This window comes from Saccharicrinis sp. 156 (genome assembly GCF_050589685.1).
Lineage (GTDB): Bacteria > Bacteroidota > Bacteroidia > Bacteroidales > Marinilabiliaceae > Saccharicrinis.
Genome location: NZ_JBNGOS010000034.1, coordinates 1 through 57671, shown reverse-complemented (window position 1 = coordinate 57671; position 57671 = coordinate 1). Strand labels below are relative to the sequence as shown.

46 protein-coding genes, 1 tRNA gene and 1 pseudogene (1 of these 48 running past the window's edge) are annotated in these 57671 nt (G+C 38.4%); 17 read left to right on the top strand and 31 right to left on the bottom strand.

Going from position 1 to position 57671, the window contains the following annotated elements; translation table 11 throughout:
- The 4 genes and pseudogenes from ACRD64_RS19155 to ACRD64_RS19140 all read right to left on the bottom strand — a co-directional run.
- Positions 1–799, bottom strand: partial view of a TssN family type VI secretion system protein gene (locus tag ACRD64_RS19155; protein WP_430935076.1) — the 5' portion only. It extends 68 nt beyond the left edge of the window; only the first 799 of its 867 coding nucleotides appear in the window; it begins with the start codon at positions 797–799; its stop codon lies beyond the left edge, outside the window.
- Between the two features lie 240 nt (positions 800–1039).
- Positions 1040–1494 (bottom strand): annotated as a pseudogene (locus tag ACRD64_RS19150) (transposase); the annotation flags it as partial.
- Positions 1495–2091: 597 nt separating this feature from the next.
- The gene (locus ACRD64_RS19145; protein WP_430935075.1) at positions 2092–4209 is read right to left on the bottom strand and encodes a BACON domain-containing protein; all 2118 of its coding nucleotides are present in this window, start codon (positions 4207–4209) and stop codon (positions 2092–2094) included.
- A gap of 21 nt (positions 4210–4230) precedes the next feature.
- Positions 4231–5478 carry a PKD domain-containing protein gene (locus ACRD64_RS19140; protein ID WP_430935074.1) on the bottom strand — a complete coding sequence of 416 codons (1248 nt, stop codon included), beginning with the start codon at positions 5476–5478 and terminating at the stop codon, positions 4231–4233.
- A gap of 297 nt (positions 5479–5775) precedes the next feature.
- On the opposite strand from ACRD64_RS19140, the gene ACRD64_RS19135 reads away from it, so the two are divergent.
- The gene (locus tag ACRD64_RS19135; RefSeq protein WP_430935073.1) at positions 5776–6213 is read left to right on the top strand and encodes a hypothetical protein; all 438 of its coding nucleotides are present in this window, start codon (positions 5776–5778) and stop codon (positions 6211–6213) included.
- A gap of 143 nt (positions 6214–6356) precedes the next feature.
- On the opposite strand, the gene ACRD64_RS19130 is transcribed toward ACRD64_RS19135, so the two are convergent.
- On the bottom strand, positions 6357–7490 hold the full coding sequence (locus tag ACRD64_RS19130) for a hypothetical protein (RefSeq protein ID WP_430935072.1): 1134 nt from the start codon (positions 7488–7490) through the stop codon (positions 6357–6359).
- Positions 7491–7849: 359 nt separating this feature from the next.
- Here ACRD64_RS19130 and ACRD64_RS19125 point away from each other — a divergent pair, with 359 nt between their 5' ends.
- Complete coding sequence (locus ACRD64_RS19125) at positions 7850–8023, top strand: hypothetical protein (RefSeq protein WP_430935071.1); 174 nt, start codon at positions 7850–7852, stop codon at positions 8021–8023.
- 150 nt (positions 8024–8173) lie between these two features.
- Here ACRD64_RS19125 and tnpA read toward each other — a convergent pair whose 3' ends face one another.
- The 5 genes from tnpA to ACRD64_RS19100 all read right to left on the bottom strand — a co-directional run bounded on the left by tnpA (position 8174) and on the right by ACRD64_RS19100 (position 18250).
- Positions 8174–8449 (bottom strand): IS66 family insertion sequence element accessory protein TnpA, encoded by a 276-nt coding sequence (tnpA, locus tag ACRD64_RS19120; RefSeq protein ID WP_430935070.1) that lies wholly within the window; start codon positions 8447–8449, stop codon positions 8174–8176.
- A 507-nt stretch (positions 8450–8956) separates the two neighbouring features.
- Positions 8957–10927 carry a DNA topoisomerase (ATP-hydrolyzing) subunit B gene (gene gyrB, locus ACRD64_RS19115; protein WP_430935069.1) on the bottom strand — a complete coding sequence of 657 codons (1971 nt, stop codon included), beginning with the start codon at positions 10925–10927 and terminating at the stop codon, positions 8957–8959.
- Between the two features lie 337 nt (positions 10928–11264).
- Positions 11265–12953, bottom strand: coding sequence for a Na/Pi cotransporter family protein (locus tag ACRD64_RS19110; RefSeq protein WP_430935068.1), 1689 nt, complete (start codon positions 12951–12953; stop codon positions 11265–11267).
- Between the two features lie 240 nt (positions 12954–13193).
- Positions 13194–14951: a TonB-dependent receptor gene (locus ACRD64_RS19105; RefSeq protein WP_430935067.1), complete on the bottom strand. Its 1758-nt coding sequence runs from the start codon at positions 14949–14951 to the stop codon at positions 13194–13196.
- A gap of 236 nt (positions 14952–15187) precedes the next feature.
- A complete protein-coding gene (locus tag ACRD64_RS19100) occupies positions 15188–18250 on the bottom strand; it encodes a tetratricopeptide repeat protein (RefSeq protein WP_430935066.1) in 3063 nt (1020 codons plus the stop codon).
- A 510-nt stretch (positions 18251–18760) separates the two neighbouring features.
- Between ACRD64_RS19100 and ACRD64_RS19095 the strand changes: the two genes are divergently transcribed.
- Positions 18761–19495, top strand: a complete 735-nt coding sequence (locus ACRD64_RS19095; RefSeq protein WP_430935065.1) for a cell division ATP-binding protein FtsE — start codon at positions 18761–18763, stop codon at positions 19493–19495.
- Between the two features lie 9 nt (positions 19496–19504).
- Here the strand turns inward: ACRD64_RS19095 and ACRD64_RS19090 are convergent, their stop codons facing one another.
- A complete protein-coding gene (locus ACRD64_RS19090) occupies positions 19505–20848 on the bottom strand; it encodes an amidohydrolase family protein (RefSeq protein WP_430935064.1) in 1344 nt (447 codons plus the stop codon).
- Between the two features lie 198 nt (positions 20849–21046).
- Between ACRD64_RS19090 and ACRD64_RS19085 the strand changes: the two genes are divergently transcribed.
- Positions 21047–21946: an EamA family transporter gene (locus ACRD64_RS19085; RefSeq protein WP_430935063.1), complete on the top strand. Its 900-nt coding sequence runs from the start codon at positions 21047–21049 to the stop codon at positions 21944–21946.
- 145 nt (positions 21947–22091) lie between these two features.
- Entirely contained in the window at positions 22092–22640 is a 549-nt protein-coding gene (locus ACRD64_RS19080) for a WcaF family extracellular polysaccharide biosynthesis acetyltransferase (RefSeq protein WP_430935062.1), read from the top strand.
- A 210-nt stretch (positions 22641–22850) separates the two neighbouring features.
- Here the strand turns inward: ACRD64_RS19080 and ACRD64_RS19075 are convergent, their stop codons facing one another.
- On the bottom strand, positions 22851–23900 hold the full coding sequence (locus tag ACRD64_RS19075; RefSeq protein ID WP_430935061.1) for a hypothetical protein: 1050 nt from the start codon (positions 23898–23900) through the stop codon (positions 22851–22853).
- A gap of 321 nt (positions 23901–24221) precedes the next feature.
- On the opposite strand from ACRD64_RS19075, the gene ACRD64_RS19070 reads away from it, so the two are divergent.
- The 3 genes from ACRD64_RS19070 (at position 24222) to ACRD64_RS19060 (ending at position 28467) form a co-directional block, all read left to right on the top strand.
- Positions 24222–25898 carry a sensor histidine kinase gene (locus ACRD64_RS19070; RefSeq protein WP_430935060.1) on the top strand — a complete coding sequence of 559 codons (1677 nt, stop codon included), beginning with the start codon at positions 24222–24224 and terminating at the stop codon, positions 25896–25898.
- Between the two features lie 103 nt (positions 25899–26001).
- Positions 26002–26700, top strand: a complete 699-nt coding sequence (locus tag ACRD64_RS19065; RefSeq protein ID WP_430935059.1) for a response regulator transcription factor — start codon at positions 26002–26004, stop codon at positions 26698–26700.
- A 159-nt stretch (positions 26701–26859) separates the two neighbouring features.
- A complete protein-coding gene (locus ACRD64_RS19060; protein WP_430935058.1) occupies positions 26860–28467 on the top strand; it encodes a cation:proton antiporter in 1608 nt (535 codons plus the stop codon).
- Positions 28468–28515: 48 nt separating this feature from the next.
- Here ACRD64_RS19060 and ACRD64_RS19055 read toward each other — a convergent pair whose 3' ends face one another.
- The 3 genes from ACRD64_RS19055 to ACRD64_RS19045 all read right to left on the bottom strand — a co-directional run bounded on the left by ACRD64_RS19055 (position 28516) and on the right by ACRD64_RS19045 (position 30463).
- Positions 28516–29418 (bottom strand): hypothetical protein, encoded by a 903-nt coding sequence (locus tag ACRD64_RS19055; RefSeq protein ID WP_430935057.1) that lies wholly within the window; start codon positions 29416–29418, stop codon positions 28516–28518.
- 104 nt (positions 29419–29522) lie between these two features.
- A complete protein-coding gene (locus ACRD64_RS19050) occupies positions 29523–29717 on the bottom strand; it encodes a YwbE family protein (protein ID WP_430935056.1) in 195 nt (64 codons plus the stop codon).
- 20 nt (positions 29718–29737) lie between these two features.
- Positions 29738–30463 (bottom strand): NUDIX hydrolase, encoded by a 726-nt coding sequence (locus ACRD64_RS19045; RefSeq protein ID WP_430935055.1) that lies wholly within the window; start codon positions 30461–30463, stop codon positions 29738–29740.
- A 159-nt stretch (positions 30464–30622) separates the two neighbouring features.
- On the opposite strand from ACRD64_RS19045, the gene ACRD64_RS19040 reads away from it, so the two are divergent.
- A complete protein-coding gene (locus ACRD64_RS19040) occupies positions 30623–32110 on the top strand; it encodes a mannitol dehydrogenase family protein (RefSeq protein ID WP_430935054.1) in 1488 nt (495 codons plus the stop codon).
- Between the two features lie 169 nt (positions 32111–32279).
- Here ACRD64_RS19040 and ACRD64_RS19035 read toward each other — a convergent pair whose 3' ends face one another.
- From ACRD64_RS19035 to htpG, 8 genes are all read right to left on the bottom strand, one after another.
- The gene (locus tag ACRD64_RS19035) at positions 32280–33161 is read right to left on the bottom strand and encodes a carbohydrate kinase family protein (protein ID WP_430935053.1); all 882 of its coding nucleotides are present in this window, start codon (positions 33159–33161) and stop codon (positions 32280–32282) included.
- Positions 33149–34645: a mannitol dehydrogenase family protein gene (locus tag ACRD64_RS19030; RefSeq protein ID WP_430935052.1), complete on the bottom strand. Its 1497-nt coding sequence runs from the start codon at positions 34643–34645 to the stop codon at positions 33149–33151. The genes ACRD64_RS19035 and ACRD64_RS19030 overlap by 13 nt, the downstream gene beginning before the upstream one ends.
- A 154-nt stretch (positions 34646–34799) precedes the next feature.
- Positions 34800–35756 (bottom strand): ABC transporter permease, encoded by a 957-nt coding sequence (locus tag ACRD64_RS19025; RefSeq protein ID WP_430935051.1) that lies wholly within the window; start codon positions 35754–35756, stop codon positions 34800–34802.
- Between the two features lie 133 nt (positions 35757–35889).
- A complete protein-coding gene (locus ACRD64_RS19020; RefSeq protein WP_430935050.1) occupies positions 35890–37422 on the bottom strand; it encodes a sugar ABC transporter ATP-binding protein in 1533 nt (510 codons plus the stop codon).
- A 22-nt stretch (positions 37423–37444) separates the two neighbouring features.
- Positions 37445–38509, bottom strand: coding sequence for a substrate-binding domain-containing protein (locus ACRD64_RS19015; protein WP_430935049.1), 1065 nt, complete (start codon positions 38507–38509; stop codon positions 37445–37447).
- 34 nt (positions 38510–38543) lie between these two features.
- Positions 38544–39389 carry a hypothetical protein gene (locus ACRD64_RS19010; protein WP_430935048.1) on the bottom strand — a complete coding sequence of 282 codons (846 nt, stop codon included), beginning with the start codon at positions 39387–39389 and terminating at the stop codon, positions 38544–38546.
- 448 nt (positions 39390–39837) lie between these two features.
- Positions 39838–40956, bottom strand: coding sequence for an adenylate/guanylate cyclase domain-containing protein (locus ACRD64_RS19005; RefSeq protein ID WP_430935047.1), 1119 nt, complete (start codon positions 40954–40956; stop codon positions 39838–39840).
- 363 nt (positions 40957–41319) lie between these two features.
- Positions 41320–43374 (bottom strand): molecular chaperone HtpG, encoded by a 2055-nt coding sequence (htpG, locus tag ACRD64_RS19000; RefSeq protein WP_430935046.1) that lies wholly within the window; start codon positions 43372–43374, stop codon positions 41320–41322.
- A gap of 260 nt (positions 43375–43634) precedes the next feature.
- Here htpG and ACRD64_RS18995 point away from each other — a divergent pair, with 260 nt between their 5' ends.
- The 3 genes from ACRD64_RS18995 to ACRD64_RS18985 all read left to right on the top strand — a co-directional run bounded on the left by ACRD64_RS18995 (position 43635) and on the right by ACRD64_RS18985 (position 45239).
- Positions 43635–44051: a Fur family transcriptional regulator gene (locus tag ACRD64_RS18995; RefSeq protein WP_430935045.1), complete on the top strand. Its 417-nt coding sequence runs from the start codon at positions 43635–43637 to the stop codon at positions 44049–44051.
- A 50-nt stretch (positions 44052–44101) separates the two neighbouring features.
- Entirely contained in the window at positions 44102–44815 is a 714-nt protein-coding gene (locus ACRD64_RS18990) for a peroxiredoxin (RefSeq protein ID WP_430935044.1), read from the top strand.
- Positions 44816–44951: 136 nt separating this feature from the next.
- The gene (locus ACRD64_RS18985) at positions 44952–45239 is read left to right on the top strand and encodes a DUF1847 domain-containing protein (protein ID WP_430935043.1); all 288 of its coding nucleotides are present in this window, start codon (positions 44952–44954) and stop codon (positions 45237–45239) included.
- 245 nt (positions 45240–45484) lie between these two features.
- On the opposite strand, the gene ACRD64_RS18980 is transcribed toward ACRD64_RS18985, so the two are convergent.
- From ACRD64_RS18980 to ACRD64_RS18960, 5 genes are all read right to left on the bottom strand, one after another.
- Positions 45485–45835, bottom strand: coding sequence for a P-II family nitrogen regulator (locus ACRD64_RS18980; RefSeq protein ID WP_430935042.1), 351 nt, complete (start codon positions 45833–45835; stop codon positions 45485–45487).
- A gap of 122 nt (positions 45836–45957) precedes the next feature.
- Positions 45958–47274 (bottom strand): ammonium transporter, encoded by a 1317-nt coding sequence (locus ACRD64_RS18975; protein ID WP_430935041.1) that lies wholly within the window; start codon positions 47272–47274, stop codon positions 45958–45960.
- A gap of 275 nt (positions 47275–47549) precedes the next feature.
- A complete protein-coding gene (locus ACRD64_RS18970) occupies positions 47550–47918 on the bottom strand; it encodes a response regulator (RefSeq protein WP_430935040.1) in 369 nt (122 codons plus the stop codon).
- The gene (locus tag ACRD64_RS18965; RefSeq protein WP_430935039.1) at positions 47919–48140 is read right to left on the bottom strand and encodes an ATP-binding protein; all 222 of its coding nucleotides are present in this window, start codon (positions 48138–48140) and stop codon (positions 47919–47921) included.
- A 25-nt stretch (positions 48141–48165) separates the two neighbouring features.
- Positions 48166–48336 (bottom strand): hypothetical protein, encoded by a 171-nt coding sequence (locus ACRD64_RS18960; protein ID WP_430935038.1) that lies wholly within the window; start codon positions 48334–48336, stop codon positions 48166–48168.
- A gap of 558 nt (positions 48337–48894) precedes the next feature.
- Between ACRD64_RS18960 and ACRD64_RS18955 the strand changes: the two genes are divergently transcribed.
- Positions 48895–48979: transfer RNA gene (locus ACRD64_RS18955), tRNA-Ser, on the top strand.
- A 248-nt stretch (positions 48980–49227) separates the two neighbouring features.
- Positions 49228–50442 (top strand): phage integrase SAM-like domain-containing protein, encoded by a 1215-nt coding sequence (locus tag ACRD64_RS18950; protein ID WP_430935037.1) that lies wholly within the window; start codon positions 49228–49230, stop codon positions 50440–50442.
- Between the two features lie 265 nt (positions 50443–50707).
- Here ACRD64_RS18950 and ACRD64_RS18945 read toward each other — a convergent pair whose 3' ends face one another.
- Positions 50708–51670 (bottom strand): nucleotidyl transferase AbiEii/AbiGii toxin family protein, encoded by a 963-nt coding sequence (locus tag ACRD64_RS18945; RefSeq protein ID WP_430935036.1) that lies wholly within the window; start codon positions 51668–51670, stop codon positions 50708–50710.
- A complete protein-coding gene (locus tag ACRD64_RS18940) occupies positions 51667–52392 on the bottom strand; it encodes a type IV toxin-antitoxin system AbiEi family antitoxin domain-containing protein (RefSeq protein WP_430935035.1) in 726 nt (241 codons plus the stop codon). Before ACRD64_RS18940 ends, ACRD64_RS18945 begins: the two co-directional genes overlap by 4 nt.
- A gap of 384 nt (positions 52393–52776) precedes the next feature.
- Between ACRD64_RS18940 and ACRD64_RS18935 the strand changes: the two genes are divergently transcribed.
- The 3 genes from ACRD64_RS18935 (at position 52777) to ACRD64_RS18925 (ending at position 57334) form a co-directional block, all read left to right on the top strand.
- Positions 52777–53142 (top strand): helix-turn-helix domain-containing protein, encoded by a 366-nt coding sequence (locus ACRD64_RS18935; protein WP_430935034.1) that lies wholly within the window; start codon positions 52777–52779, stop codon positions 53140–53142.
- A 92-nt stretch (positions 53143–53234) separates the two neighbouring features.
- The gene (locus ACRD64_RS18930) at positions 53235–56213 is read left to right on the top strand and encodes a TOTE conflict system archaeo-eukaryotic primase domain-containing protein (RefSeq protein ID WP_430935033.1); all 2979 of its coding nucleotides are present in this window, start codon (positions 53235–53237) and stop codon (positions 56211–56213) included.
- A 98-nt stretch (positions 56214–56311) separates the two neighbouring features.
- Positions 56312–57334 carry an AAA family ATPase gene (locus ACRD64_RS18925; RefSeq protein ID WP_430935032.1) on the top strand — a complete coding sequence of 341 codons (1023 nt, stop codon included), beginning with the start codon at positions 56312–56314 and terminating at the stop codon, positions 57332–57334.
- 8 nt (positions 57335–57342) lie between these two features.
- On the opposite strand, the gene ACRD64_RS18920 is transcribed toward ACRD64_RS18925, so the two are convergent.
- Positions 57343–57519, bottom strand: coding sequence for a hypothetical protein (locus ACRD64_RS18920; protein WP_430935031.1), 177 nt, complete (start codon positions 57517–57519; stop codon positions 57343–57345).
- Between the last annotated feature and the right edge of the window lie 152 nt (positions 57520–57671).

Sequence of the window (57671 nt, the reverse complement as noted above, 5' to 3'; positions counted from 1 at the left end):
TGCCATAGATGGTATCATCAGGATCCATGGCTTCTTTGATTTTGAAAAATTTGTTTTTCAGCTTAAAAAACACCCATTCAATGGGTTCCTGACTCTCGCTAACATAGGATATCCCTTCTTCCGGATGACGACTGTTATAATCGTTGATAAAAAAGTAAAATAAACGGCCTAATGGCATAGCTACCGGAGCTTTAGCCCTAAATGTGGTATATTCCGTATCATCCTCATTTTTCCGAAACACAAAACTGATGACCACGGGATGCTCCATCTCTTTATCACTTGGATCCTCTATATTCTCATTTAACGGATATTGCCAGGTTTTAAATTCTTTAGCCGGTATTTCCATAAACTTATTAACGGTTTGATTCAATAAAGTAGGAATCAAAAACCAGAGTAGAGAAAGATACCAAACAATAGGAACTACCGAATTTACCACATAAGAGAATGAAAGGCCAGAAAAGAATTGTGCAAACAGAAGTACACATAACAAAAGTACAATCTGTATATTAAAGCTTAGCTTATCGTACCAAGGTAAAAAATTAATGTATAAACGAATATGCAATATACCTAGAACAACTATTAATACCTGCGCTATCACCAAAGCCAAAATCTCGTTACTTTTCAACCCCGTTGCAAGTAATAATGTACTTAATGCCATACTAAGAGAAAGCCCAAGCACATACAATAAGCCTGTAAGGCCAAACTTTTTAAGTGCGCTTACTTTTTTGTATAAAAAAAACAAGATGCTTGCCCCAACAATCAGGCTTGTAAACTTTATGGCTAAACTGGCTCCGCTCATAGAATTTTAGATAAAATGTCATTTCTCTAAAATAAGAAAGAATCGCTTATCTTCCTAATCTTAATATTATTACTTATCAAAAAGAGGCTTCTCAAAATAAGGAGGCCACTGACCCCCCCGTAAATTTCCATCGGGTTAAAAATAGATGAGGTTGTAGCAGGAGTATTTCACATATTTCTGACTACAACTTCATTTTTTGACATAAATTTTGGATGCGCGAATTCGACCATATCGAGATATTACAGGGTATGTTTTGCTTTTAGCCCCTTCTTTATAACAACCTTGTCTTTTTGAACATGTTTTACATTTATTGTTATCGAAATAATAAAAGTATGCCTGATTTGTGTCAACTCCTTTCTTCCCTTGCTTTGCTCGTCTTATTGCCATATGTCCTGCGGGGCAAACAAACATACCTGCATCTTTATTAAACTCAAACTCACCTTCTTTTTTTCTTGCCCCTTTGCGAACACTGGTTTTAGTTTTGCGAAAACTTTAATGTTTTGCGTTTTTGCGTTTTTGAGATTCCCTTTTCCTGAATACGCCCCATCTCCAATTATGATATCAATTTTCATCCCATTTTTCTGACTTAGTTCAATGAGTTCCGGTAAGTGATGACCATCGCCCTTTTCCCCAGAGGTAACATGTTCTTCTGTAACAGCAAGAGAAGTCTTATAGCCAAAGGATGAGGAATCTTCATCTGTTGTATAAACAGTTTACGAAGAAGTTTTGCTCGTTCTTTCAAAACTTCAACAGCTGATATGGGATTGTTGTTGTACGCACAGATAATCATTCCTTTATAAACCCTAAGATACAAAAAGCAGCAAGCCAAAAATATTTTCTTCGATTTGCTGCTGTTTTTACTTTTTCAGTGGCCTCTAAATAAGACTGCCTATTTTATTTTTTATATTTACCTGCAATTAAACCAGCTATGGGATAATTATTAGTTTATCTGATTGTGTAATGATTACAGATTCCTCATTTTTATAACCTCTGCTATCTACAGCATGTATATTAATTGTTCAAGCATTAAATCATATTAGGCATCAACCTCTTGAATACATTTTATAAAAAGTCTTTGTTCAAAATGTAAAAATCCACACTTAAATGATGTGACCTTGGGATAACCCTTTAAACGGGATAAATTACTTTTACCTCAAAGAGGGCTAAAGGTAAAGTCCCTTCTACCACCAGGCGCAGCAGAGAAGCCACCGGAGTTGGTTGCCTTTACATTGTTTTGTCTTTTAAAGATTTCTTGCCATACTACAAATTAACCAAGTTTATATTGCTTACTGCTAATCAGGAACAAACAACACAGTTAGTGTACCATAAGTACTGATTGTACCATTTGAACATTGGCCTACTGCATAAAATGTTTTGCTCCCCGGAGCAACATTATAAACCTGAGTATGAGAAAAATTTCTTTTAATAATATCGGCGTTTCTGGCATGAATTACAACTTTTCCATTATCTGTGCCAACAGACGGAGTGTCGCTTGCAGATAGATTTAGGTGATAATTATAAATTAATAAATTACCCCCTCTCGGACAATAACTATAACCATCAAAATGGACAATGGCTTTTCCTGGAACTGCGGGATTTATTGTAACCTGACCGAGATTAGTTTCATTGATAGCTGAAATTCCTGTTTTAATTACCCCCATATGCCCAATAATACCTTTTGAATCCGCCACAAATTCAACAGTAAGCCGTCCATATATCGAAGCAATACCATCTCCATCTGTCTCAACATAGTTGTGTGCAATTGCATAAAATGTATGGCTACCTGCACTAACATTATAAACCTGAGTATGTGAAAAGGGATCCTGGTCTATTTCGGTTGAGTATGCCTCTACCTCAACATGACCTTCGTTCGCACCCCAGTTTGGCGTGTTACTTGCCGCCAAAATTATTCGGTCTCCATAATCTGATCTACAATAACCATCAAAACGTACTATAACTTTTCCCGAAACTGTTGGATTAATGCTGACCTGTCCAACCGTTGTACTATTATTAACATCAATATTGTATTTATTAATATCAATATGATTTATAAATGTTAAAGAATTAGGAATGAATTGAACAGTCAGATTTCCATAAACCGAAACTATTCCATTCCCCTCTGACTGACCTGCAACATTACTAACTACAGCAACAGCGTAATAGGTATAATTTCCTGCATTAATATCATATACCCTTGTATGTGAGAATGAATTATTTCCTAATCGGGGATTACCAACAATATGTAGTGGACTGCTTGGAGTGGATTTCATTTGGACATGACCATTATTGGCACCCCAGTTTGGAGTATTACTTGCAGCCAACAGAATTCTATCACCATAATCTGAAATGCAATAACCATTAAAACGTACTATAACCTTACCTGAAACTGATGGATTAATTGAAACCTGTCCAAGGGTGGTTAAATTGTTTATATCAATATTGTTTTTTATGATGGATTCATGAACAACTAAATGTTTAGTTCCTTCTACTGATTGAGTTAACGTTACTATTTTTTCAACATCATCAAAATAAACACGGATGGCAGCAGTACGCGAATTTGCTGATACATTGGATGAATAACTCACTCTGAATGTGGTTTCATTAACCTTTGTGAGTGTTGTCCAACCCGCAGCATCTTCCAGTTCCCATGGTACATTCGAGTCCACATTAAAGGTCACACCCCCGGCATCTGAACTCACTTCTTGTGTTGCCGGAGTAATATTGATTACGGCTGCTCCAGTTCTAAAAGACTCAGCGTTTTCACTTTCAAAAGTTCCTGCATCATTAAAGGCGACTACTTTATATTCATATACTGTATTGTGATTTAGGTCGGTTATTTCAGCACTTACCTCCTGGGTGTTATTGCCATTTAGCGTTCCTTGATCAGCCGGAACTGTTTCCCACGCTGTTGCAGAAGTTTTTTTATATTTAAAAGTTACGGTTGTTGAAGATCCATTGGGATTTACCTCTCCATTTAGCACAGCACTGTTATAATTAATTTCGGTTGCAGGAAGTACTACCGCGGCAGCTTCAAACAGTGGGGTTTTAAATGCTGTCACTATATTACTTGTATTATCCCCGGCATAAGCATAAAGCTGATAACTGTGCAGTTGACCACCTGTTACATCATTATCCACCCAACTTGTAACTGTTTTACCCAATGTTGTTATAGCAGAATAAGTTCCTTCCCCTACTTTTCGTTCTAATTTAAAACCACTAATATTTTCCTCGGATTGCACCCAGGTAAGTTTCAAAACCTCGCCTTCTTGCACGACTTGAAAATTCGTAGGGGTCCATAATGCTTTATTAAATTCCGGATCAAATGGATTTTTCAATTCTTCTTTTTTGCATCCTGTCAATAAAGAAAACAAGATGCCAAAAAGTAGTATGACTATATTTAAATTTTTCATGGTTCCGCTTTTTAATCTTCTTTATTTTATAGTGTAGGTAATGCATAGTTGACCTCCATCGGAGGTAGGAACCAGGTTAAAACTAACCTTTTTGTCGGCCTTTGCTTGCTTTTTGGCCTGAATATAAACCTGAACGGCACAAAGCGCGGAAGCACCAAACGCTATAGGGGTTATGGCTTCATTGGCGTCAATCTTACTTCTGATATCGGCCGCATCGGTCGTTGCCGTTTTATAATCATCACGCAGTTTATTGGAATTTAGCATGGTATAAACACCTGTTCCAAAAGATGCAATACCGGCCGTTAACCAAATATTCTTGTTGGTCTTATGTTTTAAGTATGCCGACTTTGATACCGTTGGCTTAACCTCCTTAGGCGTTTTTACTTTTCTTATGGGTTGTATCAGGATGACTTCCTTGCTCATCTTATCCGAGAAACCGCTTACAGAATTAGACACCGTTAATTCAACCAAATATTTCCCATCGTTAACATATTTATGTTCCGGATTTTCGAGGACAGAAACGTTATTGTATTTACCTGAACCCGGGTCCCCAAAATTCCAGGAATAAGAATCTGCATTAACAGAATTATTCTCGAATTTTATCGTCACCGGTACTTCCCGGTTATAGCCAACTACCATAAAATCTGCTTTTGTTGGACTATGCTCCTTGATGATAATGGTTTCATAAAAAGTATGCCGCAGATCTAATTTTGTATTGATAGCAGTTAAAGCGATGGTATGACTTCCCCCTTTTTTAAAAGTATGCACCGGGTCCTCCTCAAACGACTTGTTTTCGATTCCCGAGGATGGATCGCCAAAATCCCATTCATACCTATCAGCATTTTCTGAATGGTTAACAAAAACTATTTCACAGGGCGCATAGCTGTCATTACCCACACTCCCTTTCTTAAACATAGCTTTGGGCTCCTGCTCCCTGAAAGCAAAAACGGTTACCTTCACCTTGTTGATATCCCCCTTAAAATCATCGGAATAGTTCCAATAAATGATTTTGTTGCCTGGGGTCATCGCATGTCCATAATCGCCATAAATATTATTGGGATTGGTCTCAAGTTTCTTACCCTCATAGATAAAATCAAGATTAACTTTAAAGAACTTAGCGTCATCGTTTACCACGATATCATAATGGATAAACAATTTCTGTTCGCCTGAAACGGTAGTCTTTACATTGGAGGCATAATTATTCTGCCCATACGCATGCAAAAACGATAAAATCAGCAAGATTGCCGTTATTACTGTCCGGGATTTCATAAGTAGGGATTTATTTTGTTGTATAAGTAATTTACGAACAATTATGAAGTTAGTCAAGAAGCCACTATACCATATAAATGGGATATAGAGAGTTAAATCAAACCATAAGTAAACATCAACTTGGTCAATATGTAATCGAATAAAACATTAGGGATAATAAAACCCTGTTTAAAACGTAATTTCATTCCGTATTGACTTTTTTCAAAACCTAAACTAACTTTACTTTTTTGTCCCCATGGCTATACTAACACCTTTACACTATCCCACTCTCTATTTTTAATTATCAAAATTTGCGCAATGAGTTTAGAACAGGAAATAAAAAAAGACTTTGAGGAGCAAATGGCTTTTTTAAAGAAACAAAAAATGTCAACCAGAATTCGTTTCCATCATAAACGTGCAGGAGTTATTGGTTCATTATTATTTCTGGCTGATGTAGCAGAAAAAAATGAGAAGCTAGCATTATATGAAAGTTTGATTAAACATGCAAAATTTGCGAGAAATGCTATGGAAGAGCAGTTTAAAGCAAGCTGGCTACATAATATGCGAGATGTTACAAAAATGCAATCGGCATTTTTGTGTGATATTTCATTGGGCTATAATGCTGCCAGAGAACAATACTCAAATTTAAGAATTAATCTGCCAGAAAAATTGTCAACCGGGAATGTTTGCAGCACGAAACCAGCAGTAAAAGCAGCCATCAATAAATTGATTGCCAAGCTTGTTGGAGAAGATTGATAAACATTTTATAATGAAAGAGTTTTTGACGCAGAAAGGTTTTCAGTTCCAAAGGGAAAAAGAATATCCAATAATAAAGTTTTGCATCCTATGCACTGAAAAATTTATTAATCCTGCTATATTCTAAAACCCTGACGCATGGTTTACTGATATCCAAGCATATGTCCCACCCTATCTTTTATATTCGGAAAAGATCCCCGTAACTGATTGTATATTTTATCTACTAATAAAAACAAAAACTGCTGGCGATATGGATCACTAAAATCATTATATGATATTACTTTTCGTTCCTCTTTATAGCCATTTGCGAGGCACCAATCACTTCTTTTTTTATATACCCTACGTACAACCTTGTCTTTTCCTTTGGATTGAGGATGAGTATATACAAACACGGTTAACCCCTTTATGCCAACTTTGTTAGTTTGTGCATAAGCCAGAAAAAGCAAGCTGTTGTTTGTTTTATTATAAGCCATGCACTTAACGAATCCTATGTTGACATCATTCTGTTTGCTCAGTGAACAAGTAATTTTTATGAGTATAGTTGGCATCTGGTAATCAATACCTCTTTCCCTGATATTCTTATTTAGTTGATATCCCTGCGCTTCAACAGTAGACGTAGCTTCTTGAGAGGACTCCAGTACAGTTACTTTGCCTAAATTATTAATTTCAAATCTCTCAATATCTTTATTAAACTCAAGAAAATTCCCTTCAACAGCTATGCTTATGGGTGGTTTAAAATCTTTGTTTCTTACCAACACATCTACCCTCCTGTCTTTGCTGATTAGTTCTCTGGATATAGGAATACCTTTTCTCGGCTGTCTGGCATCTGTTTCGCCAACAGACGATTCAAAAAACAACACAGATTTCAAACAGCCTTGTTTATGTTTGGCGCTGCTCTTTAAATTCAAAATGTAAGTTGTTACCCGGCTTTGTAAGTATGACTTAACAGCAAGAGCCCTTTTGTATCCCAATTTTTTATTCTGCCCCTCACCGCCCCTGTAGTCAGCTCCCCCAATTGCATCAACTTCCAACTTGAATCCATTTGTTAAAAGGTATCCAATATCCTTTGCTAACTTATCCAATTCTAATGTATCGTTAGCGCATACATTGTGATCATTCGTGGTAAAATATATGCTGGCCACTGTTAATGTTTTATTTAATCGGGAAAGATCTTTCATACGTAAAGGCCGAAAATATTTACTAATACCTTCTTTCTTTTTTTGGCCTTTTAATCCCGACCAATAGTACATATTCGAATTTCGATACTCTATGCCCATGTCCAAGCTATTAAGTAGAATAAAAAATGGCTATTGAAGATTAGCTTACTATCAAATTTACAACAATAGCATATGTAATTCAATAATCATGACACATTCATGGGAATAAACTCCTGAAAAACATCTATTTTAAGTTGACAAGCGACTGACTGCAGACTAACTTTGAAAAAACACTCTATTACTTAAAGGTAGGAGAAAATAAGATGGCTGTAAGAAGAATTTTTCCAATGAGCAATAACTACTTCCAGGGAGTAGAACAGGGAATATGTACTGTTGCTTCCTTGCAGTGGGCATAAAAGTGGCTGATATTAGGTAGAGACATAGGCAGCTTTAACGGATTGCAGTTAACTGGACACAAAATGAATGCGTTAATGGCCGTTTGGCGCAGGTATGATAACGCTCCAGCTGCCCAAACGCAGGGGATGGGGCTTAGAATAGTGGGCAACGACCGTGTTGTTAACCAGTTTATTGATGTGCAACATTTTGTAAACCTGAGTGTATCCAAGAACAACACCTTGACCATTGAACCCTAATCCTTATTAACACCCAGGTAAAATAACGCTGCAATAAAGATGTGCCTGCTGCTTAATGAAAAATATCAAATATCCAGAAACAATTCTCAAAATGATTTACAAAATGGCAAAGCGCTATTACACGCCAGGTCTGGAGTTCTGCCCTTGGTACTATTGGAAAAAGAAAAACTCCAGACTGTTCCCTTCGTACATTCGCTCTTTGTTCCCTAAAGCAACTTCAAGGTGTTTGTTTGCGTCACCTATTGGTTGATTGTTAACGAGCTGAGGAACATATTCAAGCATGGATTCTTTAAGCCCTAATTTCTTTTTCCAACCGTAAAATGTCGATACCGTAAAGTTCTGATTGGTGCAAAAAACGCATACTCTTACTCCGGAATTTAAATATTCCTGATATAACTTCCGGAAATTTGATTCAATTATACGCATCGCTCTTGATGCAAATGTAAATGACAGAAACACTATCAAAAGAACGTATTAGACCGTATGGATGCCTTAAAAAAAGTTCATTTGTCATTAGGAGATATGGGGAAGAAAAGCTGGACTCCGGACGATTAGCCCTTGTCCATCAATCTTACATTGTCCATGTTTTAAACATTGACAAAATATCGGCAATCCTGGTATATATAACCCGGATTATGCATTAGAACTTCGTCGTGAAGATTGAAAGTGCAATAAAACCAGACTTTACCGAAACGAGGCATAGCATCGTTATGGTGAGTTGAAGTGAAGCAGCGGAGTGTCTTGTTTTAAAACAATTTCAATGTGTAATAGATTTTCTAATGCATATTGCGGGTTTAATAGGCGCAATAAAAGTATCTATAGAAAGATCTTACAACGAAGGATATAACAAGTTTTTTGTGGAAAGAGAGCAATAAAAAAACGTCCTGATTGAATCAAGACGTTTTTATATAAAAACTTTATTTAACCTGCCAATTATGCATCAATATTGGCGTAGGTAGCATTTTCTTCAATAAACTCTCTACGAGGTGGCACATCATCTCCCATTAACATTGAAAAAACCCTGTCTGCTTCTGCCGCACTTTCGATGCTAACCTGGCGTAATGTTCTTTGTTCGGGATTCATAGTCGTTTCCCAAAGCTGTTCGGCGTTCATCTCACCCAAACCTTTGTAACGCTGTATGTGCACCGAATCTTCTTTTCCGCCACTAAACTTAGTGATAAATTCCTGTCGCTGTTGCTCGCTCCAACAGTATTCCTCATTTTTGCCTTTTTTACAAAGATATAAAGGAGGTGTAGCAATATACAAATATCCATTTTTAATTAAATCCTTCATAAAACGGAAGAAGAAGGTCATAATTAAAGTTGTAATATGGCTACCATCCACATCGGCATCGGTCATGATCACCACTTTGTGATATCTGAGTTTTTCAAGATTTAATGCTTTACTATCCTCCTCGGTTCCAATGGTAACCCCCAGAGCGGTAAATATATTCTTGATTTCGTCATTTTCGAACACCTTATGCTGAAGTGCTTTTTCCACGTTAAGAATTTTACCTCTTAACGGCAAGATGGCCTGAAATCGTCGGTTACGTCCTTGCTTGGCCGTTCCACCTGCCGAATCTCCCTCTACCAGAAATACTTCACAATTTGCAGGGTCCTTATCTGAACAATCCGACAATTTACCTGGCAAACCTCCTCCGGACATGACCGTTTTACGCTGCACCATTTCGCGAGCCTTACGGGCAGCATGACGGGCAGTAGCCGCCAGAATCACCTTATTGACAATCACCTTGGCATCTTTGGGATTCTCTTCCAAATAATGGGTTAAAGCAGTACTTACCGCCTGGTCAACCGCCAGACTCACCTCTGAGTTACCCAACTTGGTTTTGGTTTGCCCTTCGAACTGAGGTTCTTGCACTTTAACCGAAATTACAGCAGTTAATCCCTCGCGGAAGTCATCCCCGGCAATATCAAACTTAAGCTTGGATAACATTCCTGATTTATCTGCCCAAGTTTTTAAAGTACGGGTTAACCCCCTGCGGAAACCGGTAAGGTGGGTACCCCCTTCAATGGTGTTAATATTATTCACATAAGAATAAACGTTCTCACCAAAGGAAGTGTTGTACTGAATAGCCAACTCAACCGGAACGTCATTTTTCTCGGTTGTGATATGAATTACATTCTCAGTCAGTTTTTCCCGGGTTTCATCAATAAACTCAACAAACTCCTCCAAACCTCGCTCCGAATAAAACTCTTCGGACTTCTGATTTCCTTCTTCATCCAGCTCACGTTCATCAATCAGGTAAATTTTTATTCCCTTGTTCAAGTACGCTAGTTCCCTTAAACGATTGGCAAGGATGGAATATTTATATTCGGTGGTATTAAAGATGGAACCATCCGGGGTAAAAATAATCTTAGTTCCTGTCACATCGGTTGTTCCCAACTCCTTAATTTCTCCTTGCGGTATACCAATACAATATTCCTGCTGATATATTTTACCATCTCGGTGAACCTCAGCTTTAAGATTGCTTGAAAGTGCGTTCACACAGGATACCCCCACACCATGTAAACCTCCGGATACTTTATAAGAATCCTTATCGAATTTACCTCCGGCGTGTAATACCGTCATTACAACCTCCAATGCCGATTTGCCTTCTTTTTCGTGGTAGTCCACCGGGATTCCACGACCGTTATCCTTAACCGAAATTGAGTTATCTTCTTGAATTATTACTTCGATGGTATCACAGTGACCGGCCAAAGCCTCATCAATGGAGTTATCCACAACCTCGTAAACCAAGTGGTGCAAACCCTTTACACCAACATCTCCAATATACATGGCAGGTCGTTTGCGAACCGCCTCTAATCCTTCCAGTACGGTAATACTATTGGCTGAGTAACCGTTTTCCTGATTCTGGTTGTTTTCGTCAATAATTTCTTCGCTCATCAATTATAGATTTCTCGTATGAAAACTTTTTCTTTATTATGCTTTTACAAAGGATATTATGCCATTTGCAAAGCCCTACAAAGATAACAAAAATAGTGGCTCAAAAAAGCAGTTAAGGCATGTTTTTATTAACATTGTATCTAACTATATATCTGTGCATTATAAAGATTTTAACAGCTATATTTTCTGACCTTGAAAATATCTAATAAATCCAAGTTAAATTCCTTTCAAAAAGTAGGTGGGGAAGATACATTAAAATGGTAATTTAGAAACCTTACAATAGTGCATTGAATATTTTCGATCCTTAATTGAAAACTCCTTCTTACACGCGATAAAACTACTCAGTAACCTCGGCTATTGAGCTACTTACATCGTAAATATAGTCCCCCATTTTTTCAGATTCCGAGAAAATATCTTTGTAAAGGGTACCAATACTATATGAATACTTTTCAGTTTCGATATTTCGTACGTGATCTTTCCTTAACCTATTGCGGCACTCATTAATTTCGTTCTCAATTTTTTTGGCATCCGCTTTTTTAACACCACCATTTGTCATATTCAGATTTTCGATCATTTTATCCATTGCTTTCTCAATGAGAGAGAACATCGATTCTAATTCCGATTTCATTTCGGCAGTAAATGGCGTATTGTTTTCACGTGCTCGGGCAATGGCACATGCAATATGCACACAGGAATCCCCAACACTTTCAATTTCATCGATTACACGAAACATGGAGCTTACCCTTTTGGCCGATCTCTTACTTAATTCACCTTCCGCGACTTTGGTTAAATATTTTGCGATAGAAACTTCCATTTCATCACTTTTCACCTCACCATTCTTAACTTTGTCAAGCTGCTTTAAAAACTTGCGATCTTTGGTTTCGTTCAGCATATTTCCCAGTCTTTTGAAAAGCTTCTTGGTTTGTTGGGCATATAGAACAATTTCCTTTTTTGCCTGCAACACGGATAATTCACTGGTACTTAGCATACCAAATTTAATGTACTTCAGCCTAAACTCATCGTCTTCTTCTTGATCCGGAACAATCCTTTTAACCAGGTTAACCAAATACTTTACAAACCAAATCTGAATCAGTACATTAAAAACATTAAAAAAGGTGTGAAATAACGACAGGGCTACAGGCACTGCACCTGCACTTGTAAATGCGGATTTACCCGAAAAAGTTTGTGCAATTGAATCGACCCCCTTTAAGAAAAATGGAAATATCATTAACACCCAAACAACACCTACCACATTAAACACAAGGTGAAGTCGTGCCGCCTTTTTAGCTGTTGAGTTGGCAACCATGGCTGCAAGATTGGCGGTAATAGTGGTCCCAATGTTTTCGCCCAAAACCATGGCTGCTGCACTATCAAAACTGATCCAACCATTATTACACATCACAAGAGTTAATGCCATAGTGGCACTCGATGACTGTATTATAACTGTTAACAAAGTACCTATAGCCAGAAATATCAAATGCGAACCAAACCCCATCTCGGTAAAATTCTTTAAGAACTCAAGCACCTCGGGATGATCACCAATATTAGGGACACTCGACTTTAAACTCTCCAGGCCGACAAACAACAGTGCAAAACCAAGTAATACCTGCCCCCAGGATTGATTGCGGGTTTTTTTAGAAAAAACCAAAGGAAAGCCTATTCCAATAATGGGATAGGCCAAAATGCTCATTTTTACTTTAAAACCCAGGATTGAAATAATCCAGGCCGTGACGGTAGTTCCAATATTAGCACCCATGATCACCCCTGCTGATTCGGACAGGGTAAGCAATCCAGCATTGACAAAGCTCACAATCATTACCGTAGTAGCACTTGACGATTGAATGATAGCCGTAATTGACAACCCAGTAAGAACACCCGTGACTCTGTTCGATGTCATGGCAGCTAAAAAGCCTCTGAGTTTACTGCCTGCTACTTTTTGAAGTGCTTCACTCATCAGTTTCATCCCATATAGAAATAAACCGAGTGATCCGATTAAGGTAAGAAAGTCGAGAATTGTGTAGTTCATTTTCGCAATTTTGTCGATGCGAAATTAACCATTATTACAAAAAAACAAAATCTCAAAACCTATCTATTAATCCCAAAACTGGTTTTGACTCTTAACTGCTTCTACAAGCAGTAATTATTCGTACACATATAGGAATAAGTTTTGTCTGGTTTTAATATAAATCAACAATCCTTTGACGAAACAGTATTCTCAGGTCAAGTGTTACACAGTATTTAATATTAAGTTGTAACTACTACTTCACTAAAAAGAATACCCTACACCGGCCCTCATATTTAAACCTTGCAACGGATAACCATTATATTGGTAATACTTGGCAATAAGCAGGTTGTTTACATTGGCAAACAGTGTCCATTTTGAGCTCATATAGTAGTTTACTCCGAGATTTAGATCGACAACACCTTTTAGCTCCTTTTCGGAGCCGTTTGTTACATCCAAAGCATATCTTCTACCGATAGAATACAGGCCAAGGTTAACCCATAAATCCTCCATTAACTCATAGTTGGCAGATACTCCCAGCTCCATTTCCGGCTTATGCCAGGCCTGCTTAAGGTTATCCATGTTCCAACCGTTGTATTTTCCTTTTAAAAGGAGGTTGAAGCCGGATGATGGTTCGTATTTCAACTCACCAGAAACACTCAACAGGTTACCATCATCGTATACAACGTCGAATATATTAGACTGATACATTTGCCCTGAAGCAGATGACAAAGGGCTGGTGTCGGAATAAGAGCGGTTCACAAAAAAATGTTCATTATCGAAAGTAGAATAGTCCAAACGGGCGGTAAAGCTTGTCTGTGAGCTAAAGTTCCCGCGTAATCCCCCAAACAAGTGGATACCATGAAAACTATTCTTAACATTTTGGTCGGCTGAAACAAATCTGTTTTCGCGCTGTACTCTTTCATAATTATTCACGTAGTAATCGCCTTTGATCCCGGCAAATGCAGTTACAATGCCTTCGGCAATTTCCAAATCGGCCTCTAAGTGCGGTGCCACATTAAAGTCATCGTCCTGCCCGCCTAACTGGGCAAAAATATCCAAACCCACTTTTACGTTAGCCCCTTCAAACTGGAAACCAAGCGCCGGTGATAAGTTTACCACCGTCATATTTCTGTCTAAGAATTGATAAAGCGGAGAAATAGAATCGGGTACTGAAGTTCCGTAATAATCGAAACCACCGATTACATCTATAAACATATCATTTATAAAACCACGAACCTTACCGTTTAAGCCAAAATGGTTTTCCTTAACACCAGTCACATTACTAAATGTCCCGAATGTAAAGTTGGCATCAAAAGGTGTAGCAGAATCGTCCAAAACTTTATTGTTTAAACCCACTGTTAAATCAAACGAACTCAATCGCTGCCTTTCATCCACCATTAAGTCTTCGCCTAAAACAGGTGTCATCGAATACGGGTACCCATAATAGTCAATCGTTTCATCCAAATTTTGATAACCGTAATAATGATAGATATTATGCAAGAAATCAGCATCGATGGAAAGCGTATAATCTTTCCAAAACCTGCGGAAATAAACTGATGCCCAAGTATCGTGAAAAGGTGCATCCACTTTTGAATCATCCTCGAGCTTTACATCGCCTCCCGAGCTTATATGTCCTAAATTTAAGCCAACGGCAAATTCCTCTGAACGAAGCAGGTTGTAATTTAGCTCTCCGAACAACGTCACGTAATTTCCCAAACCGCCTTTTACATACGATTTATCCAAAACCGTTTTACGTTCCGGCGTTAATCGCGCCGCTGAAATAGGCTCCACAGCTAAACCTGCGGACATTGCCTTTGAGAGGATGTTATAGGAGAAATTAGGATCAAAACTCGCTTCATCCACCTCATTTACAGGCAGCTCATTAATTTTATACGCGTCGGATATTATGGGATTGTATTCTCTTACTACCTTCACGTCCTTGTTCAATTCCTGCCCGTTTACGGACAGGGTGCCAAGAACCGAAATGGCTAGTAAGGATATTTTATTGATATGCTTCATTTTAACCATATTAATCAAATTCAAGATGCAGTACCTTTCCTCTAATATTCTACCCTTTTTTCAAGAATATTAGGATTAAGCTACGTAAACAAAAAAATTTTAATTTATTGTAATTTGCCCATTAAAAAGACAAAGTTGTAAAAGATATTTAAGTCAAAAAAAGTATTGAAAAATTTTGCCCACTAACCGAGATAAGTTAAAACCCTTTGGATTTCGGCTTATTCTAGTTCGGTTTATCACTGGATATTTAAAGAATCTGCCGACTCTTCCGCCGTTGATACGGCCATTTTCTTTTCGAGGCTGGCCAACCGTTTCGCTACCATACCCTGAACATCATCTTCACCTTTATAATTTTCGGTAATACTTTGCAGGTACTGTTTGGCCTGGAAATATTCCCCGCTGGACTCATAAACATCCGCCAACACAATAAAGCTCCTTGCCAACCAATATTGATGCGAGGTGCCTTTGTTAGCAAAGTCAAAAACCTCATCCTCGGCTTTTTTCTTATCTCCGGTATCGTAATAATGTTGCGTGATTAAATATTTGGATTCAGCACCTTCGGCGCTTTGCGGGTTTTTGGCCAATATCATATATTCTGCCATGGCGTTTTCAGTATCCCCTTTCATCATATGTGCGCCTGCTTTAATAAATCGGGCTTCACGGACAATTTCACCTGCAACTTTAGGGTCATCCAATACCGTTTGGGCCGCTTCTATCGAATTATCAGCATCCGTCAGTTTTGCATAACATCGCAACATTCCTATCCTGGCCTCCATCTGGTTGGCTTGAATTTCAGCCACTTGCTCCAGCTCCCGGAAGTTCTTGAGTGCCTCCCGATAACTGTTCATGGCATAATTGATTTCTCCCGACCGAATCAATGCATCTTCGGTAAAAATATTTTTCCCGCGTGAGGTAACATAGCGGTATGCTTTTAAGGCATCGGTTTTATCACCTTGCTTATACAAACAATCGGCCATATAGTAATTTGCATTAAGCACAAACAGTCCTTGCGGATACCTCTTTAAGTATTGTTTAAAATTTTTAATCGCTATATCGCACTTGGCCTCCATATAATAACGTTCTGCCGAAACATAACTGAGCGAATCTTGCTCATGTTCATCCACCCGTGCAAAACTTCCCAGTGTTTTGGTATACCTGACATAACCATCCAAATCGTTTCGGTCCATATAAATGTTACGTATTCCCAGCAAGGATTCCGTAGATTCCTGTGTGCCGGGAAACTCGTTTACCACACGTTTGTAGAAAGCCATGGAATTGTCGTAATCGTTGGCATTATAATAAACCAAGCCCAATTGTAGCATGGCCTTTTTGGCATAACTGCTGATAGGATATTTCTCTTTTATCGTTTTATAACTTTTTATGGCATTGTCCAAATCGTTCAGGGCAACATATGATTTTCCCATTTCGTAAAGGGCATCATCTACATAATTGGAGTTTTGATATTTGTGAATCAAGTCGTTCAGCTCGGAAATCTTTTGTTTATGCTGTTTAAGTATCCCCAATGAAATACCCTTCTGGAACAAGGAATAATCCGGCGTACCTTCAATAAAAGCTTCCCCTTGTTCATAATAGTTAATGGCTTGTTGGAAATCGCGCTGCACAAAATAACAATCACCAATACGGTTATAGGTGTCTCCAACCGTAGCGGCTTCTTTGTCCATTTCCAATTTTACATATTTTCGCCACCACGATTTGGCATTTTCGTAGTTCTTGGACTTAAACTCGGCGTAACCAATGTTGTAATGTGCCAACGCGAAGTATTGCGTCTTGTAACTTCCCGGCATCAAAATAAAATCGTTATAATCCTTCACCGCCGCCGTAAAGTTGTTTAATCTGTATTTGGCTTCGCCCCTCCAATAGTATGCCTTTACCTTTAAGTCGTTGTCATACTTATCGTATTGCAAGCTATAATCAAATACTTTGATGGCCTCTGAAAACCTTAGGTTGGTAAATAAATCAATGGCATGATGATAAGCTACCCGTTGAATCGCTTTATAAACCCCGGCATTCTTAATATTTATTTGCTCAAGTGCTCCAAGTGCCTGTTCATAATTTTTGGTGGTCAGAAAAACCTTCCCCAGGTAATCGTAGGCCAAATCAATCTTATCGCTCTCCGGAAACATTTCGATAAAACCCAACAGCGAAGTTATAATCTCGTTAAACGGGGAGTATGACAACTCATAGTTTAGCTTGATGGTATTAAACAAAGCATCTTCCTGGATATCTTTGTCAAAATCAAGCTTAGATGCCGCTTCGAAAGCAACCCGAGCCCGTTTTTTGTCATTTAACCTAAGGTGGCAATCGGCCAAATGATAGTAGGCGTTCTGCGCCATTTCATCGTTGGCAGAAGTGACCATACTTAAGAACTCGGCTGCCTTAGCGTAATCTTTCCGGTAATAATAGGCAAACCCCAAATGGTAATAATCTTCGCGGCGGGCATTTTCCGACAGTTCAATGGTTTTCTCGAAATACACTGTTGATTCTGCATAATCTTTTTTGGCAAAGTATGATTCGCCCACAATTCGAGCCATATCTGCCTGACGCTTTTTAGCGCCTTTCTCCATCATCGGTAAGGCATATTCGATAGATGCATCGTAATCGCCTTTTAAGTAATGAATTTGTGCTATGTAATATGGCACCACCTTTTTAAAGGCTTCCACATGTTCCAGTCGTCTAAACCCTTTAAGCGCCGTTTCGTAGTTTTCTTTTTGATATTGAATGTGCGAGTAATAATAATTGGCGGCATCATAATATTTACTGTCTACATCTTTCAGGTCGTAGAAATATTGGTTGGCCACATCGTACTCTTCCTCCATAAAATGGCAATATCCTTTCTTAAAAAAGTATGCATATCGAGTTTCATCGTCCAGTTTCCGTTCCTTAACATCCTCGAACTTGCGTAATGCTTGCCTGTATTTTTTGCGATTCATCTGAATATCACCCAGGTGGAAATACGCAAATGCTTTCCTATTACTTTCGGGATGCTCCATAACAAACTTTTCGAACAGGTATTGGGCATCGCCGTTTTCCAATTCCTTAGCACAAATAGCCCTGTAGTAATAGGCTTCGGAAATTAAATTAGAACCGGCCCGAACAGAGTTAGCGATAAATTTTTCGAACTGCTCACGGGCTGAACCAAACTTATTTAAGCGGTACAGTTCCAGCGCCTTGTCAAATTCCTTTTCCGGTTGCCGGAACCCGACGGATTGTTGAGAGAATACATGCATGCCTAACAAAAAAGCAATAACTGTAACGGTAAGGTATTTAGTATTTATCATTCAATAAACTTTTATTTCTGAATATTCGAAACCGGCATGGCCGCCTGCCAACCACAGGCAGAAAGCAAAAAATCAGGTCACTCAGAAGGATGATTTTAAATTACATTGCCATCAGAATTTTACAAATCCTCAAACCTATAAAACCTGCATTTTCTTCTTTCGGGGCATAAAGATAAAAATTTTAACCTATGCTGTTTCATCTTCTGCCTATTGAATCAAGTACTGTACCAAAAAATAAGAAAACACTCCTTCGCAGTGGTCCGTTTTAATATCTACGTGTTAAAACGTAACAAAAACACAATTTATTTTTTTAATTTCACCCAATAATTCTAATGCACCTTAATAATACCGATTCGTTAATGACATAAGCATTGCATTTACACCCCCGAAATAATCGGGGCATGCTATAAAAAACTGTGATTAATCTTCCGCAGTTTTGCGGAACAGGTCATCGGCATTGTACCAAGTGCTAATTGTATAATCAAAGTGTTATAACAGTACATTTAAGAAATGAGCAGCAAGCAATCCCTTCCTATAGAAAATAAACAAAACAACATTGTGGAGTTTAAAAATGCCATTATCCGCCACCAGGAAAACATTGTTTTAAAGGATGTTAACCTGAAAGTAAAAAAGGGTGAATTTGTTTACCTGATTGGGAAAGTGGGTAGCGGTAAGTCGAGCTTGTTAAAAGCCATGTATGGTGAGGTATCGGTTACCGAGGGATCTGTGTTTTCCGTTGGCTATAATCTCAAAAAAACCAAATCGAGCCAGATTCCTTTTTTAAGGAGAAGAATGGGAATCATTTTCCAGGACTTTCAATTACTGAGTGATCGTTCTGTTTATGAAAACCTGAATTTTGTGCTTAAAGCGACGGGTTGGAAAAACAAAAAGGAAATGGATGTGCGTATACGTGAGGTGCTGACTCAAGTTGACATGGTGCATAAAGGCTACAAAATGCCCCACCAACTATCTGGAGGAGAACAACAACGCATAGGCATTGCCCGAGCCCTGTTAAACGAACCGGATTTGATATTGGCCGATGAGCCCACAGGAAACCTGGATCCTGAAACCACAGACGACTTAATGAAGCTATTGTTGAAAATTTCAAAAATGGGGAAAACAGTAATTATGGCTACCCACAATTATGGCATGTTAAACAAATACAAAGGCAGGGTTTTAAAATGCGAGGACACACATCTAAAAGAAGAGGAAAATAAAGGATCGAAAAACAAGTCGTTAAAATAATCCTTATACCTATAATACTAATGGAGCGGTTCTGAACACAAACGTGCCGTCGGAGTGTTTTGGATAAAACGATTCTCCATTAAATACCATCCTACCCTTGGCGAATACAAAATCGGGTCTGCCGCGTAACTTATATTTTTTGACCGGAATTCCTTTCGCATTTGTCATTGAACAATATAAATTTCTATCAAAAGTGGGATTCCATATTACAAAATCGGCGTCAGCACCGGGTTGCAACACGCCTTTTTTTGGCCAAAGCCCCATAATTTTAGCTGGTCGGGTTGATACGATATCTACCATATCCAGAATATTTATTTTTTCTTCACCTACACCGACGGTGTAAAGCATACTCAAATAATTTCGCAAATAGAAAAACTTGTCGGGTCTATTAAAAACCAGTGCTTCATCAGGCTCCTCCTCAATAGCTAGATTAAACGAAGGCGGATTGATGAGGAATCTCTTGTCCTTTACTAAATGCCATACCTCCTCTTCATTGATCGGTCTTAATCCATTATCTGAGGCTAACTCCAACAGGGTCTCCTTTCCTTTCTCCCTAACACGATCTGATAGGCCAATGGAGAAAGGCATACTTAAGCTCACAAAGAAATCGCCGCCATGATCTATTCCTTCACGAATCATATCCAACTCCTCTTTGAACTTTACATTCAAGAACATGAGCGGGCACCCATACTTTAGCCCCATCTCTACCAATATGGATAAAGCCTCGAAATGGTTCCGTAAGGCAAGTGGTTTGTTCAATTTAATATCATCCGCTTCGCTTTTCTCCGTTTCGGGAATCACCAAATCGCTAATAATTAGAAGATGATTGTTAGCCGCTCTTTTGACAATGGATTCCAATATGTTAACGTTCACATTCTCCAACAGTGACACATTCAAGAGGAACGTGGAGATACCTTCATGAATATAACTATACTCGAATGCGTTTGACATGCTCGTTTTTAAATCGGAGAAGGTTAAATGAAAACCATAATCTATCAAGTTTCTTTGTGCTTTTTCCTTTGCTCTGTAGATATTGTACAGGTAGTTTTTTTTGTTATAGTCCTCAACCGAATCAAGCATGGTGGTGGTACCATTGTAAATCTCTGCCTGATTTAGTTTTTTTAATTCCTCCGGCGACGCTTCTTCCGAACTCAAATCCAGGAAATGACGGTTCATATCAACCGCACCGGGCATCACATATTTTCCTGTCGCATCAATAACCGGAGTTTCGCTGGTAGGTCTTTCAAGGTTTAAACCTATTTGCAGTATCTTATTTCCACCCACTAAGATATCCTCGGCAATAATAGCCGACCCTTGCACCACAAAACCGTTTTTAACAACAAGATAATTCATCAAAGCCATTTAAATGATTGGATATAACTTTCACGCTTAATCTGGAAGAAACACCCAGAAGAGAAACTTTACATCTCCATTGTTCTCTTTTTCTAAATTTACGTTAAATATCTTCATTCTACAAAACAAAATGATAATATCTTAAGCCTAATTCGCACAAATCTCTATTTTTGTGCACTTAACACTAAACTATTGTATATGTGGTGGTTTTTGGCAATAGTATCTGCATTGTTTTTGGGTATTTACGATGTCGTTAAAAAAGTATCGGTAAACAACAATGCAGTGCTTCCTGTACTACTTTTTAGCTCATTGAGCGGGGCTATTTTTTTTGTCCCTATATGGATTGCTTCGCAAACACAAACCATTTCCATCAACAACCTGTTTTATATTCCACCTATCACTTTTAAAGAGCATGCCATGCTTTTTCTGAAGTCGGCCATCGTGGTTACTTCCTGGATATTTTCGTTTTTTGCATTGAAGCACTTACCGCTTACCATCGTTTCACCAATTAGGGCCACGGGACCGCTCTGGACACTGGTTGGCGCTATCATCATATTTTCCGAAAGGCTTACCACTTATCAATGGATCGGCATCCTAATTACATTGACCTTTTTCTACATGTTCTCGATTGCGGGAAAAACGGAGGGGATTTCTTTTAGAAAAAACAAATGGGTTTTCTTTTTGATCCTGGGAACCTTGTTTGGGGCGGTAAGTGGATTATACGACAAGTTTTTGTTGAGACATATTAACCGGATGGCCGTTCAATGTTATTTTACTTTTTATCAAGTGGTTCTCTTTGTACCATTGGTTATGGCAATATGGTGGCCAAACAGGAAGAGAACTTCCGCTTTTGTTTGGCGGTGGAGTATTCCTTTGATCGGTTTGTTCCTGATTGTCGCAGATTTCTTTTATTTTTATGCATTGCACATTCCCGAGAGTATGATATCCATTGTTTCTGCATTGCGAAGGGGAAGCGTTGTTGTGGCCTTTGCGTTTGGCGCTTACCTTTTTAAAGAAAAGAACATTAAAATAAAGGCCATATATCTTTTGGGAATTTTGATTGGCATTGGATTTTTGATTTTTGGAACAAGTCGCTAACGCATTGCCATAAATCACATTGGTTACTGGTCATGGGTTGTTCGTAACTAATACGTTAAACATAAAGCAATTGCATTAGGGTTAAAGCTTTGCCAGAAAACCTTAACCATTGACGGTTAACTATTGAACATTAAACTAATTTATAATGAAACAAACCAATTTATCGAAATATGACAATAGCTGGTATCAACCGGGTGGCATGATTAAAAAAATGCTTTGGTACTTCGTAAATGTCCTGTTTTTTATCAACCCATTGAACCCATCCTCTGTGCTAAAGAAAATGTTTTTAAAAATGTTTGGAGCAAAAATTGGCAGTGGGGTGGTCATTAAACCGGGTGTCAACATTAAATATCCCTGGAAACTGACCATTGGCAACAATACCTGGATTGGAGAAAATGTATGGATCGACAACCTTGACCAAGTTACCATTGGTAAGAATTGTTGCCTTTCGCAGGGTGCAATGTTGCTTTGCGGTAATCATAACTTTAAAAAGGAGACTTTTGATTTGATGATAGGCAGGATTGTGTTGGAAGATGGAACCTGGATTGGCGCCCGGGCAACGCTTACACCAAATACTATTTGCCAGTCGCACGCTGTAGTTACCGTTCAATCTGTTGCCTCGGGAAAGCTTGAGAAATATTCAATTTACAAAGGTAACCCGGCCATAAAAGTCAAAGACAGGATTATTGAATAATACCTAATCCGGGTTCAAATGCCCATTACGAACCTCTAATTGATGATCCGCGTAAACACAGCATTATAAGATTATATCCCTATAGCCATTGGGACGGCTATGGCCTGCTGACATGAAGGATTTTTTCAAATTACAAATGCCAGATTTCAGTTTATTTGAACCGGCCTTTGCCTAACCTAAATCCCTAATTTAAACCTTGCCTTTTGTCTTCTATTCCTGAATTAGCCTACCGAACATCTTTTTGTCGCGTATAACAACGAAATAGTATGGGCTTATGGCCTCATTTATCTCAATATCCTTGATATAGGTACCCGAAAAGTTTTTCAGTGTTTCATCGAAGACCACCTGTCCGTCCCTGGCCAGGATAAGCACTTGCAAGTCTTCTTTATCTTCAAAGTCCAGCGACATACCAATTGTTTTTACCTGCTTACCGAACTCTTCTTTAACTATTATATTGACCTCAATATTTTTGGGCTTCAGAGCAGGTGCCGTAATCACCTTTGGTGAAATACCGCCCTTCACCAATATTTCCGCATCCGAAATAGCGATTTCTTCCACATGTTTGCGCTCATAATCTCCTGGTCTTAAGCGCTTATTGTTTTTTTCTATTATAACCTGCTCGCCCGGATGTTTGACTCCATGCTTTTGATGGTAGGCAATAATATCTTCGCGTTCTTCATCACTATCATTATAGCGTTTAATCACTATAGGTTCGCCGTCTTTTCCTTTTCCTTCAATTAATATTTCTTTTTTAATGACGGTTCTTCCATTTTCCGTTACCGAGTCCATTTTAACCTTTATATTCATCCCTTTGTGATGCAAGGAGTCGAGGTACTTTTCATCCAATACCCAAACCCGCTTTCCAGGTTTTCTATGGTACGAATCTAAAATCTTCTCGATTCTCTTGTCGTCGAGACTCAATTTGCGAAATGTGAACATGGAATCTATTCCATGCTTAAAATCAAAATCGGTATTAAAATTAAAATGCTTCCGCATGGAATCGGCATTAAATGCCATCACCTTAATTTTTTTATCCAAATCTTTGTCGAGCGTTGAAAAGATGCTATCCAGTTTCTCGTGCATCTTGCCCAAATCTTGCACATCGAACATGGTACTATAAAAGCTGTTCTTTAAAGTGGAATCGCTGCCGTCCTTATGAACTGTTATCTTCACTTCGTTTTGCTGAGCAAGAATAGATATTGGAACAAAAATAGCTGCCAACACCATTACCACTCCGGTTTTAATTTTTTTTGATTTCATCACAAGGGGTATTAAGTGAATATTATTTTAAGTATGCCAATTCCCCGAACCATATTACTCTCCTTTTTTCATTCTCCTGCAATACGTTTTTTTTCCTGTAGCTTCCGCCATAACAGGACACGTTCCGCCCGTGCACTTTGCCTCGTATAAAAACCTCTAAAAAATATTAGCTCGTTTAACTGCCACACCTTGACAAGACTTAAGTTTTTCGACCATTTAAAGGTAAGCAAGTTATTCAACAGCACGGGTTAAGGTCGGGTTAAAATCAGTTAATGATTAGTTAAAGTCAAATCAGCAGGACGAAAATACTATATATTTACATTGGAAAACGACACAGAGGCACTTTTTGAGCATTTTGAAGACACAAAGGAGATGAAGAAAAAATCGTTTACAGGGTTAGTGGCATTAATGAGCTTTTCCTTATTGGGCATAATCTTGGTTCAGTTTTTATGGATGAACAATGCCATTAAAGTTAGAAAAGAGAAATTTAACGCAACAATTTACGATGCGATGAATGCAACCGTTCAGCGTATGCAACGCGAACAACAAGCCAACTATTTTTTCCGGCAATTTATACCGCAACGGCACTCCTCCATTACCCGGGAAGATACCTCAAAAAAAAATAGCACACCTTATTTTCCCATGGCAGGAAACAAACAGGACAGGCTATCGCCCGAGGATCTTTTACCGAAAAAGAAATCAACTTTATCACCCTATAACAGAGGCCATATTGAAACACACATCGAATTTCAGCAGCATGGTAAGTCAAAAGAAGTAATCATAGCCCAAAATAATTTTGACATTAATAATGAGGAAGATATTTATCGCGCGCAAAAAGCCCTACAGCTTTGGCAAGATTCTATTAACAGGGTTATCAAAAAGAGTGGCGACTTAAGCGCCCTTAACTTTATTAACCAATTCAGTTTTGAGATAGAAAGACGAACCACAAACCCAACCGACCGGATTGACACAGAAAACCTAACAAGAATTCTAGACTATGAACTGAAGGCTCGGGGCATCGACCTGAATTACGAATATGCTGTGATTAACAAAAACAATGGTGTGCTGACTCAATTATGCTCTCATAAATACAACCGGGACAAAAGCGATTTTGGCTTTGTGGCGGACCTGTTTCCGGATGATCTGATTCGCAGCTGGTCGCCCTTGGCACTGGACATCTATTTCCCCAATCAGAACTTATTTATCTACCAGTCTTTAAATATTTTGCTTGGCTCTTCGTTGTTGTTTACCCTGTTTATTCTGATTACCTTTTACTTTACTTTCCGAACCATTCTAAACCAAAAGAAACTATCCGAAATAAAATCGGATTTTATCAACAACATGACGCATGAGTTTAAAACCCCAATTGCGACCATAAATTTGGCCACCGACAATATTGGCAATCCTATCATAATTGACAAACCTGAACATATATCTCCTTTCCTTAAAATAATAAAAGAGGAGAATAAGCGCATGAACAATCAGGTGGAGCGCGTGTTGCAAATGTCGTTGATCGAAAAACAAGATTTTCAGTTGGTACAAATCAAAGCCGACTTACATGTTTTAATCAATGAAGCTGTTGATAAAATTAAGCTATTGGCAGAACAGAAATCGGCTGAAATAAAAACCAACCTTCGGGCCGATCTCACCGTTTTTAATGTGGACGAGGTACATTTTACAAATGTGATTATGAACCTGTTGGAAAACGCATTAAAATATTCGGAGAAAACACCCAAAATTGAGGTGAGCTCCCAAAACACCAAAAGTGGGATAGAAATTAGCGTGACTGATAACGGCATAGGAATGACCAAAGAACAGCAGTCCAAGGTTTTTGAAAAATTCTTTAGGGCGACCAAGGGCAACATCCATAATGTAAAGGGCTTTGGTTTGGGCTTAAGTTATGTCAAAGCCATCATCGATCAGCATCAAGGAAATATTTTTGTAAAAAGTAAACTGGGAGAAGGTTCCACATTTAAGCTGTTTTTGCCGTTTAGTTAACAGATTTTTCATACTTTCGTTCTGATACTAAAACGTGGCGTCTTTAACAGATAAAATGGATCGCCGCCAGCTTTTACCACAATCGGATTAAACATAACGTAAAATGGGTGATAAGAAAAAAGTTTTTATGGTTGAAGACGACCAAAACTTTGGAACGGTAATGAAATCATATCTCGAGATTAATGGTTTTGAAGTTACCTGGGTTAAAGATGGCAATAATGCCTTAAGGACTTTTTTAACAGGTCATTTCGACATTTGCATTTTAGACGTGATGCTGCCGAACGTAGACGGTTTTACCATCGGCAGGGAAATAAAAGCGAAGGAAGAAGAGATTCCTTTAATATTTTTAACAGCCAAAACACTCAAGGAAGATATACTGGAAGGCTTTGGCATCGGCGCCGATGATTATGTGACTAAACCATTCGACTCGGAAATACTGATTGCCAAAATAAACGCTATCCTCAACCGAAGTTCCAATAAGGAAGGCGAGAACACGCCCAGCCTGTTTCAACTTGGCCGAATTGAGTTTAACTTTGAGCTTCGAACCCTTACCTCCCCCGATACCGTAAACCAACTTTCTCCCAAAGAAGCAGAATTATTAAAAATGCTGTGCCTGGATCTGAACAAAGTGATGCCGCGCGAAAAAGCTTTGAAAAGCATTTGGGGCGAAAATAGTTACTTCACCACGCGAAGCATGGACGTGTACATTACCAAATTAAGGAAATACCTAAAGGAGGAACCCAGGTTGGAAATCGTGAATATCCACGGAAGCGGTTATTTATTAAAACTTCAGGATTCGTAAAACATGCACTGAAAGCTTAGTGTATGGAGCTACACTGAACTAGCGCGAATCAACACCAACAGCAAGCTAATCACAAAGCCTAAAACAGGACTGGCATCAGTAAAAAAAAACATACCAAAAAACATTGTAACTTACGAACTAATATTTACCTTTTATTCTATGAATCTGGATTCGCTTTGGATGGGAATTGCTTTTGGACTAGGCTATTTAATGCGAAGAATAGGATTGCCCCCTATGCTCGGATTTCTGCTGGCCGGATTCTTACTTCACAGCATTCATGCCGAACACGGTCAGCTATTAGACGGCATTGCCGATATTGGGGTTATTTTGTTGCTATATACCATTGGGCTTAAGCTTAAACTTAAAACACTGGTACAAAAGGCCATTCTTGGCGGCAGCCTAATGTCAACAACCATTGCGGTTTCCATCACCGTTTTACTGATTGGCGTATTGACTTTTACCCCCCTCCCTTATTTTACCGGACTTTCTTTTAAACAAATACTCATTATTTCGTTTGCGTTAAGCTTTTCGAGCACTGTTTTTGCCATTAAGATATTGGAAGAGAGAGGGAACCTGAATACGGCTGAAGGAAATGCGGCTATTGGAATATTGATTATTCAGGATATTTTGGCCGTACTCTTTCTTACATTGTCCAAAGGCGAGTCACCCTCGGAATATGCGTTCCTTTTGTTACTAACCCCCTTACTGCGCCCCGTATTACTTTACATCCTGAAGCGAACCGGTCACGGGGAAATGCTTACTTTGTTTGGATTTTTCATGGCTATATTGGGATCTGAGCTTTTTGGCATAGTAGGTTTAAAACCCGATTTGGGCGCCCTGGTCTTTGGCATGATCATTTCCAATCACGAAAAATCCGACGAGCTGGCCAAGAATTTGCTGAACTTTAAAGATTTCTTTTTGATCGCATTTTTTCTGAGCATTGGATTTAGCGGCACCCCCAATTTTAATACTTTAGTAGCAGCTGTAATCATATCAGTCATTGTTATTGCGAAACCTTTTATTTATCATTTTTCGTTAAGCAAATTTGAATTCCCTGTTCACTCCTCTTACTTTGCTTCCATTTCGTTGACCAACTTTTCGGAATTTGCTTTGATCGTTGGTGTCTTGTCCGTGAAAAAAGAGTGGATCCCCAACGATTGGCTAATTATTATTGCCTTGGGCATCTCCATATCTTTTATCATCTCATCGTTATTGAACAGCCGAGCGCACGTTATTTTCAAAAATTGGAAAAAGCTGATCAATTCATTCGCCAAGGTTCACTACGAGGATGTGAAAATTCATTTTGACGACGCTCAAATCCTTATTATTGGTATGGGAACGGTAGGTGCAAATATTTACGATAAAATTGAAGATAGCTTTAACAAAAAAATTGTGGGGCTGGATTCGGACGAGAATAGGATTAAACAACATGAAAAACGAAACAGGAAGGTTGTACTACACGATGCCACCAATATCGATTTCTGGGATAAAATTTCGCCCCAGGAACTAAAAATTGTGGTATTGGCCCTCCCCGACTTTGAGAATAATATATTTGCGATTAAACGGCTGAATACGCTAAACAGACCTATAGAAATATTTGCCACTGCGCGATACAACGATCAAATTGAAATGCTTCATGAGGCTGGAGCACACCATGTTTTCAATCTTTACGAGGAAGTAGGAAAAGGATTGGCCGATGAAATCATAGAAAGATCCCCATACCTGCTGCATCCTGATGAACCAAAAAACAACCCTATGAACGCTTAAAATTCGGCAACTTGGTGACGCTCGTCAAGCAACTAATTACCAACGCAACTAATCATTTACTACGTCCCATTCGGCAATTTTTTTTGCGCAACTGTTAATATCGGATGATATACCCACTACCTTAAAAATCTTCAATATGCTTAAATCACTTTTAAACAGAGGTATCCGAAACCTCCCATTCAGTATATAAGCTTTGTGTCCCTGAACCAGAATTTCAATGGGTAAGGATGAAATACAACCAGCCCCCATTAATTCCAACATCTCCCTTTCTGGATTGTCTTTCCCATGAAACGCGACCCCCAAAACAGCAATTTCTTTGTCTTCAAACAATAGCTCGTAAACCAATTCACAATCACCGGTTCCCTTCAGCAGATTGCTTTTTATGGTGGCAACGGCTTCAAGGAACTCATCATATTCGTTTAATTCGATTACATTTTTATAACGGGGCATGGTCGGCATAAAATGGTATTCATTCAATTCTTCCTCGGGAATATCCCTGCCATAATATTTAGAATCCACAGCCAAAGGGGAAAGCGCCTCCTTCACCAGGGAATCCGTCATGGCTGTCATTTTAATAGCTTCGTGACGGTTCGCACTTTCATTAAAGTAAGCATGTTTAATATAATAAGGATTTAGCATAGTTATTTCGGTTCTATCACCCTCCCTTATTAAACCGATTTTTAGCGTCGAACCAAACGCGCCCTTATCGGTAACCGCGGTTGCCATGCTGGTCAGTTCGTCACAAGAAAAAACGATAACGCAAAGGTTGTTGTCCCGGTTAGGATGGTACATGCCCAACACCTCAAATTCATGTCCCAAAAGTAATTTGGTAACTTCAGCGGTTAGCTCGGGCACCGATTTATTTGAATGTCCTATTTTATAGTAAGGTTGTACAGCCCCAATAGACACAAACAACATGATGAATATTGTTGAAGTTATTAGCCTCTTCATTCCCTATTGAATTAAAAAAATTGCCCCTAAACATACATAAAGTGGCAAGATAACAAACTAATTTAAATTTAACAGTTATTAACAAATCAAATTCATAGGCATTTTTAAAGTATTTTTTTTACGCGGCCAACAATACCCGATTCCATCATTACTTTAATGCCATGTGGATGGCTGGGGGAATTGGTCAGTATTCTTTTAACAAATCCATGCGTCAACTCACCTGTTCGTTGGTGATGTTTCTGAACTACTTCTACTTCCGAACCTATTTGAATATTTTTTCTCAGTTTACCGTCACTCATACATTATAATTATTACAGTATTAGATATTAATAATATACCCCTCGCCACTTAACCTTTCGTACACATCTTTGCTAAACATATATAGTTTAGCCGGTTTTTTTGATACCCCTAACCTTTTTTCTTCCAGCGGAACTATATAACTTTTACTCAATGCCTTTTTTCTGAAGTTTCGGTTGTCTATTTTAATATCCAAAACCAGCTCAAATGCAACCTGCAATTCATTCAAAGTAAATTTATCAGGAAGCAAATCAAAGATAATGGGTTCCGTCATTATCTTTTGTTGTAGATCAGCATAAGCATCATCAATTAACTGCCGATGATCAAAACCTAATCCGGGCAATGATTTAATTGGAAACCATTTTGATGTTTCGAGCTTTATTTTTATTTTATCCATAGGTAAGAGAAAGTAATAGGCCACCGTCATGGTGCGAGGGTTGCCCCCTCTGCTGCGCACCCAAAACAAATCTTTATCGCTCTGAATACGGGAAGGATTACCATAGGCCCTAAATTGTTTTTTGTAGACCTCGCTAAACCCGCTAATTTCCCTAAAAATCCTGTCCGCACATTCATCCAATGTTTCACTCTTAAAAATATGATGTCCGGTGACCACCCAATCGTCAATGACAGGATAAGCGTCCGTAAACATATTGAGGGTACGCTTGCTCAATAATATATTCAAGGAATCTGAAGCCAAACCAAAAATCACACAGTCAACCGATACATTGTCAATTTTTCTGAAATCCATATTTCAAACGTTAATAGTACGTTTTGTTCCAATTTAGTACATTACAAATGTAGTATTCTACGATTAATATTCCCAATTTATACTATTCATTCACATTTTTCGTGTAATTTTACACGGTACGTAATAGCTACGTTTGAAGTCATCATACATTCAACAATTATGCAAAAGTTCCATTATCTCAACCAGGAAAACCTGGGTTTATTGCCAGCAGATGTAATTACGCCAACTTTTAACCGCGACAATATCACCACCAGCATTGTTCATATTGGCGTAAGCAACTTTCACCGCGCGCACCAAGCTTACTACACAAATGAACTAATGGACAAATACGGAATTACGGATTGTGGTATATGTGGCGTTGACCTATTGGATTCTGACCGAAAGATATATAGTATATTGAAAGATCAGGATGGCCTTTACACCCTTATTACCAAGTACCCTAATGGACAGAACAAGATTAAGGTTATTTGTTCCATCGTCGAATATTTCTTTGCCCCGGAAAATCCCATGGCGGTCATTGAAAAAATGGCACACCCCGATATACAGGTCATATCGTTAACCATAGCCGAGGACGGATACCATTTGAACGAAATAACCGGGAAGTTTGACATGGACCACCCTGTGGTTGCCGAAGACATTAAAAACCCACTCTCCCCCAACACCGTATTTGGATATTTGACCCAAGCCTTAAAGCTGAGGCAACAAAGAAAAATTGGAGGATGCACCATTATTTCATGCGACAACATACCAGCCAACGGAGATACAATGAAAGGTTCGCTTTTTCATTATATTGAAAGGGCCGAACCGGAATTGTTACACTGGGTAAAAAACAATGTCACTTTCCCCAATACCATGGTAGACCGAATTACACCTGTAACCAGAACGGAAGATATTGAGAATTTAAAGACCGGTTATTTAACCGAAGACCAATGGCCTGTGGTTTGCGAGCCTTTTGCTCAATGGATTATCGAGGACCATTTTGCTGCTCAAAGACCCCCATGGGAAAAGGTAGGCGTTCAATTCACCAGGAACATTGAACCTTACGAGAACATGAAGCTGCGGTTATTAAATGCCGGGCACAGTATTCTGGGAATCCTAGGAACATTAATCGGCTACAAAACCGTTTACGAAGCAGCTTGTGACGAAGAATTGATGCTTCTACTTGAAGACTTTATGAATGAAGAAGTTGCCCCGACACTAGACCAAGCTAAAAAAACAGATTTCACCAATTACAAACAAAATGTGATCACACGTTTTCAAAACCCACACATCAAGGATAGTCTCACAAGGATTTGCAAAGAAAGCTCCGCAAAAGTACCGCTCTTTATCTTACCCACTATTAAAGATCAACTAAAAAACAAACGGAATATTACCAGAGGTGCATTTATCATTGCCGCCTGGTGCAAATACAACGATGGAGTGGACGAAAACGGAATCAGCTATGAAATTTCGGATGCATTAAGCGATATTTTAATTCGTACAGCTGCCCTATCCCATCAATCACCCATCCGTTTTTTGGAAATAAAACCTGTTTTTAAAGAATTGATAAACGAAGATATTTTTGTGGATGCCTACTTAAAGGCGATTGAGGCGCTAAGGAGGAAGCCTGTAAAAGCATGTCTCATGGATCTTAATTCAATGACCTAAAAAAAGCAGTGCCTGATTTATGTTTATCCTAGGAAAACAAGAACAGCGGAGCTGTTTCAATCCGATTCATCGGTGAAATCTACGGACAAAAGATAAAAAAGCTGCCCGGAACATTCTGCAAGTAGCGTACTTCACACAAACCTTCCAAGGCAGCACCTATAACGACTAATTAAGAATGCATTAGTGCTTCAATTTTCTCGTTTGCAATTACCGGATTGGCTCCACTAAAGGTGGCTACCAGGGCCCCTACCGCGCAGGCAAAATCGATGGCTTCCTGCGGATCTACATTTCGCATTAACTCGCTAACAATAGAGGCCAGAAAAGAATCCCCTGAACCGACCGTATCGGCTACGGTTATTTTATATCCTTTGTTATAATAGAATTTATCATTGTAAAACAGGGCTGCACCATCCGCTCCAAGTGTTACGCAGATATGTTTCGTCCGGGTTTTCTCCGAAATCAGGCGTACACTTTCCTCCAGATGAATATCTTCGTGACCATAATAAGCGCATATTTCGTTAAGCTCTTCATCGTTGAACTTGATAAAGTCGGCCTTTTCCATGAATGTGGTTAGCAACTCTTTTGAATAATGCGGAGCACGCAAGTTTACGTCGAATATTTTATATTTGGCAACATCCATCAGTTTCAACAAAGATCCTTTCGAACGTGGGTCGCGAGCAACCAGGCTTCCAAACAGAAATGCATCCGCTTCACTCACCAACTTAAGCGTTTCGTCGTTACAGGCTATAGCGTCCCAGGCGCATGGGTACTTTATATCGTACGACGCAGAACCTGCCGAATCCAACACTACCAATACTTCACTGGTATCCAAGTCTTTATTCTTTTGCAGATAATTTAAATTCACACCAAAGGGCTTAATTTCATTCATCAACTCTTCACCCAAAACATCATCCCCCACACTACTTATTACGTACGATTCGTTTCCTAACGAATTTAAGCGAAGTGCCACATTCAAGGGAGCACCGCCAACCTTTTTACCCGTTGGCAAAACATCCCAGAGCACCTCTCCAAAACAAACTACTTTTCCCATGATATTGTATTTTTAGTGTTTATTGCTTTCACACATTCCTTTATTTTAAATTCATTCAACGCTTCCAGGGCACTTTGATAAGCGTCAACAAAAGTCCGCTGATGAACAAGATCACCAAAGACAGATTCTATTTTCAAGAACGCCAGTGGATCATCTTGGGTTCTTCGTGCAGCTGCCTGCAGCTCTTCGCTGATGACGTCTTCAATCTCATATTCATTACCCTTCTCATCTGCGCCTTCGTTATATTTACACCAAGCTGCTATCACAAAAGCTGCCCTTTGGAAATTACCGGAACCTTCCAGTTGACTTTTAACCGTAGGCAATATGAACTTAGGCATCTTGGCGGAACTCTGCAAACATATTCTCGAGATCTGATCCCTGATGTATTTGTTCCGAAACCGGGCCATCAAACTGTCTTTATAGGCACCCAAATCCATCCCTTCCAATCCGGAAAGTACTGGTGTGGCTTCCGCATCCATATAGCTTCGCAGGAATTTACTAAAATCTTCGTCGCTGGCTGCCTCATCAATCGAATTATAACCATGTCTGGCCCCCAACATACCAAGCACAGAGTGACCGGCATTTAAGAGTTGCAGTTTCATTTTTTCGTATGGCGCCACATCTTCTACAAACTGCACACCAACCTCTTCGTACGCAGGACGACCCGACACAAAATCATCTTCCACCACCCACTGAATATACGACTCGCACACGACGGGCCAGCGGTCCTTTATTTTAAATTTATCATAAACCATTTCGATATCCGCAGGAACAGTAGCAGGGGTAATTCTATCGACCATACTGTTAGGGAACGTAACATTTTTATTCACCCACTCCAACAACTCGTTATCCACCTCGCCAATAAAACTACATAACATTTGGCGTGCAATAGCACCATTCCCCTGTATATTATCGCAGGACTGAATCGAACACCCTTGAACACCTTTATTCTTTCTTAACAACAATGCCTGTGTAAGAAAACCGAAAATTGTTTTCGGGTCTTCAGGATGCGCCAAATCCCATTTGATAGATTCGTTTTCAAAATCGAACTCCCCGGTAGCTTCGTTTAAATTATATCCCCCTTCCGTAATAGTCAGTGATATGATTTTCGTTTCGGGATGGGCCATTTTTTCAATAACTGCCTGCTTGTTGTCCGGTGCGAACATCACCTCAACCATCGACCCGATTACCCTGGCGTTCACAGAACCATCAAGCTCTTTGGTCATCAAGGTATACAATCCATCTTGCTCAGTGAGAATATCACATATTTTCCTATCGAATTCCAACAATCCTACCCCGCAGATTCCACAATCCCGAGCCACTCCTTTTTCAAGTAACTGGTCGGCATAAAACGCCTGGTGTGCCCTGTGAAACCCACCAATACCTACATGAACTATACTGGCCTTAACGGCTGAACGGTCGTAAGTCGGAACAGCTACATCCGATGGCAAGGATTTTAAATTTTCTTTATTTAATGTCTTCATTTTTATCATTTTAAAGCGTACAACACCATTATTCGGCCGATGGCCGAAAACATACCTTTTATTTTTTACTTTACACCCCACCCCCATAGCTGTGCAACAATGCTTGCCCGCGTATCAGGCCATGGGGAGGAATCGCAACCGAGAAGCAATTATATCACACCTTGTATTTATCCTCGAAACGCTGAAGAAGCACCGCAAAGATGATGATCAAACCTTTGATTACTTGCTGAGGATAGGACGGTACGTTTAGCAGGTTAAGGATATTACCGATCAATCCTAAAATCAACACCCCCATTAAAGTATTGATAGCAGTACCTTTTCCCCCTTTTAGGCTGGCTCCACCAATCACCACGGCAGCAATCGCATCCAATTCCAGGGCCACACCAAAGTTTGGCGAACCCAAATTCGTTCTTGAAGCAGCAATAATACCGGCACCGGCTGCCAAACATCCCGAAATAGAATATACCAGGAACTTATATTTGTTGACTTTGATTCCCGATAAAACAGAAGCTTCCTCGTTACTGCCAATAGCTATCACCAATCGACCAAACACATTATATCTCAACATAATATGAGCCACAGCCACTACCACAATAAACACAATAGCCACATTAGGTATTCCAAGTAACGATCCGTTACCAAAATCTTGCATTAACAAACCCCCTTTGGTTTGAAAAACAACAGGAGCCCCTTTTGAGTAGATGAATGCAAAACCACGTGCAATAGTCATCAGTGCGAGCGTCGCAATAAAAGGCGCCATTTTATGTTTGGTCACCAACCAGCCGGAAACGCTACCTATGGCAAAGCCAATGGCCAGAGTAAGTACGATGGCCAGCGAGAGCACAATAGAATTTGTCAGCAAGGCAAAAATAACCCCCATTAGGGCCACCATGGAACCTACCGACAAGTCGATTCCTCCGGTAAGAATGACGATAAGCATACCTATACTTACGATTCCCACTCCGGAAACTTGTTTTAACAAATTGGAAATATTAATGGAAGAAAAGAACACGTCGGAAATAAGGGACGAAAAAATCACAAGTATTGCAAAGATAAAGATGGTATTATACTTTATCAAAAAACGGATAATATCGTTAGCTGTAGTTTTCATTTTTATAATATTAGTATTCCCGAAGAAATTAATCTGAAGGTTTCGGGATTTCCCTTCGTTCAACAAGACACAAGCTTCAAGATTCAAGACGGATTCTTACAACTTTACATCAAGACGGATTAGTTAGATTTGTTTAGACTGCTGTTTGAGAATTTAAAGATTCGCCGATCGACAACCTTAATATATTTTCTTCGGAGAATGATTCCTTATGCAATTCCCCTTCGATGGAACCATTGTGAACCACCAATATCCTGTCGGATATTCCAATAATCTCCGGCATATCCGACGATATCACCAGCACTCCCACACCTTTGGCCGCCAACTCGTTAATTAAATTATAAATCTCCACTTTGGCACCTACATCAACTCCTCTGGTAGGCTCGTCAATAATAATCACCTGGGCATCTATACTCAACCATTTAGCCAAGGCTACCTTTTGCTGGTTGCCGCCACTCAGGTTCATCACCTTAGTATTTTCGTTAGGTGTTTTAATACTTAGCTTATTAATTAAATTGCAGGCATTTTTTCTTTCCTTACCATCCTGAATAAAATCCAGTTTATCCGATACCAAATCGAAGTTGGTCAGGCTGATATTATCCTTTACCGACAGGGACAGAAACACACCCGTTTCTTTTCTGTCTTCCGGCACAAACCCAATGCTGTTTGCTATGGATTTAACCGGGTTCTTGTTTTCAATCTCTTTCCCATTCAAGCGAATGATGCCTGATTCTTTTTTATCGGCGCCAAAAATCAACCGAGCTGTTTCAGTACGTCCACTTCCTCCCAGACCAGAAATACCTAGCACCTCGCCTGGATATAATTTGAAGGAAACATCCTTAATCTTCTTACACTTTGAATTTAAGCCCTCCACCTCTAAAATGGGCTTATCGCCTATTTTCACGTCTCTGGGCGGATAAAAATCCTTCAGCTCCCTGCCAATCATCAATTTCACCACCTCATCGGTATTTGTTTCCGAAGCCAACATGGTTCCGGTAACTTCACCATCTTTTAACACGGTAACCGAATCCGATATCTGGAATATCTCTTCCATATGGTGTGAGATATAAATAATGGCGATTCCTTTTTGCTTCAATCTATCCAGCGTTCTGAAAAGCTTCTCCACCGACTTAGGCCCCAAAACCGTTGTTGGCTCATCCAACACCAATACCTTAACTTCTTCCGATAATGCTTTGGCAATTTCCACAATCTGCTTTTTGATAATACTTAAATCAGCGACTTTTGCCTTAGGGTTGATATCAAAACCAAGTGACTCGATAATCTTCCTGGCTTCCTGCACCATCTCCTTCCAGTTCATCCACGAACCTCCCGAACCCAATTTATGCAAGAAGATATTTTCAGCTACCGACAAGTCATTCACCAACGACAACTCCTGGTAAACCACACTAATACCTAACTCTTTACCATGATGTGGATTGCTAGGCTCAATAACTTCTCCTTCCAGCTTTATGGTCCCGGCATTTCTTGGATGTACGCCACATAAGATCTTAATCAAGGTCGATTTGCCGGCACCGTTCTCACCAATCAAAGTATGAATTTCACCAGGCTTAACTCCAAACGAAACATTAGTTAAAACCTTTACTTTACCAAAGCTTTTGGCTATTCCCGAGAACTCCACCATATACTTATTTTCATCAACTGTTTTCATGCCAATTAAATTTTATAAACGATTAAAAAATGGCCTTCGGATTGTAGAATTCTTTCGCGTTTTCCTTTGTAATCAATACTGCGGGCGTAAACGAAGTTTTTTCAAAATCGCGCTTGTCATTAAAGTATTGAACCGCATACTGAACTGCTGTTTTTCCGATCAGCACAGGACTGTTTACCGCGGTACAGCCATATAAATCTGTTTCCATAATTAACTTAACGGCTTCTTTCTGCCCGTCAGCTGCCGCCACAATCAGTATATCATCTTCCTTTCCTGCTTTGCGAATTGCTTTAATTGCACCTAAAACACAAACATCAGATTCGGTAATAACCACGTTTATATCGGGATGTGCAACCAAAATATCCTCCATTGCTTTTAATCCGCCCTCGTACGACCAGTTTGTATAGGCCTGTGTTTTAATATTCAAATCAATGTAACCATGCGTTCTTAACTGCTCCTCTGTAATACCCGTCAATAGACCTTGCTTTCTTGTTTTACCCACTGGGTTTCCCGCATTACCGCTCAGCAGGGCTATCTTCATTTTTTTTGATCCCATCTTTTTCACCAACCATTCACCGGCCAATTCTCCATTTCTATGGTTATCAGACTGAACGGTGGTTACATACTTGGCAGATGGATCAATGGAACTGTCGATGATAAAAACAGGGATACCAGCCTGTTCGGCCACCAAGGTCACCCCAACCAACGCATTCGGGTCCAGCGGATTAAGCAACAAGGCATCTACCCCTTTGGTTATCAAATCTTCCGCAGCCGCAATTTGCTTGTTGATATCACCCTGCCCATCGGCATACACAAATGTCATACCCGCTGCTTTGGTCGTCTGTTGAATACTCGACAACAAAGCCTGGTAATAAGGAGCATTTAACGCGGGCGTGCAATACCCAATCTTGAAGCCGCTCAAGTCCACATTGCTTTCAATTATCACATCATTTAAACTATCGTTTTTCGCCGAACCCTGAACCTGGGTTATCTTTTCCACACATCCTGTTGAAAACGACATTAGTACAACCAATGTTGCCGACAAAAGGACATCCTTTACTTTAAAATTCATTGACCTTAGTTTCATTGTAGTATTTTTTAAGATAATTTATTAAGATTGATTAAAACAGAACCACATCTATTTGCAAGACACCTTTACCGCTTTCGGGATTCCAGATCCCATTGAAGTTTACAGGAATTTTTTTGTTGAACACCTCTACACTTTTACTTAAAGTTAATCCGATATTTACAAAGTTGGCTCCTTTACTGTAAAATGTTTTCTCTGTTGAGAACGAGAAAGCTCCACCGGCAAAAGCACTTAATTGATAACCCCCTTTATTGTGCAGCCTGTATTTAGCCTCTACATAATTTGAGTAAGAATCCGTTCTGTCACCGTTTTCGTCTACTTCGTAATCTTGCCCTTGTCCTGCCAGTATGGTTGCCCAAAATAATGTCAAAGGAACTTCCTCCGAAACAGTATATCCCAATGCAATATCCACAAAATTGGGTGAGGTTTCCTTTGCGTAACTAAACATATCAATATCTTCTTCGTCTTGACTCGAATAGTTATTGTGACTCACCACTTCCACATAAAAGTTATCGGCAAATCGGTACACCCCATAATATGAATATTCCTTGAAGGTTCCGTCAAAACTCGCCCCTCCCCAAAGACCAAGCGTCAATTTTCCGCTTCTATCGTTATATTCAAGTGCCGTCGAAGTCATCACACCGGGCGTAACCACAAAACCCCTCCACATATGCATATTTCGCAAACTTAAATACCCTTGAAATGGTTTGTAGGCATTTTCCACCTCCTGTGCGGAAAGGGTATTACCACAAACAAGAACTACACCTATTATTACTGCCGCCTTCAGGTTCCTCATCCATTTAAATCGCAGATTTAAATAAGTTCGGTTTTCACTTTTACCCCAGTCTCCCTTTCCCATCGATTCTTTGTATTTTTCCATGACCTTCCAGATTTTGATTTCAATCGCACTGCTATTTAAGCGTATATTTTACGTTTATTGATTCAAATGTACAGTTTTTATTATCATACTTACAAACTTTTTAACATTTATTTTTTGCTTTTCTTCTATATTTAATCATACAATCCTTCCAAAAGCCTTATAAACAAAGACATTTTTAAAGTATGTTAAAATTAAAACTTACAGCGTATATTGTACGCTTATTATTTAATGCAACCTTTTTATTTGTCCTAAAATGCAGATTGGACCAACTATAAATTTGATTTTTCCAATAGAAAATTGCTACACTAAGATATTTTGTGATTTGGGACAGGTTGATTAACGGCAAAACCTCAACGCAAGAATTCCTGTATCAGGCACCCCCTGCGGCAAGCCTTATGCTTACGCCTGCTGCCAGTACGAAATTTAAACCTATAATGCCGAATCTTGGCTAATATTGCACCTTGCTCTTTTTTCGCTTCTTGTTACCCTTAGGCAGAACTGAAAACACAAGCAATGGACGCCTCTTGCCTTTTAGCTTTATCGCATCCAGTTTTACAAAATTATACTCGTCTTTTTGTTCAAAGGCCTCATATAAAACGCCCGATATCAAAAGATCCTTTCTGTATTCGTTACATTTCGACTCGATTCTGGCGGCCGTATTTATGGTATCGCCGTTATAAGAAATATCCCTACGTATACTTCCAACCTGAAGCACCATCACCTTTCCGATATGCAGGCCAGCCTTAAACTGCGGCACCTCACCATATCGCCAGCGGTAATACCGCGAACGCTTTTCAATCACCCTCAAAAACGCAAAAAATGCCCGGATGCAATTCGTATTCCGAATGCCATTATGTTCGTCCCAGGTAACAACGGCGCCATCTCCCAGGTAATTATAAATCTCCCCTTGGTAGTTATAAAGCACGGACATGTCGTGGAAAACATCCTGTACCAAACGACTGAATTTTTCATGTCCCAATTGCTCTGCCCTTCTGGTGGAAGATTTCATATCAATAAACATGAATATCTTTTTTTCTTCGCGGGGCTTATTTAACCTGCCAAAAAACCAGTTGAAGAAATTACCCACACCAATTTTCTTGTACATTTCCCTAAAGGTACTATTCCCAATACAGGCCAAATAAAAATACACGAAAAACCGAACATCATTTAACCCAAAATCAGGAATATGACTAACAAACGACTGGTAATCGACAACGGAATTAAAACTCAAATTTTTGTTTGCAGCCAGATACAGCAAAACAAAAGCCAACGCAAAATATAGTATCGACCGCAAAAATACCATGGTTCGTATGGGCGAAAACCTCATAACGCGATCTGAAACGAGTATATCCCAAAAAGCAAACAGCACAGTAACAACCACACTGACAAACACCACATTGACATATACAGACTCCCTGGCAAGCAATCCAAAGTAGTTGATAAAAACAGACTGATCGCCTGTTAAAAACAAGTAAAAAAACAAAGCTAAATTCCAAAATATCAAATGATACCTAAAGGATTTATAGATTTGAGCAAACCATATTTTTAGCTTTTCTTTTAAAAACATTCTTTACAGACCAACAAGCAGGAAATAAGAAACGATAGACTTTATCTTTTTCCCCTGTTCGTGTTACTCTTAAAAAGGAAAATTAGTTTCAGTATTTGTATTTGAGTTATTAACAAATAGCAAAAGCGCATCCCTATTATGGAATGCATCGAAAATCAGAAACATGAAATTACATTTTACAATCTAATCGACAGCCTCGCAATACACGTTATTCAACACCGTTAATATTGCTCATCCTAGACAGCTTCGCAGTTTTTTTTCTAGTAAAACAATTCGCACAACAAGCACAATTCGGGGTTTAACCCCAAAAAAAAGCCGTTTGAACTGAATCAAACGGCTTGATAAAATTAATATAACTTAGCCTTAAATCAAATCAATGCTTCGCTTAACAAAATTAGTCAACGCTTTACCTTTAAGCATGTTATTTGAAAGAAGCGCAAGATCGATAAGCTGAGACACCAATTTATTGTCGGTACTAAAACCACTTAAAATTTCTGTCTTTTTAGCGTTCAGATCGTTGATTTTCTTGTCAACATCTGCCAACTCGTCTTTTTCGGCCTGAGGCACCTCTTCATCTTTCTTACCTTCTTTGGCTTTTTCAAGCTCCTGACGTTTTCCGTTCAAGCTTTCGATCTTTCCTCGCAAGGAGTCAACCTGCTCCCCAACTTTCTCGTTCTTGTCGGCCAAAATACGCTCCACCAAAGGATGGTTTTCATTTACCACCAACTGGTAACTATCAGGCATTTCGCCATAGAAATTCATTCCGCCACCCTGCATTGCGCTCATCTCTTTCATACGGCGCATAAACTCTTGCTGGGTAATGATAGCCGGGTTAGAATCAGCTCCCATGGCTTCAAAAGCAACAATAAAGTTCATTTTATCCCCATTGGGAACCTGGGCCGAAAATACGGAAGTCAAATCTTCCTTATCGCTTGCGGACAAGTTCGACTCCAGTGTATTTTCTTTGGGTATCAGTTTTTCAACCACGTCACCATCCACGCGAACAAAACGGCTCTTTTCGAATTTCTGCTCCAGATGATTGATAAAATGGGTATCCAACTGACCATCCATTAACAAAACATCATATCCCTTATTTTTAGCTCCTTCGATAAAAATATGCTGCTCTTCGGCATTGGTAGTATACAGATACACCAACTGATCGTCTTTATCCGTTTGGTTCTCCTTGATAATATCCTTGTATTCGTCGAAAGTAAAATATTTACCGTCCGTGTTTTTAAACAAGGTAAACTTCTGGGCCTTATCGTAGAACTTTTCTTCCGTCAACATACCGTACTCGATAAACAGCTTCAAAGAATCCCATTTTTCTTCGAACCCTTTTCTGTCTGCCTTAAAGATTTCCGATAAACGGTCCGCCACTTTTTTGGTGATATGGTTCGATATCTTCTTCACATTAGCATCCGCCTGCAAGTATGAGCGGGAAACGTTCAACGGAATATCGGGTGAGTCAAGAACGCCATGCAAAAGGGTCAAAAACTCAGGTACGATATTTTCCACAGAATCGGTAATAAATACCTGATTGCTATAAAGCTGAATTTTGTTTTTCTGAACTTCCACATTATTCTTGATTTTTGGGAAATACAGAACTCCTGTCAGGTTAAAAGGATAATCTACGTTTAAGTGTATGTTGAAGACAGGATCTTCGCTCATTGGATACAGATCTTTGTAGAACCTATTATAATCCTCGTCTTTCAGTTCGGCAGGTTTGCGCGACCAAAGCGGATTGGTATCGTTTACCACGTTATCCTCTTCAAGCTCTACCTCCTTACCATCTTTCCACTCTGTTTTCTTACCAAAAGCAACTTCAATAGGCAAAAAGCGACAGTACTTGTTCAGCAAACGGGTTATTTCAGCTTTTTCCAAGAATTGCTTATTCTCATCGTCAATATAAAGAACAATATCAGTCCCCCTGTCCTCTTTGGTAATTTCATCCAAAGTAAACTCGGGGCTTCCGTCGCACGACCACTTCACGGCCTTAGCCCCATCTTTATGCGACAAAGTATGGATTTCCACCTTTTTGGCAACCATAAACGAAGAATAGAACCCTAAACCAAAATGACCGATAATGGCATTTGAATCGTCTTTATATTTATCGAGAAACTCCTCTGCTCCCGAAAAAGCGATCTGGTTGATGTACTTTTCTATTTCTTCGGCCGTCATACCAACGCCTCTATCGGAGATAGTCAAGGTTTTCTTTTTCTCGTCAATTGAAACTTTAACCTTAAGCTCTCCCATTTCGCCCTTAAACTCACCTACACTAGATAAAGTTTTCAGCTTTTGAGAAGCATCAACAGCATTGGAAACAAGCTCTCGTAAAAAGATCTCATGATCGGAATAAAGGAATTTTTTAATGATGGGGAAAATATTCTCAGACGTAACCCCAATATGACCTTTTGACATAGTATTATAAAATTTTGTGATTAAACTTATTTATGTCTCGGTTTAATCAAAGGGTATGCCAAGCAAAATAAAATGACAGATAGGCAGAATATATGACACGACGCTGCCATTCGTGCATATAATAAGCGATATGCACGACATTCTCCGTACAAGCGTGCAACAATCAATCAAAAAAAACACTTATTGCTATTTAAACACTTTTTTCTTATATTAGCTTAATTATTATTTAGGAATTATTCTTATTTAGGTTTTATTCTGATATGACAACGAAAATTCACAAAAGACTTGCTGAATCCGGGCTGAAAGTAACTCCACAAAGGGTGGTTATTTTAGAAGCCCTATACCAACTCAACAATCATCCTACCGCGGATCATATTATAGAATATATCCGAAAAAACCATCCTAACATAGCTACAGGAACCGTATATAAAACGCTGGATACTCTGGTGGAAAAAGCACTGATAAAAAGGGTTAAAACGGATCGCGATGTAATGAGATACGATGGCATAACCGAAAAACACCATCACCTGTATTGTTCGAAATGCGACTTAATAGAGGACTATCGCGACCATGAGCTGGATAAGATGCTGGAAGAATACTTTGCGAAAAAAAACTTTAAAGGATTTCATATGGAAGATATCGTTCTTCAGATAAGAGGAACCTTTGATAAATGCTAGATAAAAACCAAGATTACAATATTTTCTTTAACGATTTAATTACAAAACAGATGGAACAGATTCAAGAGCAACGAGTAGTGAGTTTGCCAAGAATTGGCGATCCTGCACCGGAATTTACCGCAGTTACTACCCAGGGAAACATCAATTTCCCATCCGATTACAGCGGAAGTTGGGTCATTCTATTTAGTCACCCCGCGGATTTTACCCCTGTTTGCACATCGGAGTTTATGACTTTTGCCAGCATGCAAGATCAATTTGCGGAAGCCAATTGCAAACTGGTGGGTCTTTCCGTAGACGGGCTATACAGTCATATTGCCTGGCTACGCACCATTAAAGAAAAAATCGAGTACAAAGGCATGAAGGATGTCGAGGTTACGTTTCCGCTAATCGAAGACATCACGATGAATGTGGCCAAAAAATACGGTATGATTCAACCTAACGAAGACACAACCAAAGCGGTACGTGCCGTATTCTTTGTTGATCCCAAAGGCATCGTGCGCTCAATGATTTATTACCCACTTAGTTTGGGTAGAAATTTTGATGAACTTTACCGTGCACTAATTGCCATGCAAACCGCGGATGAGTTTGGTGTAGCCACGCCGGCCGACTGGCGCCCCGGTGACGACGTGATTATCGGCCCTGCCGGTTCATGCGGAGCCGCCCAGGACAGAATGGAAGACAGTGAGATAGATTGCAAAGACTGGTTCTTTTGCACCAAGAAACTGGATAAGGATACAGTATTGAATAAAGTGCTAAAGAAATAATGAGGCACCAATTATAAGACAAGGCGGGTACGTAAACCATAAAAAAGTTTGCCATCCGCCTTTTTTGACGCTTGCATTTCGCATAAAAATAACATTAACGATAAGAAACCCATACGACAAGATTTCGCTTGATAAAATGAAAACAGCAGATCAATCATCCAGTTATGGTTCCAACAGAATTGAAGAAACTCATAATTTTTGGAAAAATGCCCGCATCCCAAAAATAGGAATAGCCAATTGCATTACCTTCTCGCACAAAACCGATGTACCAAAGAAATATTTTTCTGAAGATTTTGAAATTTTTACGGCCGATTGCACATATGGCAGGTTAAAAAAGCATGAGATATTGGGAGAAAACAGCAACAGGGTTGTATGTAATTCTGCCGGTCAGACAGAATTCCTTACGCAAAATAAACCGAATTGAATATTTCACCTGAATGATGCGAAGGACACGATATGATTTTTAACCAACATGCGCAAACTCCGGTAACCTGTTTGTTCGATAAAGATTTTAGTAACAATAACAATCCTGCCGCAGCAATAAAAGATATCGAAAGGAAAATAAACCACCTCAAAAAGCTACTTACCTTTTACAAAAAAACCCTCTTGCCTGCATAACTGCAAACAAGAAGGTTTAATGGTTTAGATTAGAGTAATCTCCATATTTAATTATATGGCAGAACTTCCTCGCTCTTCAGTCCGGATACGGATACATTGCTCAAGGGGTGTAACAAATATTTTTCCGTCACCCACTTCACCTTCGTGACCGTTGTGCGATTTAGCTGCCTTTATAATTGCGTCAATAGTTACTTCAACATACTCTTTGTTTACGGCTATCTCCAAACGCATTTTTGGCGTAAGGTTAGGGACCACCTCTTTTCCGCGATAAACCTCCGTGCTCACCTGGTTACCATGACCGGAAACCCGGGTTACGGTTATACGGCTAATACCAGCCCGGATCAAACCTTCGCGTACCTGGTCCAACTGGTACTCTCTTATAATTGCTGTTATTAATTTCATCTTATTAAGAATTAGTATAAAGCGTTAAGCATTAAGTATACATATATTTACATGTTCAAACCTAACCTACTTAAACCTTATATATTACTTTATCTATGTATTTTAAACTTTAAAATCAGACATTAGTTAGGATTCATCATACCATAGCCTCTTTCACCGTGGTAGGCATGGTCAAGTCCCATCATTTCTTCTTCGTCGGTAGACTTAAACTTGAACAACTTCTCAACTATCCAAATTAACGCTATCGTCAGCACAATTGAATACACAATAGCTATTGCTACAGCAGCCACCTGAACACCCAACTGATCCCACACAGACCATTGTCCGCCGGCCAGCGAAGCAGCATTCTCCATCCAGCTGTTTCGTATAAAGAAGGTTAAAAAGATAGCCCCGATAATACCGCCAACACCGTGAATACCAAATGCATCCAACGAATCGTCATAACCCAATTTGTCTTTTAATATTAAAGCTCCATAACACACTAAGGAAGCCATACTTCCCAACGCCATGGCACCAAGTGGCTGAACCACTCCCGCAGCAGGGGTAACAGCAACCAGTCCGGCCAAAATACCCGACGCAAAACCCAACGCCGTTGCTTTACCATACTGAACAAGTTCGATAATAGCCCACATCAATGCCCCGGTAGCTCCGGCAACCTGAGTCGCGGTTAACGCTTGTGCTGTACTGATTCCACTTGTAATACTGGAACCCGCATTGAATCCAAACCAACCGACCCAAAGCAGCCCAACGCCCATCATGGTCATCACCAGGTTATTTGGACGTAACTGACGCAGAGGATAACCGCGACGTGCCCCCAAATAAATAGCTGCTACCAATCCGCTGATACCCGCTGAAATGTGTACCACGGTACCACCTGCAAAATCGATGGCTCCATCAGCTCCCATATTAAACAAAAAACCATCTTCGGCCCAAACCCAATGGCACAATGGATTGTATACCAATATACCCCAAAGGGATATAAAAATCAGGTAACCTTTAAACTTTACCCTTTCGGCAAACGCTCCGGCAATAAGTGCAGGAGTTATTATGGCAAACTTACCCTGAAACATAGAGAATACCAATTCAGGTACCCCGCCTTCCATTACAGTTTCGTCAATTCCTTTAAGGAAAACATAATCGCTGTTCCAGCCAAACCATCCGCCAAAAACAGATTCTCCAAAACACATAGAATAGCCCACGACTACCCAAAGAACGCTCATTACACCCATGGCTGCAAAACTGTGCATCATGGTTCCCAATACATTTTTAGATCTTACTAAACCGCCATAGAACATGGCCAGTCCCGGCACCATCAAAAGTACCAATGCAGTTGATGTAATCATCCAGGCCGTAGCTCCGGCATCTACTTCAGGGTTGGCGGCCCAACCGTTCACGAAAAACCCCAGCAACAAAGTTGCTAAAAGAATTGCTCTCTTCATAAAAATACGCTTAATAGGTGATAATTATCATTTCTCGCGTGCAAACTTATAATTTTTTATAGTACGGTGCAAATGATATTATATCTTACAAGGCAAAACCCCCTTTTTACAATAGTATGTTTTACAAATAGAACATCTCACAGCAAACAGCTCCCCATAAACAACCCCCATACTTAAACTAATATTGCTTTTATGGCAAAAAAAACACAAAAACAAATAAATTAAAAAAGCCCGACAAAATTTGCCGAGCTTCAATAACTGTATTTTTTTCAGCGCTAATTCAAATATGCTTCCAGTTCTTCCTCAATTTTAGATTTTTTTAATGGCTTTTGGAAATAACCATCTATCAAGTCAGCATCTAAGGCTTTTTCAATTTCGGGAGTTAAACCATATCCTGATAACAGAAAGTAAGGGATGCCACCTCTTACTTTTCGGGCAGCAGAAACAAAATCCAGCCCGTTCATCCCCGACATTTTCATATCCGTTATTACCACATCTATCCCTGTATGGTCATCCAATATCTCAAGCGCCTCTGCACCAGACTCGGCAGTAACGATTTCATAAACCCCACGAAACATAATGGTGAACAACTTTAAATTTATTGGTTCATCATCTACATATAGAACAACACCTAGTTTGCACATTTACTTTTTACTTTTTACCGGGATAATCGCAGTAAAATTAGATCCTCCACCTTTATCGGAACCTACTCTTATCTCAACCCCATGTTTATTAATAATGTTATCAACTGTGGAAATTCCCAATCCTGCGCCGTCCCCTGCTTCTTTCGTGGTTAAAAATGGTTCAAAAATGAGGTTCTGGAACACTGCATCCATTCCTTCACCATCATCTACTATAGTAACCATCTATTTTTGCGAATTACTCAACAGTTTAACTTTCTACTATTTTTCCTTTAAGCTTTATTGCCTGTATAGCCTTATAATATGCATTCATAAAAACGTAATGCAAATCGCCTTTATTTCCGTCCAACATCACCTCCTCCGGCGGATCATGCCAAACCACGTTAATTCTTGCAGTGGTTTCAAATTCAAAAATATTCAAATAATCGTCAATAATAATGCGAATATGGTAACTTGAAAAATATTTTTGTTTAGAAATCTACTTTAATCCAGCCTGTGAATACTGCACATTCTCATATTTCATCAAGTCCAAACTGACCCATGCCAAAAATTCTTCCCATAATTTTTCACATACCGCCATTCGAAAAAGTACGCCATGCCGCCCTTTTCTTCATCCATTTTTCCAATCAGCATACTCACGGATTTCTTATCCTTCTTTAAAAGGAAAATTCCCTCAGCAATATATCAATAAAAAATAATATTTGGTGCAACTATTAAACGTAAGTATTGTCATTCATTAAAAAAATAGATTTTTGGAAACGGAAAATCCCAACATACAACACCAACCGGGAATAAAAAAGGCGCAAAAAAGCACCTCCAAAGAAAGCACTTAGACATAACACTTAAATTAAGTTTATATTTTTTTTCATTTTTATTTTTGCAGTTCGAAAAATTCCTATACATTTGCACCCGTTATCAAAAGAGATACACACTGAAACAACAGCAACAGCAAGGGTTTCAGATAAGATATAAAATTTTTGGAGAGATGGCAGAGTGGTCGAATGCGGTGGTCTTGAAAACCATTGTACTGCGAGGTACCGGGGGTTCGAATCCCTCTCTCTCCGCTGAGTGCGAAAGCAATTTAAAGTAAAACCCTGTAAGTCAACACTTACAGGGTTTTTTTATGCGCAAAAGTGTGCAATAAAAGGCAGAAAAAGGCAGTTTTTAGGTGGATTTCTGGTGGACTTAAAAAGTCCTCATTTTAGTCCACCAGAAAGAGTTAAAAAAGCTCTGTATTGCACTCTATTACTCGGTTTTAAATCGTTTAAAAATGAACTCATAAAAATAATTTTAACACCAAAAATTTATTATTATGAGTGGACTTGAGACCATTAAAATCAACTTCTTTATCAAGAAGACAAAATTGCTTAAAAACGGAGAAGCTCCTATCTTCGTTAGAATCATCATTAACAAAGAAAGAGATGAGTACGCCTTAAAGAAAAGTATTCTACCTAAACAGTGGAACGAAACAAAACAATTAGCAAAAGGCAGTTCTGAAAAATCACAGGAAGTTAATCAACTAATAGAGCTTCACTCTTCAAAAATTAAATCCTACTTTGATTTCCTGATTATGGATAATCAACAGGTATCTCCAAGAATTATCAAAGAGAAGATTGTTGGTAAGAAGGAAACCAGACGCACCATCCTAAAAGTATTCCAGGAACATAACGACAATGCCAGAAAACTAATTGGCATAGACTTCGCTCCTGATACAGTTCAACGCTACGAGACCTGCTATACGCATACCAAAGATTTTATTCGTTGGCAATACAAACGTGAGGACATAGCTTTGGAAGACCTGAATCACCAGTTTATCCGTAATTATGAGTTGTACCTTAAAACAGAACGCAAATGTGCCCACAACACTGCTATTAAGTATTTGAAGAACTTCAAAAAGATTGTTCGCATAGCTTTGGCTAATAGTTGGATGACTAAAGACCCGTTTGCAACTATTAAATTCAAACTTAAGCCTGTTGATGCAGTTTATCTTACCAAAGAAGAACTGGATATTGTAATCCATAAGGAAATGGGCATGGAACGCTTAAGACAGGTTCGTGATGTTTTTGTGTTTTGTTGTTTTACCGGATTAGCCTTCTCCGATGCCAAGTCATTAAAACGAGAACATATTACAACTGATGGAAACGGAATTACTTGGATTCATAAAAAGAGAACTAAAACCGATCAGATGAGCACCATCTTTGTTATTGAAGCTGCCAAAAAGTTAATGGCCAAGTATGAATACGAACCGGAACTTATTGAAAAAAGTGCAGTTCTCCCCGTTCTCAGCAATCAAAAAATGAATGCTTATTTAAAGGAAATTGGAATCATATGCGGTATTGACAAACCGATATCAACTCATACGGCCAGACATACTTTTGCTACAACAGTCGCATTGGAAAATAATATGCCACTGGAAGTAGTGTCAAAGACTTTAGGTCATTCCAGTACAAAAATGACTCAGCGTTACGCGAGAACAACGGAAGCTTTGATTCAAAAGAATATGGAAAAGATTAAGGATTTGTATTAAACCATAACATTGAGAGTAAATATCGCGATATGCGATATTTGCCAACTTTTTTTCGTGAATATTTTAAACCAACCGTAGTGCTGAGCGGTATGGTTGGAAAAGCAATCTATTAGCAATTCAGTTGAAGGCCTGAGGGTATCAACCCGAAATTTGCTTTTATAGAGTGTTACTTGAAATGTACCGAATATTTCAACTGAGGTGCTCAGCACCTCAACTTAAAATTTGTTTCATTAAACTCTTCCCTATATATGAAAATATTCCTTCTCTATAATTCAGCTAATATTTTAATCAATTCTTTAAATCTTTGTGCCACATCTTTCTCGTTTGGTATTTCTGAATACGCCAACATCGACAACTCATTGGTGTAGGTTAATTTCAGTTTCTCCCAAATTGAATCGAAATCTTTTATTAAAGGGGAATCCTGAATAGTTTTCTTGTTCCATCCTGATGGTTCATCGAATTGCTGTTGGTCGTGTGCCAGCACTTTGCGAAACTGCGCTTTGAATTCATCAGAGTTTACGTATTTGTTACAAGTTTCATCTTGAAGTAAGTAATAAAGGTCGTAAAAGTGCCTTATTTTTCCAGAAATACTTTCAATAGGATTTTCATCGAAGGAGAATCGAATTAGCGATACCAACTTTTCGATTAAGGTCTGCTCTTTATCCAAAACATTAACTTTAAAAGCTGCTAAATCATACTTTTTAACCAACTCATCTTGATTCTGGCTTTGCAAGTATTCGCCTATCATGCTTTGAATACCAACTTTGTTGTATGGAAATGGATTTGCAAAAGAGTTAATCTCAACGATGATTGATTCCGGAACCGCTGATTTTTGTTTCTGCATTAAGGTTACCGGGAATTCATATACAGCTTTTCTAAATCGAGAACCTTTACTGGTAACACCTATTATTTCTTTCTCTGATAAGTCAGTTGCTATTTCTTTTTCAACCGTTCTGATTAAGGTTTTTATCTTGTTTCCGCTCGTTCCAGGAGTAAGAATTACAGCTACGTCAACATCCTCAGAAAAGCGGTTTATCAGTTTATGTCCCTTCGATAAAGATGTACCACCTTTAAACACAACCAAATCTACATACTTGCTTTCGGATAGTCGTTTTAATACCAGGCTAATCCAATAGTCTTTTTCGATGAAGTAATCTTTGATGCCCAAACTATCAGCAGTTTCCTTAATGGCCGCTTCAAACAATTCATTTTCTGTATGTAGTGTCATTTTATTTTCCATTTTAATCTGTTAGGCAATAATTCCTGCGGAATATTAAAAGAGTACCAGGTTGTAGACTTCAATGTTTTTTGAAGTTTACTGGCATAATCATTATAACCTAATTGCTCCCATATTGCTCCGGATAATGCTCTGGTTGATGGAGGATAATTAATAGCTAATTCAACTAGCTGCTTTTTTTCAGCTTCAGGTAATTCTTTTAATAAGAGGGTAATCCTGTTTATTGAGTTTGCAACAGTTGTATCCGGTATACTTTTAATAAAACGGATGCAATCCAATAATTGAAGTAACGGTATGTTTGCCTTTGTGATTTTATTCCATTGACGAACAAACTTAACAGTGTATATACCTCTTTTAATTCCTTTTTTATCAAAGTTTACTGCTATCTGGATGACATTGGGAACTTGTGTGGATAGTTTTAAACTATTAAATACGGAATATCCTGTGATATAGCCAATTGCCTTACCTCCATCGATTAAGAGGTCTTTAACGATTTCGTACTCATTGGGTTTTAACTTCTTAACAATACCTGATTTAGGCTTGTAAAAGCGACCTTTTGATAGCCTTTCAATTGTTCCCGACTTGACCATACGATACAATGCTATCTTTAATGCACTTTCTTTTTCAGCATCTACATTAAAGTCAGAATAGGTAAACACATACCCCTCTGCAAAACGATCAATTCTATATTTAACTAATTCAGCTATTTTCATTTGCTTGCAAATATATTACAAATTCACAACATGTAACGTTATTACTGGTAAAAACGTTACTTTTCCACATCTACATGCAATATATATACTAGATTTTTATTGAAAAGATAAAATGTTAATTTGGGTAAAATATTTCGCTTTGCTTTTGATACATGTAACGTTTTTACTTGTAGAAACGTTAAATACTAATCCTTCTACCCCAATTGAAAAAAGCCTATTAAAATTCAGTTGGAGGCCTGAGCCTCACAACTGAAAATTTGTTTTTATAGCCTCACTAGAGCTATTTAAATTTAATCAATAATGAGGAATTTAATAACAGACCTCAATTACAATCGTTGATTTGATATCTTTAATTCTCAGTAATTAAATTCAAAATACATCGTCATGAGAAATCTTATCGAAGAATTGCCTGAACAAATAAGCTTGACAATTACAAAGCAAGATTTAATTGAATTTGCAGATTATTTAATTAAAGAATATGCGTCCTTACAAAGAACAGAATCGGCGCTAGAACATGACCTTAAAAAAGCAATTGATATCAATGAGGTTGCTGCCTATACAGGGTTCTCTCGGTCTTACATTTACAAACTAACAAGTGGAGGCTTAATCCCTCACTATAAGAGAGGCAAACGATTATATTTCAAAACAAAAGAATTAGAAGAATGGCTAACGGAAAACAGAGGTTTCAATCTAGCCGACATTGAGAAACAAGCTTCAGATTACATCATGAGGAATCCTCGAAGATTTTAATCATATTATCACAGAGGCTCATCCTACAATATCTATAGCAAATTTAATACAGATTATTGTTTTCTTTGTAGAGATTAGCTATTAAAGATTAAATGAGCAACATAGAGTATCAGATAGAACTTATTCAGCAACTATTTAGGTGTCGTAAAGACGTTTTTGCTATCCGCTGGGAGAAGGGAAGCAAGACAGGTTATATGCCTGCATACAGCTATGATCCATACGTATACAAACAACACAAAATTGGAGGAGGAACTTTAGCCAACTTTAATGATAAGGTAAAAAAACAACTTACTCCCAATGAAATAAAACTACACCTTGAAGGAAAACAATTTATTGGAATCTATCCTCTCTTAGAAGATAACACCTCTTGGTTTATAGTGGCTGACTTTGATAAAGAAAATTGGAAGGAAGAATCCTCGATGTTTAAAAACAAGTGCAACGAATACAATATTCCAGCATATATAGAACGTTCACGGTCTGGAAAAGGAGCACATGTCTGGATCTTCTTTGATAGTCCACTACCAGCAATAGAAACCAGAAAAGTATTTATAGCACTATTGAAAGGATGTGGAATTATCTCCGAATTTGATAAATACTCAAGCTTTGATAGGTTGTTCCCTAATCAGGATTATCTATCCGGTAAAGGTTTTGGCAACTTAATTGCTCTTCCCTTTAACAGACATACATTAGCCCAAGAAAATAACTGTTTCATTGACGAAACAAGTTTTGAAGCATTTGAAAACCAATGGCAATTCTTGGAGAGTATAAAACGTCTATCATCTGAAAAATTTCAAACTATACTATCAAAATACAAATCCAATCCTAAGTCCATTTCGTCATCAATACCAAAAAATATTGGCAAATTAACTATTACGCTCCGTAATAAAATCATCCTTAATAGATCCGGCATAAACACTAAGCTGATAAACTTTTTAAAAGAGGAACTAAATTTCACTAATACCGAATATTTTATAAAGAAAAAGCTTGGTAAGAGTACGCATAATATTGATCGGTATTTCAATTTTATCGAAGAAAATGATAATGAAGTCTTGATACCTCGTGGTATGGCACGAAAACTCATTATGTTTTGCACAAAGAGTAAAATTGACTTTGAATTTATTGACAAACGAAATAATCGTAAGGAAATATCCTACTCATGCGATATTCAATTAAGAGAATACCAAAAGCAAGCTATTGAAGCTACTTCGAATAAAGATTTTGGAATTATTGTTTCTCCTCCGGGTAGTGGTAAAACTATTATTGGTTTAAAACTGATTGCAGAAAAGAAACAGCCTGCGTTAATTGTTGTACATAGGAAGCAAATTGCTGATCAATGGATCGATAGTATTCAAACATTCTTAGGAATACCTAAACACAAAATCGGCATTATCGGACAAGGAAAATTAAAAATTGGTGAATCAATAACAGTAGCAATGATTCAATCTCTTGCAAAGAAACTTGACAAAGAGGGTTCTAATGATTTAGTAAATACTTTTGGAACAATAATAATTGACGAATGCCACCACATTCCGGCTAAATCATTTGCTGATACCATCAATAAATTAAACGCTTATTACTTATATGGCTTAACGGCTACCCCGTTTCGAAAGCACACTGAGGACAAACTAATTTCCATACACTTAGGTAGCACCATATGCGAAGTTCAGCCCAATGAAGTTAATAATGGTCAGCAAGCAAGAGTAATAATCAAGAACACCGATCTTGATGTTCCTTTTAACTCAAAGACAGATTCTTTTGAAACGCTCTCTCAAATTCTGATACACGATTCTGCCAGGAACAAACAAATCATTAATGATATTAAAAATGAACTGGATAACGGAAACAAATGTGTCGTTATTACTGAGAGGAAAGAGCATATTAATACTTTGAATCAATTTCTTAAACAACAATACGAAACAATTACCCTTAGTGGAGAGGATTCTATAACTTCCCGAAAAAATAAGTGGCAAATATTAAATGAAGGTAGCTATGATGTATTAATAACTACCGGACAGTTCTTTGGTGAGGGAAGCGATATTCAAAATGTTTCCAGGTTATTTTTAGCGTACCCTTTCTCCTTTAAAGGAAAGCTAATCCAGTATATTGGACGTGTTCAACGTTCTGAAATTACACCAACCATATACGATTACAGGGATTACAAAATAGATTACCTGAATAAGATGTTCCTTAAAAGGAATGCGCATTATAGAAAGCTTGAAAAGTTACGATCCTTATTTGATGACATAGATAATCAGCAAGAAGATAAACCAACAATTAATGAAATTAGAGAAAGGGTAAAACTTAAATTTGATGATTTAGAGTTTCATTATGGTTGTATTCTTTTAAACTACATTGACAAGGAAACCGGAGAACTCATCGAATTTTCAATTGACAATGACACTATCAGACCAGAATTCACAATCTTGAAATCATATTTTGCCAAACAATTAAAAATCAAGAATATTGAGGTTGATATTTATGCTGAATTTAAAGATGATAAATTAATTGCTCAGGAAGCTACGTCACCAGATATTAACAAGATTAATTCTAAAATAATCGACAGCGTTAAATTTCAATTTTTAAACAAGAACATATTGGGCTCTAAAAAGTCCAATACCTCAAATATTGTCGATTTAAACGATCTCCAAAACGGAAATGGCATTTATAATTCGGAGGATGAACTAATCAATGAGATTCTTAAAGATGAATCCGTTAAACATTACAGACAAATTAAATACTTGCTAAAACTCCACCTATCACATATCCTTAAAATCAGATTCATCCTTTCTCCCTTTTCTTTTGTATTTCTGCTTGAGGGTGAAAAAAATTACTACATTGTTGCAGAAACACTAAACACAGAAGAAGCTACGTATATCTGGCATATCGATAAAAGTAAGTTGAAGGCTAACCTAAATTCAATTAATAAAGACTTAAGCATCATCCGTAATAAAGGACGTCAGTTCTTCATTGAAAATCAACCAGAAAATTTTAGCAGGATATTTCATGATTACTCAGATGACAAAAAGGGGTTTATGACATGGAAGGGGCAATTAGAAGAGAGGTTAATCTGAATATCTAACAATAATTTTGATACGATAAAAACTTCTAGTCAAACTTATTTTCCTCAAGTGCGTTAATATATTATCTTTATAAGTACATTTGTGCCCAAATGAGTCAGTTTGATTACATAAAAGATATTGCTAGATATGGTCTTGAGAATGATCAAGAACAACTTCTTGAAGTGTTGAATAAGCTAATAGATTATTCAAGGCAAACCAAGAAGACTAACTTTGCATTGCAGTTACAATCCATTTTAAAAGAAGGATTGCGTAGTCAACAATCAAAAGGTCTGACAAAAGTAGGTTCTAAGAAATACTTTTTACGTGAAGACGATAGGGAGATCAACGAACTCATTATCGAAAAGCTGACTTCTGATTATACCTTTGAAAATCTTGTTTGCTCAGAGGATATTCATGAGGAACTAAAATACTTTGTAAAAGAACATCAAGGTATTGATATTCTTAAGCAATTTGATTTACCTGTTTCAAATCGAATTCTATTTTACGGTCCTTCCGGTTGTGGCAAAACATTGGCATCATATGTTCTGGCTGGAGAGCTTGATAAAATGATGTATGTAATTAATTTGGGTGCTATCGTATCTTCTAAATTAGGAGAAACAAGTAAAAATTTAGCCAAGATATTCCGAAGAGCATCAGGTGAAAATTGTATTATCTTCCTAGATGAGTTTGACTCTTTGGGTAAAGTACGGGATTACAGCCAGGATCATGGGGAAATGAAAAGGGTTGTTAATACAATTCTTCAGTTATTTGATTATTTACCTCAAAATAGTATTGTAATAGCGGCTACTAACCAATTACAAATGTTAGATGATGCTTTACTTAGAAGGTTTGATCTAAAAGTCAATCTTGATCTGCCCAATAAGCAACAGCTATCTGAATTAATTGATAAAACTATTTCTAAAACGCCTTTTATGTTCAAAACAAAAAAGGAGTTAAACGAAGTTGTCAATTTATCTGAAGGTTTATCGTATTATCTAGTTCAAAAGGCCATATTAACGGCTATCAAAAGAACCTTGTTTGACAGTCATACTAATAACAAAGAAGAGTACTATATCAATACTGACATTTTAAAGATTCTTCTTGAAAAGGAAAAAGAACCTCTAACAAAATAACAATTGCTTTAGCTTTCCAAATCGGCTTCCAGGTCAATTCTACCCATTATCTCAAGTTCATTAACAGCCATTAATCCTTCGTATAAAGAATCCAGTTCTTCATCCTTTAAAGGTTGTTGTTCTATCTTGATAATCAAGCTAAAAGGTATCTCTCGTTTAAATGCTTCTTTGTTTGCATCGGTCATAGTTTTATGAAACGCTGCATTCACTGCTACTTTAAAAGTATTTTCTTCATTGATAATATCCTGACGCTTAACATTTGGAAATAACGGTGATGTTGACCCCTCCAACGGTCATATTGACCCCTCTTGGATTTGGGTAACCGAAAATGGTTAGT

What these genes read in the sequence shown, in the direction of transcription:
- ACRD64_RS19135 (WP_430935073.1), top strand. Translation starts at nt 5,776, where the DNA reads ATGAGTTTAGAACAGGAAATAAAAAAAGACTTTGAGGAGCAAATGGCT.
- ACRD64_RS18930 (WP_430935033.1), top strand. Translation starts at nt 53,235, where the DNA reads ATGAGCAACATAGAGTATCAGATAGAACTTATTCAGCAACTATTTAGG.
- ACRD64_RS18995 (WP_430935045.1), top strand. Translation starts at nt 43,635, where the DNA reads ATGACAACGAAAATTCACAAAAGACTTGCTGAATCCGGGCTGAAAGTA.
- ACRD64_RS19010 (WP_430935048.1), bottom strand. Translation starts at nt 39,389, where the DNA reads ATGGAAAAATACAAAGAATCGATGGGAAAGGGAGACTGGGGTAAAAGT.
- ACRD64_RS19025 (WP_430935051.1), bottom strand. Translation starts at nt 35,756, where the DNA reads ATGAAAACTACAGCTAACGATATTATCCGTTTTTTGATAAAGTATAAT.
- htpG (WP_430935046.1), bottom strand. Translation starts at nt 43,374, where the DNA reads ATGTCAAAAGGTCATATTGGGGTTACGTCTGAGAATATTTTCCCCATC.
- ACRD64_RS18965 (WP_430935039.1), bottom strand. Translation starts at nt 48,140, where the DNA reads ATGGTTACTATAGTAGATGATGGTGAAGGAATGGATGCAGTGTTCCAG.
- ACRD64_RS18985 (WP_430935043.1), top strand. Translation starts at nt 44,952, where the DNA reads ATGAAAACAGCAGATCAATCATCCAGTTATGGTTCCAACAGAATTGAA.
- ACRD64_RS19020 (WP_430935050.1), bottom strand. Translation starts at nt 37,422, where the DNA reads ATGAAAACAGTTGATGAAAATAAGTATATGGTGGAGTTCTCGGGAATA.
- ACRD64_RS19075 (WP_430935061.1), bottom strand. Translation starts at nt 23,900, where the DNA reads ATGAAATCAAAAAAAATTAAAACCGGAGTGGTAATGGTGTTGGCAGCT.
- ACRD64_RS19065 (WP_430935059.1), top strand. Translation starts at nt 26,002, where the DNA reads ATGGGTGATAAGAAAAAAGTTTTTATGGTTGAAGACGACCAAAACTTT.
- ACRD64_RS19110 (WP_430935068.1), bottom strand. Translation starts at nt 12,953, where the DNA reads ATGAACTACACAATTCTCGACTTTCTTACCTTAATCGGATCACTCGGT.
- ACRD64_RS19090 (WP_430935064.1), bottom strand. Translation starts at nt 20,848, where the DNA reads ATGAATTATCTTGTTGTTAAAAACGGTTTTGTGGTGCAAGGGTCGGCT.
- gyrB (WP_430935069.1), bottom strand. Translation starts at nt 10,927, where the DNA reads ATGAGCGAAGAAATTATTGACGAAAACAACCAGAATCAGGAAAACGGT.
- ACRD64_RS18920 (WP_430935031.1), bottom strand. Translation starts at nt 57,519, where the DNA reads ATGACCGATGCAAACAAAGAAGCATTTAAACGAGAGATACCTTTTAGC.
- ACRD64_RS19145 (WP_430935075.1), bottom strand. Translation starts at nt 4,209, where the DNA reads ATGAAAAATTTAAATATAGTCATACTACTTTTTGGCATCTTGTTTTCT.
- ACRD64_RS19060 (WP_430935058.1), top strand. Translation starts at nt 26,860, where the DNA reads ATGAATCTGGATTCGCTTTGGATGGGAATTGCTTTTGGACTAGGCTAT.
- ACRD64_RS18945 (WP_430935036.1), bottom strand. Translation starts at nt 51,670, where the DNA reads ATGACACTACATACAGAAAATGAATTGTTTGAAGCGGCCATTAAGGAA.
- ACRD64_RS19050 (WP_430935056.1), bottom strand. Translation starts at nt 29,717, where the DNA reads ATGAGTGACGGTAAACTGAGAAAAAATATTCAAATAGGTTCGGAAGTA.
- ACRD64_RS19005 (WP_430935047.1), bottom strand. Translation starts at nt 40,956, where the DNA reads ATGTTTTTAAAAGAAAAGCTAAAAATATGGTTTGCTCAAATCTATAAA.
- ACRD64_RS18940 (WP_430935035.1), bottom strand. Translation starts at nt 52,392, where the DNA reads ATGAAAATAGCTGAATTAGTTAAATATAGAATTGATCGTTTTGCAGAG.
- ACRD64_RS19100 (WP_430935066.1), bottom strand. Translation starts at nt 18,250, where the DNA reads ATGATAAATACTAAATACCTTACCGTTACAGTTATTGCTTTTTTGTTA.
- ACRD64_RS19140 (WP_430935074.1), bottom strand. Translation starts at nt 5,478, where the DNA reads ATGAAATCCCGGACAGTAATAACGGCAATCTTGCTGATTTTATCGTTT.
- ACRD64_RS19030 (WP_430935052.1), bottom strand. Translation starts at nt 34,645, where the DNA reads ATGAAGACATTAAATAAAGAAAATTTAAAATCCTTGCCATCGGATGTA.
- ACRD64_RS19125 (WP_430935071.1), top strand. Translation starts at nt 7,850, where the DNA reads ATGAATGCGTTAATGGCCGTTTGGCGCAGGTATGATAACGCTCCAGCT.
- ACRD64_RS19080 (WP_430935062.1), top strand. Translation starts at nt 22,092, where the DNA reads ATGAAACAAACCAATTTATCGAAATATGACAATAGCTGGTATCAACCG.
- ACRD64_RS19085 (WP_430935063.1), top strand. Translation starts at nt 21,047, where the DNA reads ATGTGGTGGTTTTTGGCAATAGTATCTGCATTGTTTTTGGGTATTTAC.
- ACRD64_RS19045 (WP_430935055.1), bottom strand. Translation starts at nt 30,463, where the DNA reads ATGGATTTCAGAAAAATTGACAATGTATCGGTTGACTGTGTGATTTTT.
- ACRD64_RS18980 (WP_430935042.1), bottom strand. Translation starts at nt 45,835, where the DNA reads ATGAAATTAATAACAGCAATTATAAGAGAGTACCAGTTGGACCAGGTA.
- ACRD64_RS19105 (WP_430935067.1), bottom strand. Translation starts at nt 14,951, where the DNA reads ATGAAGCATATCAATAAAATATCCTTACTAGCCATTTCGGTTCTTGGC.
- ACRD64_RS18925 (WP_430935032.1), top strand. Translation starts at nt 56,312, where the DNA reads ATGAGTCAGTTTGATTACATAAAAGATATTGCTAGATATGGTCTTGAG.
- ACRD64_RS19040 (WP_430935054.1), top strand. Translation starts at nt 30,623, where the DNA reads ATGCAAAAGTTCCATTATCTCAACCAGGAAAACCTGGGTTTATTGCCA.
- ACRD64_RS19130 (WP_430935072.1), bottom strand. Translation starts at nt 7,490, where the DNA reads ATGGGCATAGAGTATCGAAATTCGAATATGTACTATTGGTCGGGATTA.
- tnpA (WP_430935070.1), bottom strand. Translation starts at nt 8,449, where the DNA reads ATGCGTATAATTGAATCAAATTTCCGGAAGTTATATCAGGAATATTTA.
- ACRD64_RS19095 (WP_430935065.1), top strand. Translation starts at nt 18,761, where the DNA reads ATGAGCAGCAAGCAATCCCTTCCTATAGAAAATAAACAAAACAACATT.
- ACRD64_RS18990 (WP_430935044.1), top strand. Translation starts at nt 44,102, where the DNA reads ATGGAACAGATTCAAGAGCAACGAGTAGTGAGTTTGCCAAGAATTGGC.
- ACRD64_RS19035 (WP_430935053.1), bottom strand. Translation starts at nt 33,161, where the DNA reads ATGGGAAAAGTAGTTTGTTTTGGAGAGGTGCTCTGGGATGTTTTGCCA.
- ACRD64_RS18975 (WP_430935041.1), bottom strand. Translation starts at nt 47,274, where the DNA reads ATGAAGAGAGCAATTCTTTTAGCAACTTTGTTGCTGGGGTTTTTCGTG.
- ACRD64_RS18950 (WP_430935037.1), top strand. Translation starts at nt 49,228, where the DNA reads ATGAGTGGACTTGAGACCATTAAAATCAACTTCTTTATCAAGAAGACA.
- ACRD64_RS19015 (WP_430935049.1), bottom strand. Translation starts at nt 38,509, where the DNA reads ATGAAACTAAGGTCAATGAATTTTAAAGTAAAGGATGTCCTTTTGTCG.
- ACRD64_RS19055 (WP_430935057.1), bottom strand. Translation starts at nt 29,418, where the DNA reads ATGAAGAGGCTAATAACTTCAACAATATTCATCATGTTGTTTGTGTCT.
- ACRD64_RS18935 (WP_430935034.1), top strand. Translation starts at nt 52,777, where the DNA reads ATGAGAAATCTTATCGAAGAATTGCCTGAACAAATAAGCTTGACAATT.
- ACRD64_RS18970 (WP_430935040.1), bottom strand. Translation starts at nt 47,918, where the DNA reads ATGTGCAAACTAGGTGTTGTTCTATATGTAGATGATGAACCAATAAAT.